The 46,286-nt window shown below is 68.1% G+C and carries 45 protein-coding genes and 7 pseudogenes; 24 read left to right on the top strand and 28 right to left on the bottom strand.

Annotated features, from left to right (window positions below; translation table 11 throughout):
• Positions 1–633 precede the first annotated feature (633 nt).
• Entirely contained in the window at positions 634–1,677 is a 1,044-nt protein-coding gene (locus ACFWWR_RS39430) for a TerC family protein (RefSeq protein WP_384308526.1), read from the bottom strand.
• Between the two features lie 102 nt (positions 1,678–1,779).
• On the opposite strand from ACFWWR_RS39430, the pseudogene ACFWWR_RS39435 reads away from it, so the two are divergent.
• From ACFWWR_RS39435 to ACFWWR_RS39445, 3 genes and pseudogenes are all read left to right on the top strand, one after another.
• Positions 1,780–1,998: pseudogene (locus tag ACFWWR_RS39435) on the top strand (relaxase domain-containing protein); the annotation flags it as partial.
• Between the two features lie 70 nt (positions 1,999–2,068).
• Complete coding sequence (locus tag ACFWWR_RS39440; protein ID WP_384308617.1) at positions 2,069–2,167, top strand: hypothetical protein; 99 nt, start codon at positions 2,069–2,071, stop codon at positions 2,165–2,167.
• Entirely contained in the window at positions 2,152–3,354 is a 1,203-nt protein-coding gene (locus ACFWWR_RS39445) for a relaxase domain-containing protein (protein WP_384308619.1), read from the top strand. Before ACFWWR_RS39440 ends, ACFWWR_RS39445 begins: the two co-directional genes overlap by 16 nt.
• On the opposite strand, the gene ACFWWR_RS39450 is transcribed toward ACFWWR_RS39445, so the two are convergent.
• From ACFWWR_RS39450 to ACFWWR_RS39465, 4 genes are all read right to left on the bottom strand, one after another.
• A complete protein-coding gene (locus tag ACFWWR_RS39450; protein ID WP_384308528.1) occupies positions 3,263–4,756 on the bottom strand; it encodes a class I adenylate-forming enzyme family protein in 1,494 nt (497 codons plus the stop codon). The two genes, ACFWWR_RS39445 and ACFWWR_RS39450, sit on opposite strands and share 92 nt — an antisense overlap.
• A gap of 187 nt (positions 4,757–4,943) precedes the next feature.
• Complete coding sequence (locus tag ACFWWR_RS39455) at positions 4,944–5,897, bottom strand: cyclase family protein (protein ID WP_384308530.1); 954 nt, start codon at positions 5,895–5,897, stop codon at positions 4,944–4,946.
• On the bottom strand, positions 5,894–6,841 hold the full coding sequence (locus tag ACFWWR_RS39460) for an alpha/beta hydrolase (RefSeq protein ID WP_384308533.1): 948 nt from the start codon (positions 6,839–6,841) through the stop codon (positions 5,894–5,896). The genes ACFWWR_RS39455 and ACFWWR_RS39460 overlap by 4 nt, the downstream gene beginning before the upstream one ends.
• Complete coding sequence (locus ACFWWR_RS39465) at positions 6,771–6,968, bottom strand: hypothetical protein (protein ID WP_384308536.1); 198 nt, start codon at positions 6,966–6,968, stop codon at positions 6,771–6,773. The genes ACFWWR_RS39460 and ACFWWR_RS39465 overlap by 71 nt, the downstream gene beginning before the upstream one ends.
• 170 nt (positions 6,969–7,138) lie before the next feature.
• Here ACFWWR_RS39465 and ACFWWR_RS39470 point away from each other — a divergent pair, with 170 nt between their 5' ends.
• Positions 7,139–7,672, top strand: a complete 534-nt coding sequence (locus tag ACFWWR_RS39470; protein WP_384308538.1) for a TetR/AcrR family transcriptional regulator C-terminal ligand-binding domain-containing protein — start codon at positions 7,139–7,141, stop codon at positions 7,670–7,672.
• Positions 7,673–7,757: 85 nt separating this feature from the next.
• Here the strand turns inward: ACFWWR_RS39470 and ACFWWR_RS39475 are convergent, their stop codons facing one another.
• Complete coding sequence (locus ACFWWR_RS39475; RefSeq protein ID WP_384308541.1) at positions 7,758–8,363, bottom strand: hypothetical protein; 606 nt, start codon at positions 8,361–8,363, stop codon at positions 7,758–7,760.
• Positions 8,364–8,687: 324 nt separating this feature from the next.
• Positions 8,688–8,972, bottom strand: a pseudogene (locus tag ACFWWR_RS39480) (ATP-binding protein); the annotation flags it as partial.
• 211 nt (positions 8,973–9,183) lie between these two features.
• Here ACFWWR_RS39480 and ACFWWR_RS39485 point away from each other — a divergent pair.
• The 6 genes from ACFWWR_RS39485 to ACFWWR_RS39510 all read left to right on the top strand — a co-directional run bounded on the left by ACFWWR_RS39485 (position 9,184) and on the right by ACFWWR_RS39510 (position 13,595).
• Positions 9,184–9,549 (top strand): STAS domain-containing protein, encoded by a 366-nt coding sequence (locus ACFWWR_RS39485; protein WP_384308543.1) that lies wholly within the window; start codon positions 9,184–9,186, stop codon positions 9,547–9,549.
• Between the two features lie 134 nt (positions 9,550–9,683).
• Positions 9,684–10,085 carry an ATP-binding protein gene (locus tag ACFWWR_RS39490; RefSeq protein ID WP_384308546.1) on the top strand — a complete coding sequence of 134 codons (402 nt, stop codon included), beginning with the start codon at positions 9,684–9,686 and terminating at the stop codon, positions 10,083–10,085.
• A 657-nt stretch (positions 10,086–10,742) separates the two neighbouring features.
• Positions 10,743–10,946 (top strand): cold-shock protein, encoded by a 204-nt coding sequence (locus tag ACFWWR_RS39495; RefSeq protein WP_003973099.1) that lies wholly within the window; start codon positions 10,743–10,745, stop codon positions 10,944–10,946.
• 345 nt (positions 10,947–11,291) lie between these two features.
• On the top strand, positions 11,292–12,785 hold the full coding sequence (locus ACFWWR_RS39500) for a DEAD/DEAH box helicase (RefSeq protein WP_384308548.1): 1,494 nt from the start codon (positions 11,292–11,294) through the stop codon (positions 12,783–12,785).
• A gap of 46 nt (positions 12,786–12,831) precedes the next feature.
• Positions 12,832–13,236 (top strand): CBS domain-containing protein, encoded by a 405-nt coding sequence (locus ACFWWR_RS39505; RefSeq protein WP_384308551.1) that lies wholly within the window; start codon positions 12,832–12,834, stop codon positions 13,234–13,236.
• Positions 13,237–13,286: 50 nt separating this feature from the next.
• Positions 13,287–13,595, top strand: coding sequence for an SCO5918 family protein (locus ACFWWR_RS39510; protein WP_384308554.1), 309 nt, complete (start codon positions 13,287–13,289; stop codon positions 13,593–13,595).
• Between the two features lie 101 nt (positions 13,596–13,696).
• On the opposite strand, the gene ACFWWR_RS39515 is transcribed toward ACFWWR_RS39510, so the two are convergent.
• The gene (locus ACFWWR_RS39515; protein WP_384308556.1) at positions 13,697–13,903 is read right to left on the bottom strand and encodes a hypothetical protein; all 207 of its coding nucleotides are present in this window, start codon (positions 13,901–13,903) and stop codon (positions 13,697–13,699) included.
• A 1,712-nt stretch (positions 13,904–15,615) separates the two neighbouring features.
• Between ACFWWR_RS39515 and ACFWWR_RS39520 the strand changes: the two genes are divergently transcribed.
• Both ACFWWR_RS39520 and ACFWWR_RS39525 read left to right on the top strand, forming a co-directional pair.
• Positions 15,616–15,954, top strand: coding sequence for a MerR family transcriptional regulator (locus ACFWWR_RS39520; RefSeq protein WP_031144137.1), 339 nt, complete (start codon positions 15,616–15,618; stop codon positions 15,952–15,954).
• 244 nt (positions 15,955–16,198) lie between these two features.
• Positions 16,199–16,402 (top strand): cold-shock protein, encoded by a 204-nt coding sequence (locus ACFWWR_RS39525; RefSeq protein WP_384308560.1) that lies wholly within the window; start codon positions 16,199–16,201, stop codon positions 16,400–16,402.
• A 376-nt stretch (positions 16,403–16,778) separates the two neighbouring features.
• On the opposite strand, the gene ACFWWR_RS39530 is transcribed toward ACFWWR_RS39525, so the two are convergent.
• Positions 16,779–17,339, bottom strand: a complete 561-nt coding sequence (locus ACFWWR_RS39530) for a hypothetical protein (protein WP_384308563.1) — start codon at positions 17,337–17,339, stop codon at positions 16,779–16,781.
• A 258-nt stretch (positions 17,340–17,597) separates the two neighbouring features.
• Between ACFWWR_RS39530 and ACFWWR_RS39535 the strand changes: the two genes are divergently transcribed.
• Positions 17,598–18,383 (top strand): hemolysin III family protein, encoded by a 786-nt coding sequence (locus ACFWWR_RS39535; protein WP_384308621.1) that lies wholly within the window; start codon positions 17,598–17,600, stop codon positions 18,381–18,383.
• 411 nt (positions 18,384–18,794) lie between these two features.
• Here the strand turns inward: ACFWWR_RS39535 and ACFWWR_RS39540 are convergent.
• Positions 18,795–19,034 (bottom strand): annotated as a pseudogene (locus tag ACFWWR_RS39540) (transposase); the annotation flags it as partial.
• Positions 19,035–19,409: 375 nt separating this feature from the next.
• Here ACFWWR_RS39540 and ACFWWR_RS39545 point away from each other — a divergent pair.
• Positions 19,410–19,766 (top strand): PRC-barrel domain-containing protein, encoded by a 357-nt coding sequence (locus ACFWWR_RS39545; protein WP_059420885.1) that lies wholly within the window; start codon positions 19,410–19,412, stop codon positions 19,764–19,766.
• Between the two features lie 37 nt (positions 19,767–19,803).
• Positions 19,804–19,971, top strand: coding sequence for a hypothetical protein (locus tag ACFWWR_RS39550; RefSeq protein WP_167551660.1), 168 nt, complete (start codon positions 19,804–19,806; stop codon positions 19,969–19,971).
• An 81-nt stretch (positions 19,972–20,052) separates the two neighbouring features.
• On the opposite strand, the gene ACFWWR_RS39555 is transcribed toward ACFWWR_RS39550, so the two are convergent.
• Positions 20,053–21,288, bottom strand: a complete 1,236-nt coding sequence (locus ACFWWR_RS39555; RefSeq protein ID WP_384308623.1) for a PP2C family protein-serine/threonine phosphatase — start codon at positions 21,286–21,288, stop codon at positions 20,053–20,055.
• A 1,031-nt stretch (positions 21,289–22,319) separates the two neighbouring features.
• On the opposite strand from ACFWWR_RS39555, the pseudogene ACFWWR_RS39560 reads away from it, so the two are divergent.
• Positions 22,320–22,554: pseudogene (locus ACFWWR_RS39560) on the top strand (amino acid transporter); the annotation flags it as partial.
• A gap of 86 nt (positions 22,555–22,640) precedes the next feature.
• On the opposite strand, the gene ACFWWR_RS39565 reads toward ACFWWR_RS39560, so the two are convergent.
• From ACFWWR_RS39565 to ACFWWR_RS39585, 5 genes and pseudogenes are all read right to left on the bottom strand, one after another.
• Positions 22,641–23,492 (bottom strand): YihY/virulence factor BrkB family protein, encoded by an 852-nt coding sequence (locus ACFWWR_RS39565; RefSeq protein WP_384308565.1) that lies wholly within the window; start codon positions 23,490–23,492, stop codon positions 22,641–22,643.
• A gap of 90 nt (positions 23,493–23,582) precedes the next feature.
• Positions 23,583–23,678 (bottom strand): annotated as a pseudogene (locus ACFWWR_RS39570) (TetR/AcrR family transcriptional regulator); the annotation flags it as partial.
• Between the two features lie 57 nt (positions 23,679–23,735).
• Positions 23,736–24,752: a DNA-directed RNA polymerase subunit alpha gene (locus ACFWWR_RS39575; RefSeq protein ID WP_384308568.1), complete on the bottom strand. Its 1,017-nt coding sequence runs from the start codon at positions 24,750–24,752 to the stop codon at positions 23,736–23,738.
• A 391-nt stretch (positions 24,753–25,143) separates the two neighbouring features.
• Entirely contained in the window at positions 25,144–26,181 is a 1,038-nt protein-coding gene (locus tag ACFWWR_RS39580; protein ID WP_384308570.1) for a beta-ketoacyl-ACP synthase III, read from the bottom strand.
• Between the two features lie 155 nt (positions 26,182–26,336).
• A complete protein-coding gene (locus tag ACFWWR_RS39585; protein WP_384308625.1) occupies positions 26,337–26,762 on the bottom strand; it encodes an acyl carrier protein in 426 nt (141 codons plus the stop codon).
• A gap of 183 nt (positions 26,763–26,945) precedes the next feature.
• Here ACFWWR_RS39585 and ACFWWR_RS39590 point away from each other — a divergent pair, with 183 nt between their 5' ends.
• The 3 genes and pseudogenes from ACFWWR_RS39590 to ACFWWR_RS39600 all read left to right on the top strand — a co-directional run.
• Positions 26,946–27,251 (top strand): DUF6247 family protein, encoded by a 306-nt coding sequence (locus ACFWWR_RS39590; protein WP_384308627.1) that lies wholly within the window; start codon positions 26,946–26,948, stop codon positions 27,249–27,251.
• The gene (locus ACFWWR_RS39595; protein WP_384308573.1) at positions 27,248–27,508 is read left to right on the top strand and encodes a hypothetical protein; all 261 of its coding nucleotides are present in this window, start codon (positions 27,248–27,250) and stop codon (positions 27,506–27,508) included. The genes ACFWWR_RS39590 and ACFWWR_RS39595 overlap by 4 nt, the downstream gene beginning before the upstream one ends.
• 113 nt (positions 27,509–27,621) lie before the next feature.
• Positions 27,622–27,837, top strand: a pseudogene (locus ACFWWR_RS39600) (hypothetical protein); the annotation flags it as partial.
• Between the two features lie 484 nt (positions 27,838–28,321).
• Here the strand turns inward: ACFWWR_RS39600 and ACFWWR_RS39605 are convergent.
• The 9 genes from ACFWWR_RS39605 to ACFWWR_RS39645 all read right to left on the bottom strand — a co-directional run bounded on the left by ACFWWR_RS39605 (position 28,322) and on the right by ACFWWR_RS39645 (position 33,590).
• The gene (locus tag ACFWWR_RS39605; RefSeq protein WP_384308576.1) at positions 28,322–29,062 is read right to left on the bottom strand and encodes a GAF domain-containing protein; all 741 of its coding nucleotides are present in this window, start codon (positions 29,060–29,062) and stop codon (positions 28,322–28,324) included.
• 4 nt (positions 29,063–29,066) lie between these two features.
• Complete coding sequence (locus tag ACFWWR_RS39610) at positions 29,067–29,774, bottom strand: GAF and ANTAR domain-containing protein (protein ID WP_384308579.1); 708 nt, start codon at positions 29,772–29,774, stop codon at positions 29,067–29,069.
• Positions 29,775–29,778: 4 nt separating this feature from the next.
• A complete protein-coding gene (locus ACFWWR_RS39615; protein WP_384308582.1) occupies positions 29,779–30,174 on the bottom strand; it encodes an STAS domain-containing protein in 396 nt (131 codons plus the stop codon).
• A 385-nt stretch (positions 30,175–30,559) separates the two neighbouring features.
• The gene (locus ACFWWR_RS39620) at positions 30,560–30,916 is read right to left on the bottom strand and encodes a PRC-barrel domain-containing protein (RefSeq protein WP_384308584.1); all 357 of its coding nucleotides are present in this window, start codon (positions 30,914–30,916) and stop codon (positions 30,560–30,562) included.
• A gap of 9 nt (positions 30,917–30,925) precedes the next feature.
• Positions 30,926–31,318 (bottom strand): ANTAR domain-containing protein, encoded by a 393-nt coding sequence (locus tag ACFWWR_RS39625; RefSeq protein ID WP_384308586.1) that lies wholly within the window; start codon positions 31,316–31,318, stop codon positions 30,926–30,928.
• A gap of 83 nt (positions 31,319–31,401) precedes the next feature.
• Positions 31,402–31,662 (bottom strand): hypothetical protein, encoded by a 261-nt coding sequence (locus tag ACFWWR_RS39630; protein WP_384308588.1) that lies wholly within the window; start codon positions 31,660–31,662, stop codon positions 31,402–31,404.
• 795 nt (positions 31,663–32,457) lie between these two features.
• Positions 32,458–32,811, bottom strand: a complete 354-nt coding sequence (locus tag ACFWWR_RS39635; protein WP_384308591.1) for a PRC-barrel domain containing protein — start codon at positions 32,809–32,811, stop codon at positions 32,458–32,460.
• 2 nt (positions 32,812–32,813) lie between these two features.
• On the bottom strand, positions 32,814–33,341 hold the full coding sequence (locus ACFWWR_RS39640; RefSeq protein WP_384308593.1) for a hypothetical protein: 528 nt from the start codon (positions 33,339–33,341) through the stop codon (positions 32,814–32,816).
• 93 nt (positions 33,342–33,434) lie between these two features.
• Positions 33,435–33,590, bottom strand: coding sequence for a hydrophobic protein (locus ACFWWR_RS39645; protein ID WP_384308596.1), 156 nt, complete (start codon positions 33,588–33,590; stop codon positions 33,435–33,437).
• A gap of 2,221 nt (positions 33,591–35,811) precedes the next feature.
• Between ACFWWR_RS39645 and ACFWWR_RS39650 the strand changes: the two genes are divergently transcribed.
• Positions 35,812–36,825 (top strand): hypothetical protein, encoded by a 1,014-nt coding sequence (locus ACFWWR_RS39650; RefSeq protein ID WP_384308599.1) that lies wholly within the window; start codon positions 35,812–35,814, stop codon positions 36,823–36,825.
• 120 nt (positions 36,826–36,945) lie between these two features.
• Positions 36,946–37,221, top strand: a complete 276-nt coding sequence (locus ACFWWR_RS39655; protein WP_384308602.1) for a hypothetical protein — start codon at positions 36,946–36,948, stop codon at positions 37,219–37,221.
• A 182-nt stretch (positions 37,222–37,403) separates the two neighbouring features.
• Here the strand turns inward: ACFWWR_RS39655 and ACFWWR_RS39660 are convergent, their stop codons facing one another.
• A complete protein-coding gene (locus ACFWWR_RS39660) occupies positions 37,404–40,271 on the bottom strand; it encodes a tetratricopeptide repeat protein (RefSeq protein ID WP_384308605.1) in 2,868 nt (955 codons plus the stop codon).
• Positions 40,272–40,642: 371 nt separating this feature from the next.
• On the opposite strand from ACFWWR_RS39660, the pseudogene ACFWWR_RS39665 reads away from it, so the two are divergent.
• Positions 40,643–40,732, top strand: a pseudogene (locus ACFWWR_RS39665) (nucleotidyltransferase domain-containing protein); the annotation flags it as partial.
• A gap of 68 nt (positions 40,733–40,800) precedes the next feature.
• Positions 40,801–41,517 (top strand): nucleotidyltransferase domain-containing protein, encoded by a 717-nt coding sequence (locus ACFWWR_RS39670; protein ID WP_384308629.1) that lies wholly within the window; start codon positions 40,801–40,803, stop codon positions 41,515–41,517.
• Between the two features lie 362 nt (positions 41,518–41,879).
• Here the strand turns inward: ACFWWR_RS39670 and ACFWWR_RS39675 are convergent, their stop codons facing one another.
• The gene (locus ACFWWR_RS39675; RefSeq protein ID WP_384308608.1) at positions 41,880–42,998 is read right to left on the bottom strand and encodes a hypothetical protein; all 1,119 of its coding nucleotides are present in this window, start codon (positions 42,996–42,998) and stop codon (positions 41,880–41,882) included.
• Positions 42,999–43,758: 760 nt separating this feature from the next.
• Between ACFWWR_RS39675 and ACFWWR_RS39680 the strand changes: the two genes are divergently transcribed.
• Positions 43,759–45,108, top strand: a complete 1,350-nt coding sequence (locus tag ACFWWR_RS39680; protein ID WP_384308611.1) for a tetratricopeptide repeat protein — start codon at positions 43,759–43,761, stop codon at positions 45,106–45,108.
• Between the two features lie 550 nt (positions 45,109–45,658).
• On the opposite strand, the gene ACFWWR_RS39685 is transcribed toward ACFWWR_RS39680, so the two are convergent.
• A partial coding sequence (locus ACFWWR_RS39685; protein WP_384308614.1) for an IS3 family transposase occupies positions 45,659–46,286 on the bottom strand: 628 nt, incomplete at its 5' end.

The following is a 46,286-nucleotide window of genomic DNA, read 5'->3' on the forward strand; positions in this document are numbered from 1 at the left end:
CCCGGGCGCCCCCGCCAGGAGCGTGCGTTTTCCCCTCGCTTTTTGCCGGGGGGGGGGGGGGCCCACCGTCGCGGGGGGCCGCCCCACCCCGCTTCTGCTTTCACGCCGCAACGATTTACGATTCCAGACGGTGCCGGGCCCGGCCGGCAGCGAGGAGCGGGGACGCCATGCCGCAAGCAGGACACACGGCCACGTGGGGTGACATCCCCCAGCAGCAGCCAGTGCTCGGCGCGTGAAGCCGCCCGGCTGGAGACCAACGCCGCTTACGACATCCTGGCCCGACGGTGCGCCGCGCAAGCCGGTTTGCAACCGCTCCTCAGCTGAGCGCATGAGAGGGGCCAGGCCGGCAGTCCATCGCCGCGCTGTCGATTTCGTTACCGGGCCGGAGAGTGCTTGCGCCTGGGGTCCAACCGAAAATCGGGGCAGTCGCGGTTTTGACATGCGCCCGGGCCCCACACGGGAACGAATACGCCGAGGGTCTTGTGGCGGTGGACTGCGGCCGGCACGGATTGCTTGCAGGCCGGACACACGTACGCTTCGGGCTTACGCTTCCTTTTGACCATTTCTTTACGATATGCCCGTATGGGTGCGCGGGGGAACAGCCCAGCCTTCTTGCCGTGAGTGCAGGCGGGGTTAAGCGTCCCGACCTGGTGAACCGGTTGGGGGCTCAGGGTCATCCACCGCAGGTGAAGGGCTGGGCTGCTCGGTGGTCGCGGAGGCGTCCCTCTGTTTCACAACGTCTGTCGGGGCGGGTCTTCTGATGCTGAGCACCACGGAACCTGTCAGGACGATGACGATGACTGCGAGGCTGATCGGTGAGGGGATTTCCGGGATGCCGGGGCTGATCATCTTGTGGGATGCCTGGAGGATGAGCTTGACGCCGATGAAGGCGAGGATGATCGCCAGGCCCTTGTTCAGGTAGTGGAAGCGGTCCAGGAGGCCGGCGAGCATGAAGTAGAGGGCCCGCAGGCCGAGGATGGCAAAGGCGTTGCTGGTGTAGACGATGAAGGCGTCATCGCTGACCGCGAGGACGGCCGGGACACTGTCGACGGCGAAGATCAGGTCGGCAGCCTCGATCGCGGCGACCACTGCGAGCAGCGGGGTCGCCATCCGTTTGCCGGCTTCCTTGACGAAGAACTTCGCCCCGGCGTACTCGTCGCGCACCGGGATGATCTTGCGGAGCATCCGAACGGCGAAGCTCTTGCCCGGGTCGAAGCTCTCCTGCTCGTCCTTGAGGAGTTTGTAGGTGCTGTAGAAGAGGACCGCCGCGAAGGCGAACAGCACCGCGGTGAAGCGGCTGACCACGGCCACGCCGAGGGAGAGGAAGATCCCGCGGAAGACGAGCGCGCCGATGACGCCGAAGAACAGCACGCGGTGCTGGTAGGCGCGGGGCACCTTGAAGTAGGCGAAGATCACGGCAAAGACGAAGAGGTTGTCGACCGACAGGCTCTTCTCCAGCAGCCAGGCTGTCGTGTACTCGGTGCCGGCAGTGGTGCCGAGGACGAGGAAGACGACCGCGCCGAAGATCAGGGCGAGGCTCACCCACAGGCCGCTCCAGGCGGCTGCCTCCTTGAAGCGAATGACGTGCGCGGTGCGGTGGGACAGCAGGTCTACCGCCAGCGACACGACCACTGTCGCGGCGAACGCCCCCCACAGCCAGAGCGGGACCTCAAGCACGCCGAACACCCTCACTATGGCCCGCGCGAAAATACGCCGGCCCCTACACAGGAGTGTCCGGCATTGCGCCCCCGAGAGCATGCGGAGCGGGTGAGGACGGCCGTGTTCCGGCCGCAGGCGTCACTGGTCGTGCTGCGGGCTCTGGGGGATGAGAGGACGCGCCGGGTCAACGAGCGAGCGGTCGCCGCGACCCTTCGCCGGCTGGAGGATGAGGTCGCGGAGACCCGGTGGGCGTCCGGCCGGGCGCGCGCGAAGGCCCCGGCCCTGGTCGTCGCGGCGTTCCGGCACTTCGACAACAGGAACGGATTTCCCCTCCTGCACGAGCACTGCCTAGATCCTGAACCGGGCGCAGCGCCCGGACGGTTCCTGGTACGCGCTGGACACGGTCCGGCTGTACCAGCACGTCGTGGCGGCCGGGACGCTCTACACCCTGGAGATGACGACCGAGGTGTGCGAGGAACTGGGGCGGCGACCGTGCCCCGGGAGGTGACGCCGGGCCTGCGCCCGGTGATGGAGATAGCTGGGGTCGACCAGGAGCTCGTCGACTGGTCCTCCACCCGCCGCCGGCGGATCGAGGACATCCTGGAGGGCATCACCGACGGGTACGTGAAGAAGCACGGTCATCTGCCCGGCGTGCGCGCCCGCCGCGGGCTGGCGTGGTGGGCGGCGCAGGAGACCCGCCCGGAGAAGAAGACCCCGCGGCCGCTGGATTTGCTGCTCGCGTGGTGGCGCGTGTCCGCGCTCCTGAAGTTCGGGCAGCGGATGGTCGATGGGCTGCTGGAGCGGTGCCAGAGGGCCGGTGCGGCGATCCGGGCCCGGGTGGGGCCATGGGTGGACACCGCGCTTGCCGCGGTCGACGTCGCCGCGGTCGTCTTCACCGTGCGCGGGGCCTTCGCCCGCCGCCACGTCCTGGCCGGAGCGCGCCGGCATCTGCTGGAGACCCTGCGCGGCCGCGCCTATGTGCCCGGCATCGACAGTCACATCGCCGACCGGGCACTGGAGCGCTACGGCCGTCAGTTGACCGTGCCTCAGAAGGGTTGGCGGACCCCGGCCCCGGATCAGCTCTCCTACACCGCGGACTTCGCCTGGCCCATCCGCTGGTGGATCGCGGGCGCCGATGGGAAGCCGCCGCGTGAGTCGAGCCGGTATGAGCGGGCCCGGGTCGCCAGCCTCGCCCTGCAGAACGCGATCCGTGCCGCCCTCACCGCACCGCCCGCCGTACGGGATGAAGCGTCGGCCGCGACCACGTCGGCCGCACCGCATGCCGTCGACCGCCCGGGCCGGGACGCCGCTCGAACTCCGGCGCAGCGGGCCGCTGCCATCCAGGCCCACCAGCAGGCCGCGATGCCGCAGGAGTATCTGGAGGGCCGGACGACGGACCCCGAGACGTGGATGACCTCGCCGCAGAACCTCGCCCGTATCGCCGCGCTCACTCACGCGGCAGAGGCCCGCGGCACGGGTCGACCCGCGCACCCAGGACTATTAGGAGCGCCGGATCAAAGAGGGGAAGACCCGGCGCGAAATCGTCCGTTGCCTCAAGCGCTATGCGGCCTGGGAGGTCTTCCACCTGGTCAAACAGAGGTGCTCAGGCTTCAGGTCGCGAGGGGGCCGGGCCTCGGCGCAGCGTGGGCTTGTCGATCTTCCCGACGGGGTTCTTGGGGACTTCGGGAAGGATGATGATGTCGGCGGGAATCTTGTAGCGGGCCAGTCGGGTGGTGAGGAAGTCGCAGATTTCTTCGGCGGTGAGGTCGATGCCGTCGCGCAGGGAGATGAAGGCGATGGGGACCTCGCCGAGTACTGGGTCGGGGCGGCCGACGACGGCGGCTTCGAGGACGGCGAAGTGGTCGTGCAGAACGGTTTCGATCTCCTTGGGATAGACGTTCTCGCCGCCCCGGATGATCATGTCTTTGGCGCGGTCGACGAGTACGAGGTAGCCGTCGTCGTCGAGTCGGCCGATGTCCCCGGTGTGGAGCCAGCCGTGCTGGAGGGTCTTGGCGGTCTCGTCGGGACGGCCGAGGTAGCCGCGCATCACGGTGGGGCCGCTGATAACGACCTCGCCGATACTGCCGTCGGTGACCAGTTGGCCGTCCTCGTCCATGATCGCGATGTTCTGGCCCGGCAGCGAGATGCCGACCGTGCCTGGCTTGCGCGGCCCGTCGACGGGGTTGCAGGCCGACGCGCAGGTGGCCTCCGACAGGCCGTACCCCTCGATGAGTTGCACGCCGAAGCGTTCCTCCACCGTGCCGATGAGCTGGGGTGGCATCGGGGCGGCGCCGCAGATCGCGAAGCGAAGCGAGGAGGTGTCCGGCTGCACGTCGGCCGGCAGGTTCGCCAGCATTGCGTAGATCGCGGGAACGGCGGAGAAGTAGGTGGGGCGAGCCGCCTTCAGCGCCGAGAAGAAGGTCTTCGGGCTGAAGCGCCCTGCGATGGTGGTCTGGCCGCCGGCCCGCAGCGGGGACAGGACGCTGACGATGATCCCGTTGACATGGAACAGCGGCAGGATCAGCAGGCTGTGGTCGGCCTCGGTCAGGCCCAGTCCCTCGATCATGGACGCGGTCATCGCATCGATATTGCGGTGCAGCAGCTCCACCCCTTTGGGGCGCCCGGTGCTGCCGCTGGTGTAGATGACCAGGGCCAGATCATCAAGGCCGTCCTGCGGATCGTCCGGTTGCTGCGGCAGCTCGACCGCCGGGGCCGGGCGGGCGAGTTCCTCGAGGGTGACCACGGCCAGGGCGTCAGGAAGGGCGTCGGCGTCTACTTCGTCGAGGACGACGAGTTTGGCGCCGCAGTCCTTCAGTTGGTAGCGCGTTTCGGACGGGGTCAGCGTCGGGTTGACCGGCGTGAGCGCCGCGCCCAGGCGCCAGGCGGCAAAGAGAGCGGCCACGAGTTCGACCCGGTTGGGCAGCTTGACCGCGACGATGTCACCGGCGCTGATCCCGCGGGCGGCGAAGTGGCGGGAACAGGCCTCGACCAGGTCATCGAATGCGGCGTTGGTCAGGAGGCCGTGCGCGTCGTCCCTGATGGCCGGAGCATCTGGGTCGTTCGCGCGGCGTGCAGCAGGCAGGCGGCTCAGATTCACGGGATACACCTCAGTGGTGGGTCGATTGGCAGGCGGCCGCCGTGGGTGGCTGCCTGGTGCGGTGCCGCATGTGGCCCCGCGGGTGGGCTTCCGGGGGACCGCAAGGGGGTACGGGGGTCCTCGGAAGCCCTCTTCCGGTGGGTTGTCCGCTCACTCACCCCAGGTGGAGGAGCCGCTCTGTGAGCTGCTACTTGATGGCTGTGGCGGCGACGGGAGATCCGACGGCGCCGGTCAGGGGCAGGGGGGACGCGGCGAGCATGAAGCTGTAGCGGCCGTCCTGTCCGCAGTCCTCGGCCAGCGCGTCGAGGTCGAACATCTCGCCGAAGGCCAGTCCCATGTGGACGAGGGCGACCTGGTGCAGGGGCTGGAATTCCTCGATCTCGTTGGGCCGGACCTCCACGCCCCAGGTGTCGGTGGCGATCGCGACAACTTCCTTCTGTGCCAGCCAGGGAGCGGTGTGCAGGGAGAGGCCGGGGGCGGAACCGCCGGCGTAGTCGCCCCAGCGCCCTCGGCGCTCACCGAGCTGTCCGGTGCGTACGAACACCGCGTCACCGCGGCCGACGACGGTGCCCTGGGCTTCCAGCGTCTCGTCGAGGTCGTCCGGGGTGATCGCGTAGCCGGGCTCCAGCGCGGGAACGCCCTTGTGCCGGGGGACATCGATCAAAACGCCGCGCAGGATCATGCGGTCGGTCCAGTGCTGGATGGCGTTGCGGGCGGCGCCGGCGGTGGTGTGCTCGGCCGCGCTGTAGCCGTTCCACATGCGCCCGTCGTGGAAGATGTGCGCGAGGGCGTCCCACTGGGTGCCGCACTGCGTGGGCATGATGAGGGAGTCGTCTGCGTACCCGAACCGGGTCTTGTCGATGCCGACGGCTGCGAACAGCTCCTGCTGTTTGCCGCTGACCGCGTCCGTGCCGGTGGCGGTGGCCAGCAGCATCGGGTTGTGGCGCAGGCCGCCCTGCTGGGGCCCGGCCTGGTCGTAGGGCAGGGTCATCGAGATCACTTTGCCCGCCACGACCTCCTTCGCCGCGGATTGTACGTGCTGGGGGGTGAGGAGGTTGAGGGCGCCGAGCTCGTCGTCGGGCCCCCACCGGCCCCAGCGGCTGAGCTGGTCGATGTAGTCCTTGAGAACGTCGTTGCTCATGCCGGGTCCTTGGGTGCCATGGTCCTGTTGAGCCAGTCGATGATCAGGGGGACGACATCGGATGACAGCTTGCTCGTCGCGCAGTGGCCCGCATCCGGGATGAGGCGAACCTCAGCCCCCGGCCGCGCCTCGAACAGGAGGCTGTCCTCCTGCGGGACCAGGGGGTCATCGGCTCCGTTGACGATCAGCATGGGTGCGGACTGCTGCTTGCCTGCGAGCAGGCCGGCCAGCGACAGGCTGGTCCAGCGGGCGCCAAGTTCCTCGGCTGCCGGCTCACGGTCGAAGCCCAGAGCGTTGCCGATGATGCCGTGCATGCCGGAGTCACTGAAGGGAGCGCCTTCGAAGGCGGCCTTGACGGGTCCACCCAGGACGACTGCCGCGTCGACCTCACCGCTCAGCCCGGTGCGAGCGGAGAAATGACCGCCCATGGACACGCCCAGGTGGGCGACGCGGCCGTTACCGATCTGTCGCGCCTCTTGGACCAGACCGGACATGATTTCCGGGCCGCCGTCGTGGCTCATCGCCACCGGGGACTCCCCGGTGCCGGGGATGTCGAAGGCCAGCACCGTCATCCCTGTGTACACCGCCAGGGCGACCCACATGGAGTGCAGGTCCTCCTTCCAGGTGTCCACTCCGCCGCTGACGATGACGACCGGGGACTGACCTGCGGGCCTGTCGGGGGCGCCGAACTCGTGGACCGGTACCGACACGCGGGTGCCCAGGTGGTCGGCGAGAACCGAGCGGCGTCGGAAGGTGACCGGGCCGTTGTCCGCGCTGAGGAGGTACTGATCGATCTGGTGGCGGTAGGCCGCTCGCTTGGCCTCGTCGGCCAGGGTGGGGAACTTCGCGAACCCGTAGGCCAGGGCAGCCAGCTCAGGCTTCCGGTCCTTTGCGTACCCGTTCAGCGAGCTGGGACCACTCGTAGACCCATCCGCCGGGCTCATCGGGCCACATCTGCTTGATGCGCCCGCGTACGGCCTTCACGTCGTCTCCCGGCACACCCAGGTTGATCATCTGCGCGAGGCGCTCCTCGAACAGTGCCTCGACATTCACTGGCCACTGGTACGACACCTAAGGCTCCTCCGAGTTCGAGCAGCTTAACGCATGAGTCCTGCGTTAAGCGGAGACTACGGGCGGGTTTCACGCAAATGCAAGACTCCTGCGTTAAGATGTGTTCCATGACAACCGAGTCGATTCGCCGACGGCCAGGAGGGCGGAGCGCCAAGGTGCGCTCGGCTGTCATGGCGGCAACCCTGGAACTGCTCGCGGAGTCCGGATCCGGGAAGCCGAGCATCGCCGAGGTGGCCGCGCGGGCGGGTGTGCACGAAACCTCCATCTACCGGCGCTGGAAGACCAGCGAACGGCTCATCCTGGACGCGATGGTCGGCTACAGCGCCGAGCTGCTCAAGACTCCCGACACCGGCTCCGTGCGCGGGGACCTGGTCGCCTTGGGGCAGGAGCTCGTCGACTACGGGAGCTCCTCACTGGGCGAGGCGCTCATGCGGACCCTGGCCGCCAACGTCGACGACAGCGAATCGGCGCTGACGCGGAGCCAGTTCTGGACAGCCCGCCACGACGAGTGCCGGATCGTGGTGGAACGCGCCGCCGCTCGAGGCGAACTTCCCGCCTCCATCGACAGCCGCATGCTGCTGGAAACATTCATCGCACCGATCCACTTCAGACTGCTCATGACCCGCGAAGCCGTGGACACACCCTTTCTGGAGCTCATCGCCGACATCGCCGTCGCAGGAATCACGGCAGTCCAGTCGAACTGAGCACCCATCCCGCCGCAGAATCCTCCGAGCACGCAAACGCCCTGCCCCACCCGGACACAACCGAGCAGAGCAGGGCGCAGTCGCCTCAGCGGGGGCTCGCGGCGGCGGCCTCAACCCACTGGGAAAACTCGCAGGCCACGTGCCGGCGGTGCGCCGCGACCGACGCCGGCGGCATCAACCGGGGGAACTCGACCGTGAGCAGAGCCCGCGTACCGCCGCCCTCCTCCCGGAACTGGTGGCGGGCACCGCCCAGCGCCGTCCCGTCGGCCAAGCGGGCCGTGCCGGCCATCTGGAACGGGTAGCTCGGGTCCGCAGGCGTGACCACCGTGTCCGACTCGTCCATCGTGAAGAAGAAGCGCGAGGCGAGCGGTGACCCACCAGTCGTCTCCCATACCTCCTGACGGCCATCCGGGGTCAGGCGGAAGATGTGATGATCCGGGCAGGCCGCGAGGAACGCTGCCTCGTCATCCGCCTCCGCCCGCCTCATGTACCAAACCGGCAGGCGCTCAGCTACCGCGCAGCCCGGTACGAAGATCTCCACCTGACGCATGCGCCGACGCCCGCCCGAAAGCCGAGCGACGGCTCCCGTCGCCCGGTCCGACATGCGGACCTCGCGCGCGAGGCGGCGTTCGGTCTCCTCGCGGCCCATGGCCAGCTTCGCTTCCACCACCGCCGCGCGACGTGATTCCACATCACCCTCCGGCACTCATGCCCCCGAGGCGCTCAAGAGCCTTCGCCGCACGCCGCGCCTCCCAGGCCAGAACCTCAGAGCGAGTGATGGGCGTGGACTTGCCGCCAATCGAGGCGGTGATCGGTTGGCGCTCCGCGTCGACCGGCATGGCACTGCCTCCTTCAGATTCCCCCACCCTTAAGGCAGGAGAATTGCTTTTAGGACGGTAACCCGCCCCATTCTTAAAGCAAGAACTCATGCGTTACGCAGTTCGGGTGCAGCGTGAGACGACACGATCCGGACAGGAGCCGCCGAGGGGCTGATGCGGTTCGGCACCCCGGGGAGTCTCTTCGGCGGGAGGGCGGGATCGCTGTCCCACACGACCACTTCCACGACGGCGCCAATGACGCGCAGTTCCATCAGCACGGGGCCAGGGGCGTACTTGCGGGCGTTGGTGACGAGCTCGCTGACCACCAGTTGGGTCAGGTCCATCGCGTGAGCGGACACCGGCAGGCCGTGCTCCGCCTAGACTCGGGTGAGGAAGTCCACCGCCCGGTGGCGTGCCTCAGCGAGCACGTGCCCGTCACCGTCCAGCGCGACGGTGTCCTGTATCTGAGGGGCGTCCGGCATCACGCTGCCCTCACCCTCGGGGACTGATTCAGCCAGGTCCACCCTCGTTCCCCCTTCACACGTCCTGCGCGTACCCGGCACTCTGCCTCACATGTCCCGTGAGAACCGCATAACGGGCCGCACGCGTGTTCGCCGTAGCATCGAAGCAGGCTACCGGCGCACTATCACGCCGGGGCCTTGAGTCCCATCAACGAGCACAGTCGAGGAAACGGTGACAGACACCTACGGAGCAGCCCGGCCCGGCCAGCTGTCGATCGACCACACCACCGTCGACGGCATCCGGGTGGTCACCCTCCGCGGCGAGATCGACCACGCCGTCAAGGACATGCTTAGCAAGGCCCTCCTGTCCTACGACGGCGCGGCGCCCCTGCGGACCGTGGTGGGCCTCAGCGGCGTGACCTTCATGGACTCCAGCGGCATCAACGTCTTCGTCGCCGCCCACCAGGCCGCGAGTGACGATCAGGGATGGCTGCGTATCGCCGGCGCCCAGGAATCGGTGCTGCGGCTCCTTGAAATCGTCGGCCTGGACGAGGTCATCGGCTGCCATCCCACCGTCGACCAGGCCCTGACCGCCTGACCCGCGCCGTTCCCGACCATCGCGTTTCTACCCGGCTTCCGCGCCTGGGGCATCCCGCCGGCGTCACGGAAATCGGTGGCCGAATTCTGGAAAAACTTCTGCATGAGCCCTTCGACGACGATCTGGCACTTCTGGTGACCCAGGTGCGCCGACTTCCCGAAGATGCCACTGCCACCTGGGAGCCGGCCGCCGACCCCAGCATCGTCGCAGGGATACGCCGTCAAGTCGCCGACCAGCTGACCTCCTGGGGGCTGGAACATCTGGTGTCCACCACAGAGTTGATCGTCAGCGAGCTGGTCACCAACGCCATCCGCTACGGCGCCCCAGTGGGCCTGCGGCTGATTCGGGATCAACGTCTGATCTGCGAGGTCTCCGATCCCAGCCAGACGCAGCCGCATCTGCGACGGGCCCGGTGGACGGATGAAGGCGGCCGCGGTCTGTTCCTGGTGGCGCAGATGACCCATCGCTGGGGCAGCCGGTACACCGTTGCGGGCAAAACCGTCTGGACCGAGCAACCGTTGGAAGAAGTGTCCTGACCTATCGGCCCGGTCGTCTCATGTGATGCGGGCGCTTCAGCCGACGGTCATCAGCACACGTCACACCGGCGGCCTGCCTGGCCACTCTGTCGGAGTAGTCACTCGAAGACGTCCCGTGGGCATGCGCGGGAGTACGAACGGCTCATCCAGTACTCCGAGAGCCTGATCACCCGGGCCGCCATCACCCTCATGACCAGGCGCCTCACCCACACGGAAGAGGTGGGCTCGCTCATCCGGGACCGGGAACGGCAGCCGCTGCGGCGTGGTCATCCCACGGTCTCGCAACTGCGTTTCCCGGGCGGCAGCGGCTTTTCCCCGGCCGTCGCGCAGTGTGCCGGTCGGCAACTCTTCCTGAGACGTTGAACTCCGGGTGAATCAATATCTGTTCCCGAGGGATCAGATATTGGGGGGCCGTGCAGCGGGAGTTTTTGCCGCGAAGAGCAGAGTGGAATTATCCAACGCACACGGACCGCTCCGACGTGCTACTGTCGATCTCAGTTGCAGTTGTGGTTCCCAAAACTTCAAGTGCCCCCACCAGGCTTCTGCCGGTCGGGAGCACTTTTGTATTTCCGGTCATTTCCGGGCGGGGTAATCATCGCGGCGACACGGCGTCCGCGCAGTGCGGACGCCGATGCACTGCCCCAAAGGAGATATGACATGGCTGCTGGTACCGTGAAGTGGTTCAACGCGGAAAAGGGCTTCGGCTTCATCGAGCAGGACGGTGGCGGCGCCGACGTGTTCGCCCACTACTCGAACATTGCCGCGCAGGGCTTCCGTGAGCTGCTCGAGGGCCAGAAGGTGAACTTCGACATCGCGCAGGGCCAGAAGGGCCCGACGGCCGAGAACATCGTTCCGGCCTGACGCTCACGCGCAATCCGTAGCTGGGGCCCGCATCCTTCGGGGTGCGGGCCCCAGCTGCATGCGTATCCCGCAGCGGCTTTCACCCGCGGGACGCCCCGGAGGAATCCGCAGTACCACCACAAGCGGTTCCTCCCTAAGGACGCAGACGCATCCTGAAGCGCTGCACCGCAGCCGGCGCCCGGATCACAAGGTCCCCATCGCGTCACCCATTTCAGCACCTGTGCCCACGGATGTTTTCGCCGGCCAGATCTGCTTTCTTTTGCCACCGGTCCATACTTGTAATTCTCCGTGCCATTCATCGCAGCGGGAATTCCTTGATATGTGCCACATCGAGGAAGGTTCCGCATGAACCGCACGTACACGAACGACCGCCCCGCCCGCTCCCGTGACGGCCGTGCCGACGCCGGAAGGGGCGGCAGCGGCTACGGCTCGCAGGCACCGCGTCGTACCGGCGGGCCCGTCCGCTCCGGCGGTTACGGCCGTCGGCCCGCCGCAGTGCAAGGTGAGTTCGCGCTGCCCAGGACGATCACCCCCGCGCTGCCCGCTGTCGAGGGCTTCGCCGATCTCGACATGCCCGAGCAGCTGCTGGCCGAACTCGGCAGGCAGGGTGTGACCGCACCGTTCCCGATCCAGGGAGCGACGCTGCCGAACTCCCTGGCGGGCCGTGACGTCCTGGGCCGCGGCCGCACCGGTTCCGGCAAGACCCTCGCCTTCGGCCTCGCCCTGCTCGCCCGCACCGCCGGACAGCGTGCCGAGCCCCGCCAGCCGCTGGGACTGATCCTCGTACCCACGCGTGAGCTGGCGCAGCAGGTGACCGACGCGCTGACCCCGTACGCCCGCTCCGTGCGGCTGCGGCTGGCCACCGTGGTGGGCGGCATGTCGATCGGCAGGCAGGCCAGTGCGCTGCGCGGCGGAGCCGAGGTCGTCGTCGCGACCCCGGGCCGGCTCAAGGACCTCATCGACCGCGGCGAATGCCGGCTGAACCACGTCGGCATCACCGTGCTGGACGAGGCCGACCAGATGGCCGACATGGGCTTCATGCCCCAGGTCACCGCGCTGCTCGACCAGGTGCGCCCAGAGGGGCAGCGCATGCTGTTCTCCGCCACCCTGGACCGCAACGTCGACCTTCTGGTACGCCGCTACCTGACCGACCCCGTCGTGCATTCGGTCGACCCGTCGGCCGGTGCGGTTACGACGATGGAGCACCACGTCCTGCACGTCCACGGCGCCGACAAGCATGCCGCCACGACCGAGATCGCCGCCCGCGACGGCCGCGTGATCATGTTCCTGGACACCAAGCACGCCGTCGACCGGCTGACCCAGGACCTGCTCAACAGCGGGGTGCGGGCCGCCGCGCTGCACGGCGGCAAGTCGCAGCCCCAGCGGACCCGCACGCTGGCGCAGTTCAAGACGGGGCACGTCACCGTACTGGTGGCGACCAACGTCGCGGCGCGCGGCATCCACGTCGACAACCTCGACCTGGTCGTCAACGTCGACCCGCCGACCGACCACAAGGACTACCTCCACCGCGGCGGCCGTACCGCCCGCGCCGGCGAGTCCGGCAGCGTCGTCACCCTGGTCACGCCGAACCAGCGCCGAGGCATGGTCCGTCTGATGTCGGACGCCGGAATCCGGCCGCAGACCACCCAGATCCGCTCGGGCGACGAGGCCCTGAACCGGATCACCGGCGCCCAGGCCCCGTCCGGCATCCCGGTCGTCATCACCGCACCGGTGGTCGAACGCCCCCAGCGCAGCGCCACCTCCCGAGGCCGCCGCCGCCCCACCTCCGCGACCAGGCGCACCCCCGTACGCCAGTCCGGCTTCGGCGCGGTGGCCTAGAACTTTCGTGATCAGGAAGCAGGCCTGTCTCTGCAGGAGGCACCTTTTGACGCTGGTTCAGACGCAGCCCCGCCCGGCGGACGCTGACCCCGCGCACAGGAGGGCGGTGGAGGTCATGGACGCGGCCGGACCGCAGGTCTGTGACGACATGAGCGTCGAGGTGGCGCTGGCCGTCATGGCCGCCGCCCGCACGGTCCGACTGGTCGTCTGCGACCAGGACGGCCAGTGCACCGGCCTGGTCACCCGTACCGAACTCGCCGCCGTCCGTGACAGCTCCGACTACACGGACCGTGTCCGCCTGCGCGACATCCTCGGCGACCACGGCTCGTTCGCCTCACCCGTGACCACGATGGCCGAAGCCGAGCACGCGATGCGCACCCGTCGGCTCGGTGTCCTGCCGGTGGTCGACGAGCAAGGCAGCGCCCTGGGCATCCTCGCCCTCTCCCGCTGAAACACCTCGCCCCTGGTCGGACCGTTCTTCCCTTCTCTCTGTGAGGCCACATGCGTTGCGTCATCGCCCGCTTCCCCTTCGAGCTCACCAAGGGCGGCGTGCTGGAATCGATGAAGGGCATCAAGCCCGAACCGGTCACCGGCGAATCGGTGATCATCGGCCGCCGCCACTACCCCCTCAAGCAGGTCGGCCAGGTCATCACGCGCCAGGACCGCCGTGACTTCAGCGCCGCCGAAGTCCTGCGGGCCATGGCTCAGCTCGGCTTCACCTGCCGCGCCGTTCCCAGGGCAGCGCCCCTGGGCATACTCAGCCCGATGCAGCACGCCTCCGCGATGCTCGGCACCCCCGTCACGGTCTGACCGGGTAGACAGACACGAGCCGATACCTGATCAGCAGTGTGGGCCCGACCAGTACGCCGGTCGGGCCCACACTGCGTGCAGCCGGTTCCCGTCGGCGTCGCTCAGTGGTCGCAATAGCTGAAGTCGCCCACGGTCCAGGCGCTGCCGTCCTCGTCGCAACCCGGTACCTCCACCCGTCTCCGGACCCCCAGGACGCCCTGCGGGATCTGGGCGACATGGAAGTGCAGACGGGTGGGCGGCCCGTCCTTCTTCGCGGGGGAGTCGAAGACGGCGGCGAACTCGTCCAAGCGGGCGGAATCCGTCAGCACATCCGACACCCTCTGCCTTCACGTGGCTGCGAGAGCCAATCGACCGGTGATGACAGCGCCACTGGTGACCACGGTCAGGGACTCTGATTGCTCTGGTCGGACTCCACCGGGGCGCCAACGTCAGCGAGCAACTCGTCAGGCTGCGCATTGAGCGGTGACGCTACCGGGCAAGGAAGGCGCTCACGGTCTTGCCGCCGGAGGCCCGGCGGGCCAGCCGAAGCCCCCGGTGCTGCCGTTCAGGTCAGGGGTGCGCATGCGCGGCAGATGCCGGCTGGGATCGTGAACGGCGGCCTTGATGGTGTCGGGGCGCGCAGCCAGTTCCCGAGCTCGGACACGACCAAGACCACAGTGTCCCCCGCGTCAGGGGCCATGGCCGGCTGCTGCAATCCTTCGAGGAAGGCCCGTGCCGTAGTGCGTGCGTCGGCAATGGCTGTTGTGGAACGGACGGCTGCGGCACTGGCAGTCACCGTGATCATCAGGGTCACCCTGGTCTCTGAATAGTCCATGCCCCTGCCCGTGCCTACCCAGCGCCTGTGCCCCGCCCCTCCACCCGCCAAGCCCGCAGAGCCCCAGTGCTTGCCGGAAGGGGACGGAGGACCACAGTCGACGCATGACGGCACCTGCTGCCGTGAGCCCGTGTCTCCGCAGCCCGCGGTCTGCTCGAGTCAGGGGCCGTGCCGGTTCGCCACGAGCTGCTCGATCATCCCGGGATCGTCGAGGGCGGCGCAGGGCCTCCTGCCACGCTCGTCAACGGCCGACCTGCGGGGCGTCACGGCTGGAAACGTCCGTCCCGGCCAGCGGAGTTCTCCACGAGACGCAGTGTTGGCCGGAGCCCGCCAACGGTAGCCGCGGCGCAGTCGGCGACGTCACGCTCAGACCGACATGCTGCGCGGCGGGGAATCCCTGCGCGGCGGGCTGAGCCCGAAGCTGCTTGAACCATCCATGGACCGGTCGGGGCAGACTGGTCGAGACGGACTACCTCATCTTCGAGCACGCAGAAATCTGTGCCAGCTGAAGTAGACATTCGTCGGCGGTGTGGTTATGGTTTCTCTCGTAACCGAGATCGAGCAAGGCCCGGCAGAGATGAACTGCCGGGCAGCAGTACGCAGTTGTAGTTCGCAGGACGGTGCGGTGGTGGAGTTTCGAAGCCAGAGCGTTTGCAGGACGGCGACGGGACTGACGACCGGACCGGGTGGCCCGCAGTGATCAGGGGCCGCCATTCGCAGTACCGCATTGGCAGTACCCGTGAGTGAAAGTTCGCAGTGCCCGGCAGTGAAGTCAGTGAGCAGCACCTCGGTGAAGGCGTCGGCTGCGGGCGCGCGCACCGGGAGGTTCGGCAGTGGGGTTCCAAGCCAGAGCAGACGCAGGACGGGCGACGGGGCTGACTGCCGAAGAGTGGCGCTGTTCGAGGCCACCAGCAGTTCGCAGTTTCCGTTGGTGAGTAGTTGATCAAGAGGGAAGAACGGAGGAGCCGAGCGCCATCAGGATCGCCCGGGCGGCAGTCTTGGCCCCGGGTACCGCAGGACATCGATAGTGAGGTGGTCTCCGGTCAGGCAACCGCGATCCCCGCGCCCCCGACAGCGTCTCGGTCGGGTGTGCGGACACAGAGGGCCGGTGCAGTATCAGGGCCCGCAGATGGTGTAGCAGTTCCTTCGGGGCCCTGGTGCCAGTACGGCGCCAGGGCCCCTCCACGCGTTTCACAGAGAGGTGCAGTGACAGCAGACGACACGTTCGGCCGTCTCGATGACGACGACTACCCCGCCTACACCATGGGCCGGGCCGCCGAAATGCTAGGCACCACCCAGGGCTTCCTGCGGGCCATCGGCGAAGCCCGCCTCATCACCCCGCTCCGCTCCGCAGGCGGCCACCGCCGCTACTCCCGCTACCAGCTGCGCATCGCCGCCCGCGCCCGGGAACTCGTCGACCACGGCACCCCCATCGAGGCCGCCTGCCGGATCGTCATCCTGGAAGACCAGCTCGAGGAAGCCCAGCGCCTCAACGCCGAATATCGCCGTGCCGCCGAATCGGCGAACCCAACCGCAGCAGCATGAGATGAGCGTGCCCGTCAGCGTCGACGGGCACCGCACGCACGGTCTCGGTGTGCGGTGTGATCATTTCCTATAGTGACGCGGTATGTGTGCGTGTAGCGTCTGCGTCAGCTGTCGTGGTTCGGAATTCCCTCTCGCCCACGCCTTCGGCGTGGGCGTTTTGCTGTGCTGTGCCGCAGGGACCAGGGCGATCACCTCCGTCTGCCACACCGCGTGGGAGGCGTTCATCGGCTGGAAGGCATGAGACATGGCTACGGGAACTGTGAAGTGGTTCAACGCGGAGAAGGGCTTCGGCTTCATCGCCCAGGACGGTGGCGGCCCGGATGTCTTCGCGCAGTACTCCGCGATCAACTCCACAGGCTTTCGTGAGCTCCAGGAGGGCCAGGCCGTGACGTTCGACGTCACCCAGGGCCAGAAGGGTCCGCAGGCCGAGAACATCAACCTGGCCTGACTTCGCAGACCTGCCCGAGAGATCGCGCACGCCGCGTCCAGGTGGCCGCCGCTCGTATGGGCCCTGCCGCCCATCTGGACGAAGGCGCCTGCTCTCGTGCCGGGCCGGCAGGATCAGGGGCCGCGCAGCAAAATCGGTGTACGGCTGCCGCGGCGCGCGTGGCGCGGGAGGCCGAGTCGGTCCGGGTGGAGGCCGAGCGGGAGCGAGGGTGGCGAGCCGGGCGGCCAGGATGGCTGCGCGGCCCCTGATCTGTGGAGGGCCCCGGGCCGGTGCGACTTCGGCCCGGAACTTCCTGACCTCAGTCGCTGCAAGCGTCGTCGGCACGGGAGCCGCGTGTCCTGCACGGCTGCCGTGCAGCTCGAAGGAGCCGACGCGCTCAGACGCTCGTCCAGGCGTCGAGGAAGGCTTTCCGTCCCGCCGGGCCGTCCGACCTGCGGTCTGCGTGCAGGACGCGCCAGGCGGTGAGCTCGAGATCTCGGAGCCACAGTTCCCCGATGACCTGTGTCTTGAGGTCGGGCAGATGGTCGGACTCGACGAGGGCCTGACCGATCACCTCCCCGGCCGCGACGCGCTGGGGCGGGGTCATCTCATCGACGGCCGACAGGACCTGCCGGGCCAGGGCGGTTCCTTCTCCTGCCAGCGAACGCAGCACCAGAGCCTTGATGTTGACGGGCAGCAGGTACGCGGTGCCCGACGACCTCCACAAATCCGACCAGAAGCGTTCTCCTGTCTTGGTGGGGGCAGGCAGCGCGGCCAGCAGCCCGAGGAGATGGTCGGTGGCCGCATAGCCGTCGCAGTGGGCAGCTGTGACGACTGCGATGCCGGCGACGCCCTCCACATCGAGCTGGCCGGCCTCGAGATGCGGAGCCAGGTCCAGTTGGTGTTCCAACTGGTCTGCGAGGGCGGTGGATACGTGGGGGCGGACCTCAGGAAGCATCGGCGATCCTTGAGCGTAGGCGAGCGGAGATGCCCGTTCGGAAGCCCTGATCGTTCCCATGGCCAGCCGTTCTACTCGGCTTCGGCAAGCCCAATTGGCGGTAGCGTCAAGGGGACTGGAGTTCACACGGCGGCGAACCATCCCGGGCCCGGCGACGTGGCTGTGGACCGACCTCCCGTCATGTGTCCGGGTGAGGTTTCCTAGCATGACCGCATGGTTGCCAGTGACACCCAGGAGCCCGGGGGAGGACGAGAAGCTGTGTCCCGCGACGCCGCTGAAGTCGAATGTGGTCACATCGTGTCAGCGCGTGGAGAGCGCCGTGCAGACGGGCTGCCCGACCAATCACCGGGCGACCATGCGGGGGAGGGGGCTCACTCGGTTGCTGCTCTGGTGGAGCGGGTGTCCGACCTGGCCGAACCGATCAAGCCGAGGTTGCGTGGCTGGCTCCATGCCGGAATGGTTCCCGTCGCACTGATCGCAGGCGTCGTGCTCATCTGCCTGGCCCGTACTCCGCAGGCGGTCCTGGCCTGCGCCGTGTACTCGGTCACCGCCTGGCTGCTGTTCGCGACCAGCGCCATCTACCACCGCGGCACCTGGGGACCGCTCGGCGAGGCTCTTCTGCGACGCCTCGACCACGCCAACATCTTCCTGATCATCGCCGGCACCTGCACCCCCCTGGCTGTGATCCTCCTCCCGCCGGACCAGCGGTCCGTGCTGCTGTGGATCGTCTGGGCGGGAGCGTTGGCCGGCATCGCGTTCCGGGTCCTGTGGGTCGGAGCTCCGCGCTGGCTGTACACCCCGTGCTACCTGGCACTGGGGTGGGCACCGGTGAGCTACCTGCCCGACTTCCTGCACACCGGCGGAGCGGCCGTAGTGGTCCTGATCGTTGTCGGCGGTCTCCTCTACAGCGCGGGCGCGGTGGTCTACGCCCTCCAGCGGCCCGACCCCGCACCCCGCTGGTTCGGCTTCCACGAGGTCTTCCATGCGCTGACCGTGGTGGCCTTCACCGCGCACTACACCGCCATCTCCCTCGCCACCTACTGACCACTGGTCTCGGATTCCAGCTCTCTGGTCCGCGGCGAGCTGGAGGGCTTCTTCCTCATCATCATGCTCAGCCTGGTCGACACGGGCCTGCAGAATCCCGTCTTCAACACGCTCATGGATGTGGCCGGCGTGTCGCGCTTCCTCTGTCCGGCGTGAACCAGCTGGCGCTGAGCTCGGCCCTCACCCCCCCCAGAGTGCCTGGTCCCATGGCTTGCTCTCCCTCACCTGGTCCGCAGCGACCGGCGCCCTGGCGCTGCTCGTCCTCCACACCCACCGCCCTTCCCGCTCCCCGTGGTTCCGCAGGACGAGAGTCCAGGCAGGGTGATCACGGTGAGGACGGTCTTCCCCCGGGGCTCTGGTTGCTGGCACAGGGGCTGTCCAATCAACGGCGCAAAGCGGGTTGTTGAGGTCAGTGTCGTGCGCGCTGAGCCGGCCGTCGAAGGTGATGTGGAAGGCGTTCAGGGCGGTCCTCCAGTGGCTGGTCCAGCGGGCTTGTCCTTTGCCGGTGGGATCGAGGGACATGATCGCCATGTAGACGCATTTCAGCGCGGCCTGCTCGTTCGGGAAGTGGCCGTGGGCCTTGACAGCCCGGCGGATCCGGGCGTTGACGGACTCGGCGGCGTTGGTGGTGCAGACGATCCGGCGGATCTCAGTGAAACCCCGGCCGGTGTCGTCGACGGCCTCCTTGAAGCCGGGAGCCACCGCTCGCCCGGCACTGTTTCCGACCTCACGAGCAGTCTGAGCCCGGCCGGCCTCGATCCGTGCCGTGACCGCGGACCGGCTCAGAAGGCTCGACGGCTTCAACCGGGTCCTTGGCGTCATCGACGACCGCCTGCGCAGGCTGATTCGCTGTGGCGCATCACGCGTACGCCGGTGGAGGGGCCAGGGATACAAGGTTGTACTCGCCGCTGTCCGCCCTGAAAGTTGGCTGCTCTCCAGGGTGTGACGCTCCGTAGGCAGGTAAGGAGGGAGGAGCGAGAGAAAGACGACAGCGGTCTTCAGCTGACCTGCGACAGAGGGGGCTTCGTGTTCGAGGCGGAAGACATCAGGGAATGGCGAGGCCGCGACGTGGTCGACCACGAGCGGCACAAGATCGGCGTCCTGGAGGCGGTCTATGTCGACACGGCCACAGACCAGCCCGCGTTCGCGACGGTGACGGTCGGCCTGCCGACCCGGCACCGGCTGGTGTTCGTCCCCCTGGGCGACGCGACGGTCGGTCCCGGTTATCTGAAGGTTGCCTACGACAAGAAGCAGGTCAAGGAAGCGCCCTCGATCGGCACGGACGGCGAACTGCTCGCGGAGGACGAGAAGACGGTCTTCGCGCACTACGAGCTCGCCTACCGAACGGGTGCGGGCGGCGAACGTCGCCTCGCCCGCCGCTGATGCCCTCATCAACGTCCCCCACCATGAGGTGACACCAATGGCTCTCTTCCTCCTGCTGCTCATTGTGGCCATCGTGCTCGGCATCATCGGTGTGGTGGCGAAGGGCCTGTTCTACCTGTTGGTCATCGGCGTGGTGGTTCTGGTCGCCGACCTCGTCCTCCTCGGCCTACGCCTGGGCCGCCGCCGCAGGCGCCTCCCCCGGTGACGCGGTCAGCCGGGCAAGCGCCCCCACGGCCGCCCGCCCGGGGACCGGACGTAGCGGGGTGTCGGAGCAGTCGTCGAGTCATCACCCAGGAGTGGTCCGCCCCGTCCGCGACGGGGCGGAGGCGTCGGAGAGGTCGGCGCCGGTGTCGGCGTCCCGCTCGAAGTGGCCGACGCCGTGCCAGTCCAGGCACATGACGGTCGCGTCGTCCTGCAGGTGGCCGTGGTTGGCGTCGACGATCGCCGCGATGAGGGTGCGGGCGGCCTCGCGGGGATGCAGCGCGCGGGTACCCACGATCAGGTCGGACAGATCGAGGCTGTCGGCGTTGCGCTCCAGCATGCCGTCGGTCAGCATCACCAGCCGGTCGCCCGGCCGTAGGTCCAGCGACTGGACCCGGTAGGTGTGGGGGACCTGGAAGCCGAACGGCATATCGATCTTCGGAGTGATCTCCCGCACCTGGCCGTTCCGCATCCGCAGCGGCCAGGGGTGGCCGGCGTTGATGAACTCGGTCCTGCCGTCGAGCAGGCTGATACGCAGGAGCTGGCCGGTGACGTAGCTCTGGCGGCCGTGTTCACGCATGGCCTGGTCGGCCTGTCGGGCCTGTTCGGCGAGGTCGGCGCCGGCACGCCGTGCCCGGCGCAGGGCGCCCACCAAGAGGGTGGCCAGCAGCGCGGCGTCGACATCGTGACCCATGGCGTCGGTGACGGAAAGCTGGACTGTATCCCGGTCGATCACGTAGTCGAAGGTGTCGCCCCCGACGTGGTCGGCGGGCTCCAGTGCCCCGGCCACCGCGAACTGAGCCGCCTCACACGCCAGCGACGCCGGGAGCAGCCGGTGCTGGATTTCGGCAGCGAGGCTCAGCGGGACGGTACGGCGGCCCCACTGGTACACGTCGGTGTAGGACCGGTTCGCGATGACGATGTATGCCAGGGCGTGCGCGGTCTCACCGATCTCCCGCATCACCTCCGCGTCCGGCGCCGCGGGCAGGAAGAGTTCGAGGAGCCCGATGGCGTCCCCGCGGTTGGTCACCGGGGCGAGGATCCGCACCAGCGCGCCCTCGCCCTTGTCCTCCACGCTCGGCCGCTGGGTGCGGATCACGTCGTCGTACAGGGTGCCCCGCAGCGTGATGCGCCGGGCGGGTTCATCGGTATCGATGCTGCCCGCCGCCCCCAGCCGTACGACCGAGCCACCGGTGAAGTCGGTGATGAGGAACGACACCGACGCGGCCCCGAGGCGCTCCTTGAGCATGCCCGCGACCACGTCGAGCGACTCCACAGGCGCTGCGGACTCCGCTGCGGCCAGAGTCTCCGCCAGGGTTATCGCCCTGCCCCGGCCACCCCCGTTCGCGGGAGTACGAGTGGTCGGCCCACCGTCCCCGTCAGGCCCGCGCACGGTCACGGTGGCTCCTCGCTGGTCGCTGCTGCTCAGGGCTCCAGCCCGGGGATGCGAGGGGCTGGCGCCAAGTCCGGTGCCCGGCAGATGTTATTGCACCACAGAGCCTTTGAACGGATGCACCTGTCGGCCGGCTGTTCGTCGAACGGCCCGGCCACCGTCGCCGTGTGGAACGCCTGGACCTCGCAGTCATCCGGCCTACCAGAGTTCATGCCACGCTGGCACCGGAGATGAAACAGTAGTGGGGGCCCGAACGGTACGCCGTTCTGGCTCCCACCGTTCACGTCTCCCAGGGCCAGAAGGACCCGCAGGCCGAGAACATCAACCCGGCCTGACCTCGCAGCCTTGCCCGAGGGATAGTGCACGCCGTGTCCGGTGACTGCCGCGGCAGGTGCAGGCCGTCCTTTCGGCCGAACAAGGGGGTCCGCTCTTGTGCCGGGCGCCGACAGGACCTGTGGTGCACAGGAGCAGGGCCGCGCAGCAATGGCTGCGCGGCCCTGCTCCGTTGACGTGCGTCCGGGGCGGCCCACCTCGGCCGGGCCCTTCCTGAACTCGGTCGCATCAGGCGTTGTTCCGGGCTCGGCCGCCTCACCGTAGGTGTCGCAGTTCGTCGGCGACCAGGGTTGCTCGCAAGGTGCTGCAACACCGAACCGGAGGAGTAGGGGTACGAGGCCGGGGTGCGCGCCACGTGCCGACTCGGGCGCCGCATGCCTTGCGCGGCTGCCTGGCGGAGCAGTCGTTCAGGTGCTGGTCCAGGCGTCGAGGAAGGCTTTCCGCCCAGCCGAATCGTCCGACCTGCGGTCTGCATGCAGAACGCGCCAGGCGGTGAGATCGAGATCTCGGAGCCACAGTTCGGCCGATGACCTGTGTCTTGAGGCCGGGCAGATGGTCGGATTCGGCGAGGCCCCAAATCCGCCGCTCCGGATGCACGATGGGTGGTCTGACTCGACAGGGCCTGAGTGAGCGGACGCCCGCCCGGGCCCGCGCTGGACCCGCACCCTGAACAGGAGGGGCACCGGTGGTGGCGCGTGATGTGCCTGCACGACGCCGACTGCTTCTCCATGCCCGGCTACCAACCTGGCATCGCCGCGCTCGCGGCCGGCCTGTGGTCTCCCCCCCCGGGCCACCCTGCCCCTGATCGCGCTGACCTTGTGCGGTGCCCTGCCGGTCCAGCGGCGGACGGCGCGCCGCGCGAGGCCAGAGGCCGCCACTGCCCACGCGGCCGCGGCGAACCGGCCCCAAGGGTACGGGCGGTCAGCCGCAGGTACGAGAAGGCCGGCTCATTCCCCGTGCGCAGGGTTCGTCAGCTCTGCGTTGAACTGAGCGCCGATCAGGAGGGACAGATTGGAGAGCCACAGCCAGACCAGGAACACCACGACGCCTGCCAGTGAACCGTACAGACGGTCATAGGTGCTGACCAGGGAGGTGTAGACGGCGAATCCGAGTGAGACGGTCAGCAGGAGCGCCACCGCCAGTGTGCCGCCGGGCGCCATCCTCCGGACAGGGCGGGAGGACGCCGGTCCTGACCGGTACAGGACGAGCACCAAGGCGACGGCTACCGCGGCCACGACCGGCCACCGCAGCGTGTCCCAGGTGGCCTGGGGCCCGGTACCCAGACTCAGAGCCTGACCCAGACGCCGGGCCAGGCCGCCGGTGAGCAACAACGCGAGGGTCGACGTCAGAAGCAGGGAGCTCAGTACGAGTGCCGTGGCGATGATGCGCGGAGCGGTCCGCCAGACCGGCCGGTCCGCGCTGATCCGATGCATGGAGTACAACGCCCGGCGGAAGACGCTCAGATAGCTGCATCCCGACCACAGGGCCCCCGCCCCTCCGACGAAGATCAGCGTCCATGCCGCCGTCGGCTGTGCGACCATCTGCCGCAGGGTGCTGCGCAGCAGAGCGCGGGACTCGGCCGGGGCCGCCTGCGTGATGCGGTCGATGACCTCCGGCTTGGCCGTGGGCATGGTCAGACCCAGGATCGAGAGGATCACCAGCAGCAACGGGAACAGGGCCAGAACCGCATAGTAGGTCAGCGCAGCGGCCCAGTCCGTGACGTCGTCGTTCCAGACGGCCATCGGCGTCCGGCGCAACGCCACCCACCACCGAGCCGTGTGACCGTCTGCATCATCCATGACGCGGATGCTCTCACTCTTCGTCCTCGGGGCACCATCCAGCACTGCGGTGCGACAGAACCCGGCACGCGTGCCGGGTTACCCGACGCTGGCCAGTCCCTCCGCGTCCAACAGCCGCACGGACACCTCGGTGATCCGGTCACGGTCCAGCCCCGACGGCTGCCCGCCACCACGGCCGCCCCGACGCGCTCATTCTCCTGTCCCCGTGCACGAGGTGTCTCTATGACCGGCGCAGCGCAGCGTTCAGTATTGCCCGGTCTCCACGAAACCCGCGTCCGCGTCGTCGTCCGCACCGAGTGCGGCGGCGGTCGGGTTGAATCCGGGCGGGCTGTCCTTGAGGCCCAGGCCCAGGCCGGCCAGCTTCGCCTTGACCTCGTCGATGGACTTCGCACCGAAGTTGCGGATGTCCATAAGGTCGGCCTCGGAGCGCGCCAGGAGCTCACCCACGGAGTGGACGCCCTCACGCTTGAGGCAGTTGTACGACCGAACGGTGAGCTCAAGCTCCTCGATCGGCAGCGCCAGGTCGGCGGCGAGGGCGGCGTCCGTGGGGGAGGGGCCCATGTCGACGCCCTCGGCGTCGATGTTGAGCTCACGGGCCAGACCGAACAGCTCGACCAGGGTCTTGCCGGCCGACGCCATGGCGTCACGCGGACGCATGGCCTGCTTGGTCTCGACGTCGACGATCAGCTTGTCGAAGTCGGTGCGCTGCTCGACACGCGTGGCCTCGACCTTGTACGTGACCTTGAGCACCGGCGAGTAGATCGAGTCGACCGGGATACGGCCGATCTCCTGGCCCACCTGCTTGTTCTGCACGGCGGAGACGTAACCGCGGCCACGCTCGACGGTCAGCTCCATCTCCAGCTTGCCCTTGCCGTTGAGCGTGGCGAGGACGAGGTCGGGGTTGTGCACCTCGACACCGGCGGGGGGCGCGATGTCGGCGGCGGTGACCAGACCCGGTCCCTGCTTGCGCAGGTACATCACGACCGGCTCGTCCTGCTCACTGCTCACGACGAGCTGCTTGATGTTGAGGATCAGGTCGGTGACGTCCTCCTTGACGCCCGGCACGGTGGTGAACTCGTGCAGCACGCCGTCGACGCGGATGGACGTGACCGCCGCACCCGGGATCGAGGACAGCAGGGTCCGGCGCAGGGAGTTGCCGAGGGTGTAGCCGAAGCCCGGCTCCAGCGGCTCGATCACGAACCGGGAGCGGAACTCGTCGACGACCTCTTCGGTCAGGGACGGACGCTGAGCAATCAGCACGAGGTTTGGCCTCCAGTGGTTACTGTAGGCGCCCGCTACGTGACGCCGTGGATACCACGAAGGGTACGGGCGATACGGATGCGACTCCGGGAAATAGCACGTGGAGTGGTCCATCAGCCACAGTGACGACCACGGTACCCAAGATCGGCAGGGGGAGGGCGGTCCCCAGGGCCTCAGCGTGTGCTGATGCTGAGCTTCTTCAACAAGGCGTTCGTCGAGCAGGGGGCGCGCTCGATTGCCGGTGCGGAGCTTGTTGGGCGGCTGGACGACAAGGTGTGCGCGCAATGAGCGGCTGGGGCGGAGCGCGTTTCCCCTGTCTGCGAAGGCGTATCTGGATGTCTGGTCGGCGCCGGAGAAGGCCATCTCGTGGATCCGCTCGCTGGAGGTGCGCTCAGGCGAGAACCTGGAGGCCGATGGGCCACAGCAGAGTGGTGGCCGCCCAGGTGAAGCCTGCGCCGAAAGAGGTCACGACGACTCGTTGCCTGGGTTTCAGCTGCCCGTTGATCGCGGAGTGACTCAGCAGAAGGGGGATGGAGGCTGCGGAGGTATTGCCGACGTGGGTGATGTTGGACGGTACGCGCTCTGGCGGGATTCCCAGGGTGTTGGCCACAGCCACGCTGATGCGTGCGTTTGCTTGGTGGACGATCAGCCTGTCGATGCCCTGAATGGCCCACCCTGCTGCGGCGGCTGATTCTTCAGTCACGTGAGTGATGCGGCGCACCGCGTGACGGAATACCTCGTTCCCTTTCATGTGTACGTAGCGGTTCCTCAGGTCGGCGGTCGTACGTGAAGGGTTGCGGGAACCGCCGCCGGGGATGTAGATGGCGTCTGCGTGCTCGCCGTCGCTGCCCCATGCGGCTGGTCCGAGGGCTCCGGGTTCGTCGGCGTGTCCGGCTCTGAGCACGACCGCGCCCGCTCCGTCGCCGAAGATCGGCGCGGTGGATCGGTCGGCGGGGTCGATGACGGCCGACATCTTCTCCGCTCCGATGACCAGTACGGTGCCAGCGGTTCCCGCGTGGATGAGTCCTGCTGCGACGGTCGTTGCGAAGACAAAGCCCGAGCAGCCGGCGCCGAGGTCGAAGGCGGGCACTTGGCGCAAGCCGAGTTGGTGGGCCACCAACGGTGCAGTGCCAGGCACGTGATGGTCCGGAGTGGCGGTGGCCAGGATGACGGCGTCGACGTGTTCGATACTCGCTGATTTCATTGCCCGTAGTCCTGCTTCTACCGCCAGGTCACTGGTGGCTGTGGCCGGATCGGCGATGTGTCGCTCGGTAATGCCGATACGGGTGCGGATCCATTCATCCGTCGTGTCCAGGCGTGATGCGAAGTCGGCGTTGTCTACCTTTCGCGGGGGCAGGTAGGACCCCAGGCCGATCAGTCGCGCCGCCTGTGCTGGCGAGGGGGCAGTAGTTTTGCGTGCAAAGATCACCGGTTTGTCTTCTCTGTGCTTGCTCGTTCGCGTCACTGGCAGCGGAGGGCCTGTCTTCGGGGTTGTTTCTGACTGGACGCTCGTTGCGGCCCCGCTGTTACCGGTGTGCTGCCGAGGGTGATGGTCGGAGCTTTTGGCGAGGAGCTGGGGCGCGACTACGTCTCGGGCACCTTGTGAGGTCGATCTGCCTGGGGGTGGGGGCCCTGCTCTTCCGGACTCTCGTGGTCGGAGGATGACGCTGCCCGTTGAGCCACCAGTTTGACCAGGTCGGCCATGGTGGTCGGCTTCGCCAGTTCGTGTTCGGTGATCACGACGCCCAGGCGGTCTTCGAGAGTCATGGACAGCGCGGTCACCGCCAGGGAGTCGATGCCGGCTTCTTCCTGCGTGGCCCGGTGCGTGATCGAGTCGGCCGGCAGGTTTCCCTGGTGGACCAGGATGCCTTTGATGAGGTCAAAATCGATGACGGCGGTGGTGCCGCGGTCAGCGGCGGGTGCGGGGAGCAGCGACAGCCTGCTCCTGCTTGCCCGGGACAGTAACCGGCACGTACGGGCCGCTGCTGCACGGGGACTGCCGCAAGACAGCGGCCATGTAGACGTACTTGGGGAAAGCTCTCAATCGTCCGACCGAGGACATGCTTCCCAGGCTAGTGATCATGAAAGTAGCTAAGCTCTTGGCCGTCCTGGAGGAGGGATCCCTCCATGCCCGCATCCACAACCTCCCGGCGCGCGTACCGTGGCGGTACGACCTGCAAGGAGGAACAGCCGATGAGCGCGCAGCCCGACCACGCACCCGTCGCGCCGTACGCCCCCGCCCCGGGAGCTCCGGCCGAATTGCTCGCCCATCTACGCGCCGATCGACGCGCGGACCGGTGGGTGCCGGCCTTCGAGCAGGAGTGGACGGCCGCGCTGGAAGAGTCGCGCCGGACGTTCTCCCTCGCCGCCCTGTACGAGGTCGTTCAGGTCTGGCAGGCCCGCCTCGCTTCTGCCCCGGCGGTCGACGCGTTCCTCGCCTCCGGCAAGGACGACACCGGGTTCGTCGACCTGGAGGAGATCCGGAGCAGGCGCCGGTGAGCGGTCCGCCGTATGCGGTCCGCCTGTCGCCGCCCGCCGCGAAGGTACTCGCCGCACTGCCGGAGCACGCGGAGCAGATGGTTTGGGACGTCCTGGATGCCGCGGCTGGGAACCCGTGGGGCTTCCCGCAGTGGGACGCCGGCGACCCCGAGGGCGAGGACGTGCGCATTGCGTCTGTCGGCCAGCTGTCCGTCATCTTCTTCGCGAACCGCTCGCTGAGGCACCTGTCCGTCCTGGACATCGTCTGGCTCGGGTAGCCACTCAACCCCGGGGTCGCCGGGTTCGGCGATGGGAAAACGCTGCCCACAGCGTCCATGTCCGCGCTCTTTGGGGCGAGGCCCCTCACACCCTTTTCGACGCGCTTGATGGCAACGCGCTGCTGCACGAGATCATCCGCACCGACCGGATCGACCGCGACCACCTCGACACGCACACCGTCGGCTTCGCCGAACTGGCCGCCGGAGTCGAGCGGTGCACTCCGCGTTGGGCGGCCCGGATCTGCGACGTGCCCGCCCCGTCGATCGAGCATGCGGCCGAGATCATCGGCGGCGCCGAGCGGCTGCTGTCCACGGTGCTGCAGGGCGTCGGACTCGACGTCGAGCTGCAGCCCGCGCCGCCAGATGTCCGCCTCCCGCCGCTCCTCGGGCCCGGCATCCTCGTCCGGTTCTCCTCGAACATGTCCGCGGGTCCCGACGGCTTCGCGCCGATGGAGCAGACGCACCCGTCCCCGGACAGGACCTGGGCGGGGACGATCCGACACCCGGCCGCCCAAGTCCGGGCAGCCGGGCACCACCGGCCGAACGCCGCGCCGACGGGCTCAGACCCCGCAGCGACGCCCCGGGAGCTACCCGTCGGTCCGTCAATCCACCCGCCACGCCCGCGATGAAACCGAACGAGTGACCAGCTGTCCGGACGCGACGGGCGACTCCGGGCAGACAAGCTGCCCGGACCGCTGGATGCCGAGCAGAAAGCGGGTCCGTACCGAGAGTGCTCGGTACGGACCCGCGCACACTCTCCCGAGCTGACAATCCGCTGAGTCGGGCGTCGTGCCCGGGAAGTCGCCCAGGGCTTCAGGCGCCGGGTTTTGAGCGGATCTGCCGGGTGTCGAACTTGCCTTCGGTGATGTCCCTGGCCAGCTGGGACAGTTTGAGGTTGTGCGCGCGGGCGTAGGCGCGCAGTGTGCCGAAGGTTTCGTCGACGCTCAGGTGCCAGCGTTCGGCGAGGATGCCTTTGACCTGCTCGATGATGATGCGGGTGGTGAGGGCGTACTGGAGCTGGTCGCGTTCGGCTTCGGCGTGGGACAGGGTGCGTTGCTGGAGGATCGCGATCGTCGCGACGTCGGCCAGGGCCTGGGCGAGGGTGAGATCTTCAGGGCTGAGGGGCCCGGGGGTGGAGTGAAAAAGGGCGAGGGTGCCGATGATCCGGCCGCGCAGCCGCAGCGGCAGGACGTTGGTGGCCACGAATCCTGTTTCCCGGGCACTGCTGGTGAATTGCGGCCAGTTGACGGTGACCTGCGGGTCGGTGAGGTCGATGTCGGTGCGCGCCTGGCCGCTGCGGTAGCACTCGACGCAGGGGCCCTGGTCGTACTGGAGGGCGAACAGCTCCAGCAGCCGGGTGTGTTCGTCGGAGGCTGCGAGGACGTGCAGGACGTCGTCCTTGTCCGCGAGCAGGATGCCGACGGCCGCCACGTCCAGGAGTTCCACGCAGCGCACGGACAGCCGTTGCAGGAAGTCGATGACGTCGAAGTCGGCCACCAGGGAGTCGGCGACTTCGACGAAGACCTCGGTGACTTGCTGTTCACGGGTGGTCATGGCATCAGTCCTTGTCTGCGGCGGGCGGGGGGAAGTCGGTGCCGGGAGCCAGTCGCAGGCGCCTGGCCACGATGTCGTGAGCCGTGTCGGTGAGGGTGCGCCCGCTGCCGTAGGCGTGGGCGCGCAGGCGCAGCAGGGCCTCGGCCAGGGGTACGGCGAGCTGGACGCTGACCATTCCGGTCGCCTGGTGGACGATCGCGTGCAGCAGGGGCGGCCCGTCCGACTCCTCGGGCGGCAGCACCGCGGGAGAGCCGCGGTCCATCAGACGCATCGTCAGCGCGGCCGCCAGGGCCACGGCGTCATTGGTCTGCCCCCGCGTCAGCCCGCCGGGAGAACGCCGTACCAGGGTGAGGACGCCCAGGACGATCGCGCCGATCCGCAGGGGGAAGCAGAACACCGCCCGCGCCGCCTGGTCCTGCGCCTCCATGATCAGTGCGGGCCACCGGTCGTGGCGCACCCGTGCCAGATCCGGTACCCGCACCGTGGTGCCGACGATCAGACAGTCCACCCCCGGGCCCTCGCCGAGGGTCGCCTGCAGATCCTCGAAGCCGCGGGAGGCGCCGTCGGAGGCCCACAGGGTCTCACCGCGGTCCGGTCCGGAAGTGAGAGAGACGGTGACGCCGTCCACGCCCAGTGCGGCGGCACCGGCCGCGGTGAAGTCGGCGCCGCCGGCCGCGTCGCGTTCGTGGAGCAGGCCGAGGAGCCCTGCCATGCGGTCACTGATCACCAGAGGCCGCCAGCGGTCCCAGCACGGGGGGCATCGGCGCGAACTCCTCCGGGCGGAACGGGGGCTTGGCCTGGGCAGCGTCGAGCAAGCTTGCGGTGCCGGTGAGGTCGAACACCCGGCGGACAGCGGGCGTCGGGTGGCGAAGCCGCAGTCGGCGGCCGCTCGCGTTCGCGCTCAGGGCCGCAGCGCGGAAGACGTTCAGGCCGCTGGCGTCACAGAAACTGACGCCGGCCAGTTCGATGTCCACGCCGCCGGTCTCCCGGCTGAAGCAGTCATCGACGGCAGCACCCACGGTGGGAGCGGTGTCCGCGTCGATCTCACCCACCAGGAAGACGGTCGCGCGACCGTAGCGCCGGTAGAGGGTCATCACACGTATGCCAGTCATCACGCCTCGCTTCCCGGACAGCCTGCCCGCCTGCGGACTGGTGCCTTGCGGTATGCACGTGCGGACAGGTGCGCCGTACGTGATGCCGGTACCGGTCTGTGCCCTCAGGTGCAAACGGGCGGAAGGAGGTGCGCCTCCACCGCCAGTGGGCAGTGCCTGCTTTGAATCGGCCACGCCGGGGTCTAGGACGCTCCTTGTAGCTTACGCCTGACAGCCCTTGCTGTGTATGACGCAATCTCTCCGCAACCCGGACCCGCCTGGCCCAGACCGCCGTGGCGGAGCGTCAGTGAGCCATCGACGGCGCTGAGGACGGGAGGGATGAGGGCGCGGGCCCGGCGCGCACTCGGTGCGTGGCTCGGGGGGCAGTCATCCTGCCTGGAGGCGATCAGCGGCGTGCCAGTTGCCGTTCTCCGGCCGTGCCGGACTGGTAGGCCAGCCCGTAGTGCTTGAAGATCGCTTCCTCCTGATCAGCGGGCAGGACGTCGTCCACGCCGATCGAAGGGGCCTGCGTCACCAATGCTTTGGCGTAGCTGATCTTGAGATAGTTCGGTCCGGCGATCGCGTCGCCGAGGGGTACGAAGACCAGACGGTGCCGGGTGGGCAGTCCGGTCCGTACCGTGGCCATGGCCGGCTCATCGGTGGTGGTGTCCACATAGACCGCCTCGAGGACACCGATCTTGCGCGACTCGGTGTCGACGACGTCGCGGTCGCGCCATTCCCGGATGTCGGCTGCGTGAATCATGACTTCTCCCTACCTGGACGACCGGCCCGGCCGCCGCGTGTTGCACTGCTTGCTCTGTGTGTGAAAGTTGCGCAGCGTACGTCGTAGTGCCCTCTGCATCCGGTCCGGGAGCGGCTTGCCCTCCCAGGCGGCGACCATGGCCGCGGCGACCTCGGGAAGTTTGGTGTCGCACTGCCGTGAGACGTTCACGAGAAGACCCCTGGCCGCCCCGCGGGTGCAGGGGGTCAGGACCATGACCATGCCGCGGGCCTGGTCGATGACCGCGCGGCCGGCCAGCGCCCGCCGCAGCTGATCGTTCTGGGCACGCAGGACCTCGACGTCCTCTCCCGTCGCCGGGTTCCCCCACGTGGCCTCCGCCCGCAGGTTCCACCAGTCCTCCTGGAGCACGGTTGTGCGTTGCATGGCGTACCTCTCAACTGGCTGAATGGGTCCGGTCTGGCGGAAGCGGTTCCGCAACCCTCCTGGTTGCCGGGCCACTTCACGGGTCACCTGTGGCGTTCTCGGTCCCGACGGTCCTCGCGTCCCCAACGCGCCTGGTTCTGGCGGCTGTAGCGGCGGTCCCAGCGTTCCTGACGATCCCGCCGCTCCTCGTAGTCCCGGTATGCCGCTGGACCGCTATAGCCACCACGATCGCGGCCGTGGCGGATAGCGGCGAAGACGAGCAACGCGGCGGCCAGCCACCAGAACGGGTGAAGGAAACCGAGGCCGAACAGGGGCACGATCAGGATGAGAAGCAGAACGAACACAGTGGGCCTCCCCGGGAGCTGGACGCAGCATCGATACCGGGGACTGGGGTTTTACTCAACAGCGTAGTCCTGAAGGAAGGTTGTGGATACCGTACGAGGTCAGCGCATCCCACGAGGCACGGATCGCTGCGTGACACCTGTCGGGGAACCGACGCGAGAGCCGGCGTGCGAGATGCCGCCCCAGGCTGATCGTTGAAGTCGGCTGCACGGTGGAAACCCCCTGCCGGGACAACCGCGTGCTGCGACAGCGGATCATGCAGCCGCCTTTCGCCACCGCCCAACAAGCCGGGCAGGTCCAGCGGCGCATCCAACGGTGCAGGTTGCCGGATTCGGATGACTTCACAGCGGGTGGACCGCCGCCACCAGCGCGCCGATGCCGGCATCACCGCCCGCGTCGCTGTCCTTCGGGGAGAGGTGGCGCGACCGGCACTGTGCCAGTCCCCCGGTGCGCTCGGCATGGCGTCGATCGTGTACGGATCAGTCTCACGGCCGAGGCCATCCGCCTCTTCGAGCGCCTGCCTGGGCAACAGCGAACGTCCGCCGGCCGAACCTGAACGTCTCGACAACCGACGCCGCTGACCTCCCTGTTGACGGAGCCTGGGAGTGCTGACCGCTCGTCACCTGTGGTGCCCGCGTTGGCCGTTTCGCGACCGATGGCGGGTGCTCTGATCCACGGCATCAGCCCTGGCGGTGCAGCATCTGGACTCGCTGGCATCGCTGAAACATGCCGACTACGAAGCGGTGCCCGGCCGGGCACTGTGGGGCGTCCTGCGAGGAGGCCGGTTCTCGGGTGGGTCAGGGCTGTGTCGGATGTTTGTAGTGGTTGCTGAGCTGGTCGTGGTAGGTCGGGTCGCCGATGTGCTTCTCCTTGTCGAAGCCAGGAGCGCTCTTGATCTGCTCCTTGGTGCGGTCGACGAAGACCTTTTTCTCCTGCGGGTCGACACGGACGACGATTCCGGCGGGTACGAGGACCTCCTTGCCGAAGATCCACGTTCCGGTGTCGACGACGAGGTATGCGGCCCCGACGTCCTCGGAATGCTTGTCGACCTTTCCGATACTTCCGTCGGTGGCCTCGACCTTGAATCCGGTCAGATCGATTCCCGGCTGGTACGCGGCGTTCTGCCGGTATCCCCACATGTTCTCTTCCACGGTCATTCCCTTCCGGCGAGGCTCATGCTGTCCCTGGTGTCGTGGATCGCGGTCTCGATCTTCAGGTCGAACGTGAGGTCGGTGAAGTCGGCCGGCCCGATGCCGTCACTGCATGAGAAGCGGTAGATGTCGTCGTCTGCGGCCTGTACGACCAGGCCGGCATTCTCGGTCCAGGTAAGCGTGGCGCCGGTCGTGCTGCGCCAGCAGTTCCACACCCGCAGCGCGGCCGACGAGTTGGGGAACTGCAGGAATCGGATCTCCACGATGGCCGGGGCCGCGTCGGCCCACAGACATGCAGTCGGGGTGCTGAGGCCGTTGATCTCCAGTTCCCCTTCCGACATCGCAAGGCAGACTCCCTGCACCGGACTGTCGGTGAAGGACGTGAAGGACAGCGCCGCCCGCGTGGACGGCCACTCGACCGGAACGTCGTAGGCGAGATGGACCGTCCTCCCGCCGATCTCCAGTGGCTGGCCCTTCGACTCCTCGAACGCGCTCTGGAACGTCTTGGTGCGTAGGTATCCACGCGTCATCTTTTGCCTCCTTGACCTCACAGCTCGGTTATGGCCGGTAGCGCGGCTTCTTCGGCACGGCGGGGCTGTCGGCCTCGCTTCGCCGGCTCCGATTCAACGATGACTCCTGCCGGCGCTTCGTCCGCCGAACCGTCCGCGCATCAGGAAACTGATCACCCAGAGGATCAACAGGGCCACGGCGACGTACCAGAGGACGTGCAGGGTGAAGCCGAACCCGAAAACGACCAGGACCAGCACGGCACTATCCACAAGAGCACGGCAGAACCTCCGGTTCGCATTGGTCTCTGCGATCCGCGGGGTCCCGGCGAACTGAGAGCGGTGGGCCGGTCCAGAGAGTCCGGAACCGTTGCCATACACCGTGCCCGTCAGTCAACGCCCGTTGTCCCTCCCTGTCAACGCGTCGGCGAATCAGGCGGGTTGTGGCCCAGAAGCGATGTCGGGTGCTGCGCACGAGGCGCCCACGGCTCGATGCCTCGTCAAACACCGTGTTCGTTCTCGACTATGACCGACTTGCTCCGGACCGGGGTGTTCGACTCCGGGCACCATCGGGTTCTCGTAGTCGAATTCCACCTTTGCCGAATGAGTCGCTCGTGATGGGAGGGGTGTCATTGTCGGCGATGATCAGTGGAGGCGGTCACCGTGGACGTCGGCATGTGTCCTGAACCGGTCGTAGATCTGCCCGCTGCCTGTCTGAGGCGTTGTTGCCGACGCGGTGAATCGGGCGCCGTGGGCGTGGTGGGAGAAATATGGTTCGACGCCGAGGGTGTCTGCGAGGTGTGGTCATGCGGCAACTGACGAAAGCGGCCGTCTCCACCGCTCCCTGTTCGGTGATGGGCCTCAAGGCTCACTGTCATGACAAGGCTTGGCACCTCCGATCAGAACTAGCTCGTGCTACATGCATGGCTACGCGCATGGGCGGGGGATGTTGCCGAAGACCGCAGCTCCATCAAAGATTCGGCAGACAGGAGCACTTTCTGCTGAGCTGACCAACTGCCGGACAGCCCGCTTCATGAAAGCGCGAGGTTAGGTGCTCGTCGAGGGCCTCGGCGGGTGTTAGATCGCCTGCGCCCGCGCGGAACACCGCCGTCGCCTTCGCCGACGGCATCAGCGGCATCCCGCACCCCCGGCACAACCGCGGCCCGGAAGCGTCATCCGTGATCACGATAAGCTTCAGCCGGGGCGCCCGGCCCCTGCCCATGCAGTGTTTCACCTTGCGCTGAATATCGCCCACGAATACGGACACGTCAAGGATCACATGGGCCGCGAATTCGGCGCCGATGCTGCCGCGAAGGCCATGTCACTTGCAGATTTTGCCACCTATCTTCTGCAGGTCGAATTCGACGCCCAAGAGCACACCGCCTTGGTCCTCAGCGAGATCGCGAAGACCTCTCCGGATTTTGAGGTGTGCCGCGATGATCTAATCTCTACCTACGCGGAATACGGCGATGATCTAATCTCTACCTACGCGGAATACGGCGATGATCTAATCTCTACCTACGCGGAATACGGCCTGGCCACTCCGGCACAAAGGGCCAGCGAGGTGGCCCAGGGCATCCCCCCCCCGACGCCCAGGAAACGAGGTACAAAGAGAACCGTAAACTCGGGGATCCCTCCGACGCCGAGGTCGCACGGGCCAAGTCATCTGCCAAGTCGCCGAGTTCGACGAAATGAGGAGGCGATGGAACGCATACGTGCCTCACTAATACCGACACCAAATACTCCACGAAATGCCATTATGTTGATCTTTTAGACATCGGCAGTTCCCTTACCCCGAAGCGAATATGGCACTCCGTTCGTCTCACCCCGAGGGGGGATATGCCTCTCCATGGATTGCTTCTCAGTGCGGATGGCGAAATTCAGCACTGCACACGCGACTCCCGTGATGATGGATCAGCCTACTGGCGGGTCGAAAGGCCTCCTCTCGCTCCGTTCGCTCCAGGGCTGACCTTCACGGCAGTCTCCTGCACTCCAGAATATAATCCGGGCGTAAACGATCAGTTTCAACGCTTACGCATTGCTGCCATCACATCAACGGGGCGAATTCTCTACACGCACACACCGTCGCGCGCGCCGAACGGATCCATTGGATACTTGCCCCCAGAAGACGTGGGCGCGCTGGTCTCACGCGAGATTCCCGGAGGCGGTAAGGGATCCAGTAAGATCGCTGGGGCCGCATTTTCTCGGGTGGCTCTTGCGATGGTGCCGATGTCTCGCTTCGGAAGACGCGACCTAGTTCACCTATTTGCGATAACCGGTGATGGGAGCTCGTTCGCACGAGCAGCGACGGTGAAGGACGATGGACCCCATCCCGTGACGTGGAGGTCGGCGAACGAGCGGGAGAGCGCGGAGAGTTCACCGCCGTTTCGGCGTACGCCCTGAAGAATGATCCTGATTCGTTCTACGGCGGTGTGCAACTGTGCGCTACAACCGTCGACGGGCAACTCTGACCATACGAACATTTACGAGTGGGGTGGACCCCGATGCCGGGTACTGGAGCGGTTTCGGGGATGTCGTGCATGTGGTCACCGGCAAGCCCAGATCCCTCGGCGATGTTGTCGACGTGAGCTGCTCCGATGTGGGCACAGCGCTGCATGTCGCCGTTGCAACAGGGGACGGACGCGTCTGGCAGGCCCGGCGCTTCCACGCGGATGGCACTTGGTCCCGTTTCATAGACATCGAGTTCATAGAAGGCGAGGGGGTGCGGGTCGGACGTGACATTGGAACCATCCGGCGCATGGCTGTGGCCCCAGCGGGTCAAGGACAGTCACACGCCTGCGCGATCACCAGCAATGGGCGTGCGAACGGCTATCTGGAGACGTTGTTCCTGCCAGGACGGCACTTCAGCGGACCGGACGACTTCAACACCCAGCTGCAGACATGGCTGAAGGTCGCCAACCGGCGTGTCCACCGCACTCTCGGGGCCCGTCCGGCCGACCGGTGGGAAGCGGACCGGGCCCAGATGCTCACCCTGCCCGCGGTCGACCCGCCGACCTGGTGGCGGTTTTCGACCCGGCTGGGCCGGGACCACTATGTCCGCGTCGACACCTGCGACTACTCCGTCGACCCTGCCGCGATCGGCCACCAGGTCACCGTGCTGACCGACAACGAGCAGGTCATCGTGCTCACCTCCGGCGGCGAGATCGTCGCCCAGCATGCCCGCTGCTGGGCCCGCCACCAGACCCTGACCGATCCCGAGCACGCCGAGGCCGGGCAGGCGATGCGCCAGGAAGCACCGCGAACGGCGCCAGCTCGACCTCCTCGGGGTGATGCAGCACATCGGCGCCGTACCGGCGCCGTGAACCTCGTAGCGTCGGGTGAGCCTTCTCTCGTGCGGGATTGCCGCTGCCGGGAGGGGCCCGTACGGCGCGGTGGCAGAGGACGAAGGCCCGCACCGGAGCGCGGGCGCCGGCGCGGGTTCACCGCAAGAGGTCGGTCTCTTCTTCTTGATCCGGCGTTTTCGCGCAGACAGCGCCCGCTGCGGTGAGAGCAGTACGCCTTGTCACTGCGGGCCGGGTGTGGGAGTGCTCGCCCTGTGGGCGAATACTGCAACCCTCGAATACCGACACTCCACCAGTGGCATGTCGACACGGTTGACACGGAGATCGTGGCGGTCGCGGGCTCCCTGGCCCGCCCCGCCTACCTCGTCGTCCGGCTTCCGGAGGGCACCCTCGCCCAGACCGCGCAGCTGGACAGCAGGCAGCGCGCCGCCGTCGGCCGGGCGATCGCCGCCGGCGTCCGGGAGGCGCTGCCCGGCGGGGGCCACCGGGTGGTCACGCCGCTGCTCGCTGAGGTCGAGGTGGGCACCACCCGGCACCGCACCGTGCGGTTCGTTCGTCTCCGCGAGGACCTGGGTCCGGTCGAGCCGGGGCTGTCCGGGTGAACAGGGCGATGTCGCCGGCGCCCTGGCCGGAGCCCGGACGCTACAAGGAGGGGGAACCGGCGCGGGAAGGAACGGGCGGAGGGCCGATGGCGACATGGCAGGCCAAGCCGGGCGCCTGGCGCCAGGCCGTGGACACGGCCGACCGTGTCCACGATGGGACACTTTCCCTGCTCCACCACGCGTCAATCTGGTTCCGTGTCCGTCGAAGATCCCCAGGGCTCCAAGACGCGCAGGATGGGTGACAGGAGTTTCAGCGACCAGGCAGTCCGCTGGGTGTCCGCGCCTTCGGGCGGGTCGTTGAGGGCGGTGGTGACGCGGCGCAGCAGTCGGAAGCCGTCGGTCAGCAGCCGAGGGCTGGGGCGCAGGGCGAGGACGGAGCCCGCTTGCCGGGCCAGGCCCGGCCACTGGATCTGGTGGCTGAGGAGCGCTGCGAGTCTGATCGTGGCCGTGAGGGGGGCGCGGTTCGTCGGGAGATACTGCCGCAGTAGTTCGACGAGGGGCCGGGCGATCGCGCTTTCCGCCGCGGCGATGCCGAACTGGATGGTGAAAGCCCGGGTGAGGTCGTCGACAGCCTCTTCGTACCGCTGGGCGTACACGCGGACCATGCCTCGGCCCACCAGGCACCACGGCCATTGCGGGAGCTCGGACAGCGCCTGATCGAAGTCCTGCTCCGCTTCGGCGAGTCGCCCCGCCTCCCACCGCAGCCATCCGCGCATCGCGAAGGCGAGCTCGTACGCGTCGTCGAGGGAGATCGCGTGGTCGAGGTCGGACAGGGCTTCGGTGTCGCGGCCCAGGCCGTGCAGTGCCCAGGCTCGGAGCGTGTACGGCCAGGCCCCGCCGTGTAGGCCGTCCTCGTCCGGGGCGGCCAGGGCGCGGTCGACCTCTTGAAAAGCCTCCGCGTGCCGTCCGAGGTCGAGGAGCAGGCCGGCGAGTTGGGCGCGGTACCACCCCGACCCGGAGTCCAGGTCGGCCGCCCGCGCCATGTCGCGGACCGCTTCGTCCCACCGCTCCAGGCGACTCAGGCATCGCGACCGCTCCGTGTAGGCCCAGGTGTATGCCGGATCGATGCCGAGCGCGCGGTCCAGATCCGCCAGTGCCTCGTGATACCGCCCCTCGGCGCGGTAGAGCTCGGCGCGGCTGGCGAGGGCCCAGTCCTGCTCGGGGTCGAGTTCCACGGCCCGGTTGAAGTCGGCGAGCGCTTCGGCGCGGCGCCCGGCCGTCAGGTTGACGTGCCCCCGATAGACGTGGTTCCAGGCTCCGTCGGGGTGAGTGCGAATCACCTCGTTCATGTCGGCGAGGGCGTCGTCGGCGTTCCCCATCTGCTGGTGGGTGTGGGCACGCTCCACCAGGGCGTCGTCGTGCTGCGGCTCCAGGACCAACGCCGCAGTCAAGTCGGCGAGGGCCGACCCGTACCGCTCGGCGCGCCGGTGGAGACGCCCTCGGACGATTCGGGCGCGCAGTTGTCCTGCGGTGTTCATACCGGAGTGAGCGAGCAACGCGTCAAGGACGGCCATGACCGCCGAGGCGTCGTCCCGGGACGCGGCGGTCAGCCGGTCCCCCCATTCCGCCAGGCCCTCGTCCGCGCTGTCCGTCCCTGCCTGGGCGAGCAGCTGCGCCCAGCGACGGGCCGTGCCGCTCCCGTGCTCGCAGGCACGGACGGCCTCCGTGAGCGCTTCCGGCAGAAGGCGGCGCGGATCGGCACACAGGCGGTGGTAGGTCTCGTTCGACCGGTGCTCGCGCCAGACCGCGTCGCCCCAGCGCTCCGCGGCCGCCACCACCTCCTCCCGTTCTGCCCGCCAGGTGCGGAAGGTCTCCGCGAGCAGGTCGTGCGCGGCATGCCATCGGGCGGGGGACTGGGTGCGCTGCAGCCGCAGCATGGGAGCGCGTACGACGTCGTGGTAGCGGCACCGCCCGGCCTGGTCGGTGACGAAGGCGAGTCGGCGCACCCAGGAGTACTGCTCGGCGGCCTCCGGCGGTGCAACGGCACGGTAGATGTCCTCGTCGAACTGCAGGGGCAGGGACAGGGCAAGAGCGGCGGCCCGCCGCGAGGGGTCCATCTCCCATTTCAAGAACCGCTCCACCGCCGTCCCCGACGGGTCGTCCACGGTCTGGGCCGAGTTGGGCCGTGCCTGCGCCAGGGTGTGCACCAGTACGGGGAGTCGGCCCGACAGGCGCAGCACGACCTCGACGACCCGTTCGTCGGTGACGCCCCGCAGCGCCAGCAGGGCCCGCGCTTCTTCCTCGGTGAACACCTCCAGCGGCACCTCCGTGACCAGATCGAGCCAGTCGCCCCAGCTCCGGGCATTCAGACGGCCCTGTCCGGACAGCACGATCTGCACGTTGGCCGGCAGCGCGCCGTGCACCTCGCCGAACGCGATGTCGCGCAGCCACTCGTCCAGCACGGGCCCCGTCCGCTCGTACACGTCGAAGAACAGCACCACCCACGGCCGCCGCCGCGCCACCTCGGCCAGGTCCTGAAGGAACACCGGGGTCAAGCCGCGCACCGGGGCCATGACGAGCCGTACGTCGTCGTGGGATCGCAACCGTGCACCGAGCGCGGCCCGCAGCCGGTCCGCGCCCTGGGCCACCTGCTGCGGATCGACGGTGCCGGCGAGCGCCCCCACGACCGGCACCATCCCGAGGCCGACCAGGCCCACCTGCGCGGCGACCGACCCCGAGAGTGAGGCCGCAGGCGGCTGCGCAGCGCTGCCGTCCTCCGTGGCCGCATGCGTGGTGTCCCGCGCCGACTGCGCCTCGTGAGTACGTTGGCGGAACGTCGCCAGCAGCTTGTCGAACCGGCGAAGCTCCAGGCCCTGACGGCCCAGCCGCTCACCGACCTCCTCCATCGCCTCCACAGCGCTGTGCACACTGTCGTCGAGGTACACCGTGGCCGCGCCCTGTTCGAGGGCGACCGCCTCCCACTGCCGCACCAGCGAGGTCTTGCCCACACCGGCGTTGCCGCGCACGTGGAAAAGAAACTGGTAGTCGTCGCCTTCCACACCCTGGGCGAGGTTCTCCCGGAAGGCGTTCATCTCCCCACGTCGGCCCACGAAGCCGCTCCGGCGGCGACGCCGGATCAGCTCCTGCCGTGAAGGTCGCTGTTCTGCCATCCCGCACCCCCGGCCGCCAGTATGGCAAGGGTGCCCACGGCCCGGCTCGGATCGCGACCTCCTCCTTCCGCCGAGCGGGCACCCCAACTCGACGCAGTGGCCCGTGAGTCGGCGGGGTAGGGCCAACGGCGGCGTCGCGTTCAACTGCGCGCTCTACCGGCTGCCCACGCGGTGTCCGCCAGTACGCTCACTGCGTAGTCGGGACGACAGACGTCGCTCCGTGAGTTGTGCGGGGCTTCACGCCGGCCGTCGGCGGGGCGAAAGGAGTGGGGAAGGTGAAGCGGGAGCGGGCCACCGCGTTGGTGGAGGGCATGCTGCGGCGACTGGATGAGGGGACCGACTGGCCGCTGGCCCTGGTTGACGAAATCTACCTCTTCGGCTCCTACGCCCGTGGCGCCCTCCAGCCGCACGACGTGGACGTCGCGGTCGAAGTCCGCCGCGATGAACGCATGAGCCAGCACGTCGTCGCGTGCCTCTTCTCCGGCCGCAACCCCTACAGCGACTCCGCGGGCAGCTCGTCGGACGCAGCCGCGGCATCCAGCTCCAGTTCGACACGGCCCAGCGCCAGCAGCTCGAGAGTGAGGGCGTGTCCATGCTGCGGTTGTGGCGCCGCGGCGACACCCTTCAGCACCCCCTGCTGACCCTGCACGGCATCGAGCCGGATCCCGAAGCCGGGCGTGCACCACGCGACGACATGATCGAAGAGTTCGAGGGCCTGGACCGTGCGATCCCCCGCCCGGTCCGCCACGACCTGATCACCTGGCGCGACACTGGCCAGATCACCATCTCCCGCATCACCCTGCCCGACCTGCCCGACCTGCCCGACCAGCCCGACCAGCCCGACCAGCCCGCCGAACCCGCCGACCGTGACATCGCCATCGACCTACGCACCCGCTGGGTGGACCACAGCCCACTGCGCCGCGCTGCTCTCGCAGCCCTGCACCACCTCCAGGAGCAAGGGGTCGACTTCAGCGACGTGGAGCTGTCCGGCTACCGCCTTCCCACCCCCAGCCGTATGGCCGGCCGCCTCGAAGAGGCCCGCTGGTGGGTGAACTGGAAGTGGCAGCACTACCGGTCCATCCCGTACTGCCTGGCCAACGGTGAGGGATGGCTCGAAATCCCGACTTCCACCCGCCCCCTCCATGCCCTGCTCCTCACCCCCGGCCCGACACCTGCAAGCATCTGAAGTGGTGAGGCCAATGAGGACGTCCGGCCAGCCGAGTGAGTCCGTCCCTTCCTGCGGCGATGCAGTGGAGCGACGGGGACCGGCATCGCCGACGCCTTCGAAAACGAGAATTCACGGACTGGCCCGTGCACAGGACCTCGAAGGATTTGCGCACATGGCGAAGCACCCATGGAAGACCAAGCCCCGTTGAGGCCCGTTCAGACGGCCGGAAAGCTCCCTGCTGGAGCGGCTCAGTTCACCCAGAAGAGGCGCGGTGCTCTTGACCGGCGGCACTCTCTGCACCGTCCGGCTGCCACTTCCACGAGGAGAGCCGCTGCTGTCCGAGCTGATGCGGCCCAGGTGCCGTAGCGCGCTGCGAGGACTCAGAAGCCGTACCGTCCGCTCTTCCTCGCCAGGGCCCACACGTAGTACCACTTGTCCTGGCGAAGAGAGTGCCGGCCGTTGTCGGCCGCCGCCTGAATGATGCCCCAGACGCCACCGGCCCCCGCGGCCCCCAGAACCGTCAACGCCGACTGAAAGGCTGGACCGTACACGGCGACCAGCACGGCACCTACCGTGCCGACCCCCGCCCCAGTCACCGCTACGGCCCGCTTCCTGCGCGCCGCGCTCAGCTGCGCCTGGATCCCCCGGATCTCGTCCTCGATTCGAAGCCCGATCCTGATCAGCTCCCGCTCGGACTCCACGGCGTTGAGCGCGTCATCCAGCTCCAGGAACGTCTGGCGCAGGAAACCCCGGAAGCCAGCGTACGAGGCGAATTCGTGGACCGTCAGCTTGCTGAAGTCCAGAAGGTCCACACCATCGACGAACGGCAGGTCGAACTGCAGTACCGGTCGCACGATCTGGCTTTTCACCGGCCCGGTGTCGTATTCCTCGACGACCCTCCCGCTGCTGACGAGGAAGTCGAGCGCGCTGGGAACGTTTCGCGCCTCGCGCGTGCTCCCGCCGCCGTAGTCGCTCACATCCCAACTTTCTCGTCCCCACGAATAGGTCGGCAGATACCAGGCAAGACCCGCCCTGAGCAGCGGTTCGACATCGAGGATCCAGCGTCCCAGGCCGTCCAGGTCGGGGCAGTGCATGGCGACGTGTTCCGAGATTTCGGTGACCGCGCCTACCTGTATTTGTGATTCGCCACCGGGCCCGCTCGAGGGTTCAAGGACAGATCTCCTCCTGGTCATCGCCGCGACGGTGTGCTGCGGAAAGCTCCGGTCGTGCGCCAGCAGGAGGGAGTCGGCAACCAGAACGCCGCGCTTGGTGAGACGTCCCAGATCGCCGGCGTCAGCTCCCAAGCCGACGTGGAAAGCCGACGCTGAGAACCTCTTCTCGTCCACCAGCTCTCGCTTGCGGCTGTTGTAGAGGAACGCGCCGTAGGCCTGGCCCACCGACCGGGACGACCTGCGGTCCTCCGCCGTCAACTCGCTGAAGAAAGCGGTCATATGTTTCGCGACCGTCGGATTCTGAATGGTCTTCTTACGCCCAAGCACGCCGAAAAGCTACTGGCTGCCCGACGCCGAGGGGCACCACTGGGTCAGATGTGACACATGCGATACCCCATGACACCCACCAGCAGGGCGGGAGTGCGGCAGGAGGACGTCCAGGCCGACGAACGCCGGCCAGGACTTCGCACTGTGCCTACCTGAGGGGTCCTGTGCTGTGTTGCTCGCTCACCTGGACGTGACGCTCGCCCCGGCAACTGTCGATGGAGGGCCTCTGGTTGAGTTCAGCTTCGTCTGGGAGGAACGAGGGCGGCCAGATCTGCTCTGCTGGCGACGCGCTTGGGTACGGACATGGGCGGCACCGTAGTTGGCACGACAGCTACCGCGGCGCGATAGCAGACCTCCTCTTGTCGGGTGGCTGCGGCTGATGTGCCACTGTCGGTCGTCCGACGCCCTCAGCCGCCTCACCACCGCCATCCTCCGAGCTGCACGACGAATGGATCGCTTTCCCCCGCCGCCACCTCCCCGAAGGCAGCATGGACAAGATCTATCCGGATGGAGATCAACCTGGCACGGTTACACCACCACAGGGCAGATGACCATGTGCCAATCCAAACTGCGCCTGGCCAAGCTGGAGTTCAGCGGGCGAGGGTGACGGTGATGGCTGGTCTCTGGGCATGTGACGAGACGTTCGGCGAGGGTTGTCTGCTCATTGGGGGAGTCCTGACCGGACTTGGACCGGTTGGACGCAGGGGGAGCGTTGGGGGCGTCGGAAAGGTGCCGGAAGCGAGCGCTATGGTGCGTGGCCGTGGACGCTACTGATCTTGACTACCGGGCCCGGACGCGGTCCGGCTGCATCCCGCCGGAGCTGGTTTCGCGGCTGCTCGAACGCGGTCACGTCGACGTGGTGGAGCTGCACGCCGGGCGCGGGGAGTGGTTCTGCGCGCTGGCGTGGGCGCGGTTGCTGGGTGAGCAGGGCCGGCAGGCCGACGCGTTGGAGGTGCTCGCCCCGTACCTGGCGACCGGCTGGTGGACGGCCGTCACAGCCGCGGCCGAGCTGCTGGAGAGCTGGGGCCGCGTCGACGAGGCGATCGAGATTACCCGGGTCCGCATGGAGGCCGGACACCCGATGGCGCTGGAGTCCTACGCGCGCCTGCTCGCCCGGCACGGCCGTGCCGAGGAGGCGTTCACCCTGCTGCGCCCGCACATCGGCGAGCTGTCCCTCGTGGTGGTACTGGTCGACGTCGCGGCCGCCGCCGGCCGCGACGAGGAAGCCGCCGCGCTGGTCGCCGCCCGGACCGAACACCGGTGTTCCGACTTCCCGTGGTGCTGCCGAGGCCTCGATCGCGACACGGCGATCGGGCTCCTCGCCAGGATCCGCGAGCGCCAGGGCCGCGCCGACGAGGCGATCGCCCTGCTGCGCACCGGCAACACCATGCTGCTCAACAACCGTGAGCAACTGGCCGGGCTGCTGGCACGGCGCGGCCGACTCGACGAGCTTCGGACAGTTGCGGCGACTGATGACTCGAGGTACGCCGTACAGGCGCTCGCGAGATTGATGGAGGAGCGCGGCGACGTGGAAGGGGCGATCGCGGCATACCGGCAGACCAAAGGACCCGTGGCCCGCGACCCCAACTCGGCTTTCGAGCTCGCGCAGCTCCTGGTCCGGCACAGCCGGGGGAGCGAAGCGATCGACGTGATGCGTGTCCAGGCCGACGCCCGCAACGGAGACGACTGGATCCTCCATACTCTGTCCGGCCTGTGCCTCGACCAGGGCCGCCCCGGGGACGGCCTGGCACACCTCGACGCCCTCGACGCCGCCCGCGGGGGCGAGGAGGACTGGGACCTGTACTGGATACGGCTGCCGCTGATCGCCGCCCGCGACGGCGTCGACGAAGCGATCGGACAGGCCCGCTCCCACCCCGAGGGCGCCACCTCGTACGCGGCGCCGCACATCGCCGAGCTACTCGCTGGCGCCGGACGCACCGAGGAGGCCGTCGCCGTCCTCGAACAGCACGCCCCCGCGAACAGCCATGACCTGGCCGGCTACCTCATCGACCTCGGCCGCGTGGAGGACGCCCTGGCCGCCCTCCACCGGTGCACCCCCCGCCCGCCCGAGCTGCCGGACGGCCCATGGCACGACGATCCCCCGTTCTGAGGCCCTGCCCGGTCTGGGCCCGCAGCAGAGCGTCCCGTCACCTGGAGCGGCGTGCCGGTTGCCCGTTTTTGACCTGAGTTGTCGTTTCGTAGCCGGTGTGGCTCTCGTCCTGAACCGTGGGCGCGGCCAGGGCGCAGCGACTGGTGGGATCGGGCATAGCGGCAGTGAGTTGGAGGAGTTGGAGACTGAGCTCCTCGAACAGCAGATCCGAATCCGCTGGGCTGGTGGCGGGAGTAGTTCGTTGTGCCTCAGGAATCGCGTACGAAAGCTTCCTTGGTCGGAGAAACGGGCCCTTCGCCGTCGGTAGGTCGCCTGGGGGGTCTGCAGGGGGCGGAGGTAGCGACTGAAGGCTCAGCTACTCGGCGACTGCTCGGTCGCTACTTGCGGATAGTTCAAACCCGCAGGTCAACGCGCTATTGGGTCATGTGCAGCGACTGAAGCGACTCAAGTCCGGGGTATATGAGGACATTCATGTGTGCGCGTGTGCGTTATTTATAGCAAGCTTCAGTCGCTTCAGTGGGACTGCTGCATGATCGGGTGACAGCGGGGTTTATGCAGCCAGAGCTGCGGGTGGGGTCATGATGGTCTCGTACTCGACGGGGGGCAATCGGCCCAGGCGTCGTTGCTGTCGGCGCCGGTGGTAGGTCCGCTCGATCCAGGTGACGATCGCGATCCGCAACTCCTGGCGGGTGGCCCAGACGCGGCGGTCGAGGACGTTCTTCTGCAGCAGTGCGAAGAAGCTTTCCATTGCGGCGTTGTCGCCGGCGGCCCCGACCCGGCCCATTGGGCCGGCCAGGCCGTGCCGGGTGAGGACGGCGGCGACCTTGCGGGACCGGAATTGCGATTCGCGGTCGGAGTGCAGGATGCATCCCGCAGCGGGGCCGCGGCGGGCGACGGCGGACTCCAGCGCGGCCACCGCGAGGCGGGACTTCATCCGGGCGTCGATGGAATAGCCCACGATGCGGCCGGAGTACACGTCCTTGACCGCGCACAGATACAGCTTGCCTTCGCCGGTCGCGTGCTCGGTGATGTCCGTGAGCCACAACCGGTTCGGCCCGTCCGCGGTGAAGTTCCGCTGCACCAGGTCATCGTGGACCGGTGGCCCGGCTTTGGCGTTCTTCCCGCGGCCCCGGCGTTTGCCGAAGGCACTCCACCAGCCGTTGTCCCGGCAGATCCGC

Origin of the sequence: Streptomyces sp. NPDC058678 (genome assembly GCF_042714835.1) — a bacterium.
Classification (GTDB): Bacteria; Actinomycetota; Actinomycetes; order Streptomycetales; family Streptomycetaceae; genus Streptomyces.

Coding starts and splice junctions, on each gene's coding strand:
- ACFWWR_RS39640 (WP_384308593.1), bottom strand. CDS start 33,341: ATGACGCGTGGATACCTACGCACCAAGACGTTCCAGAGCGCGTTCGAG.
- ACFWWR_RS39605 (WP_384308576.1), bottom strand. CDS start 29,062: ATGACCACCCGTGAACAGCAAGTCACCGAGGTCTTCGTCGAAGTCGCC.
- ACFWWR_RS39610 (WP_384308579.1), bottom strand. CDS start 29,774: ATGGCAGGGCTCCTCGGCCTGCTCCACGAACGCGACGCGGCCGGCGGC.
- ACFWWR_RS39550 (WP_167551660.1), top strand. CDS start 19,804: ATGGCTCTCTTCCTCCTGCTGCTCATTGTGGCCATCGTGCTCGGCATC.
- ACFWWR_RS39590 (WP_384308627.1), top strand. CDS start 26,946: ATGAGCGCGCAGCCCGACCACGCACCCGTCGCGCCGTACGCCCCCGCC.
- ACFWWR_RS39455 (WP_384308530.1), bottom strand. CDS start 5,897: ATGAGCAACGACGTTCTCAAGGACTACATCGACCAGCTCAGCCGCTGG.
- ACFWWR_RS39460 (WP_384308533.1), bottom strand. CDS start 6,841: ATGAGCCCGGCGGATGGGTCTACGAGTGGTCCCAGCTCGCTGAACGGG.
- ACFWWR_RS39625 (WP_384308586.1), bottom strand. CDS start 31,318: ATGCAACGCACAACCGTGCTCCAGGAGGACTGGTGGAACCTGCGGGCG.
- ACFWWR_RS39510 (WP_384308554.1), top strand. CDS start 13,287: ATGCGTTGCGTCATCGCCCGCTTCCCCTTCGAGCTCACCAAGGGCGGC.
- ACFWWR_RS39525 (WP_384308560.1), top strand. CDS start 16,199: ATGGCTACGGGAACTGTGAAGTGGTTCAACGCGGAGAAGGGCTTCGGC.
- ACFWWR_RS39620 (WP_384308584.1), bottom strand. CDS start 30,916: ATGATTCACGCAGCCGACATCCGGGAATGGCGCGACCGCGACGTCGTC.
- ACFWWR_RS39530 (WP_384308563.1), bottom strand. CDS start 17,339: ATGCTTCCTGAGGTCCGCCCCCACGTATCCACCGCCCTCGCAGACCAG.
- ACFWWR_RS39495 (WP_003973099.1), top strand. CDS start 10,743: ATGGCTGCTGGTACCGTGAAGTGGTTCAACGCGGAAAAGGGCTTCGGC.
- ACFWWR_RS39565 (WP_384308565.1), bottom strand. CDS start 23,492: ATGGATGATGCAGACGGTCACACGGCTCGGTGGTGGGTGGCGTTGCGC.
- ACFWWR_RS39500 (WP_384308548.1), top strand. CDS start 11,292: ATGAACCGCACGTACACGAACGACCGCCCCGCCCGCTCCCGTGACGGC.
- ACFWWR_RS39615 (WP_384308582.1), bottom strand. CDS start 30,174: ATGACTGGCATACGTGTGATGACCCTCTACCGGCGCTACGGTCGCGCG.
- ACFWWR_RS39470 (WP_384308538.1), top strand. CDS start 7,139: ATGGCGGCAACCCTGGAACTGCTCGCGGAGTCCGGATCCGGGAAGCCG.